Origin of the sequence: Streptomyces sp. NPDC059008, from assembly GCF_042749045.1 — a bacterium.
Taxonomy (GTDB): Bacteria; Actinomycetota; Actinomycetes; order Streptomycetales; family Streptomycetaceae; genus Streptomyces.
Map to the genome: position 1 here is coordinate 65,797 of NZ_JBHYJC010000020.1, position 56,417 is coordinate 122,213.

48 protein-coding genes (1 of these 48 running past the window's edge) are annotated in these 56,417 nt (G+C 72.8%); 19 read left to right on the plus strand and 29 right to left on the minus strand.

All coding sequences use genetic code 11. From position 1 onward, the window contains the following. Positions 1–35 precede the first annotated feature (35 nt). Both ACFWZH_RS23275 and nrdR read right to left on the minus strand, forming a co-directional pair. The gene (locus ACFWZH_RS23275) at positions 36–2,906 is read right to left on the minus strand and encodes a vitamin B12-dependent ribonucleotide reductase (protein WP_384434343.1); all 2,871 of its coding nucleotides are present in this window, start codon (positions 2,904–2,906) and stop codon (positions 36–38) included. A 124-nt stretch (positions 2,907–3,030) separates the two neighbouring features. Beyond that, positions 3,031–3,561, minus strand: a complete 531-nt coding sequence (nrdR, locus tag ACFWZH_RS23280) for a transcriptional regulator NrdR (protein WP_384434346.1) — start codon at positions 3,559–3,561, stop codon at positions 3,031–3,033. A 548-nt stretch (positions 3,562–4,109) separates the two neighbouring features. Between nrdR and lexA the strand changes: the two genes are divergently transcribed. Next, positions 4,110–4,910, plus strand: a complete 801-nt coding sequence (gene lexA / locus ACFWZH_RS23285; RefSeq protein ID WP_384434349.1) for a transcriptional repressor LexA — start codon at positions 4,110–4,112, stop codon at positions 4,908–4,910. 84 nt (positions 4,911–4,994) lie between these two features. Here lexA and ACFWZH_RS23290 read toward each other — a convergent pair whose 3' ends face one another. The 5 genes from ACFWZH_RS23290 to ACFWZH_RS23310 form a co-directional block, all read right to left on the minus strand. After that, positions 4,995–6,971, minus strand: coding sequence for an ATP-dependent DNA helicase (locus ACFWZH_RS23290; RefSeq protein WP_384434352.1), 1,977 nt, complete (start codon positions 6,969–6,971; stop codon positions 4,995–4,997). Between the two features lie 41 nt (positions 6,972–7,012). Then, complete coding sequence (locus ACFWZH_RS23295; protein ID WP_384434355.1) at positions 7,013–8,779, minus strand: IucA/IucC family protein; 1,767 nt, start codon at positions 8,777–8,779, stop codon at positions 7,013–7,015. A gap of 105 nt (positions 8,780–8,884) precedes the next feature. Beyond that, on the minus strand, positions 8,885–9,586 hold the full coding sequence (locus ACFWZH_RS23300) for a GNAT family N-acetyltransferase (RefSeq protein ID WP_384434358.1): 702 nt from the start codon (positions 9,584–9,586) through the stop codon (positions 8,885–8,887). A 108-nt stretch (positions 9,587–9,694) separates the two neighbouring features. Next, positions 9,695–11,722: an IucA/IucC family protein gene (locus ACFWZH_RS23305; RefSeq protein WP_384434361.1), complete on the minus strand. Its 2,028-nt coding sequence runs from the start codon at positions 11,720–11,722 to the stop codon at positions 9,695–9,697. Further along, complete coding sequence (locus tag ACFWZH_RS23310; protein ID WP_384434364.1) at positions 11,719–13,113, minus strand: diaminobutyrate--2-oxoglutarate transaminase family protein; 1,395 nt, start codon at positions 13,111–13,113, stop codon at positions 11,719–11,721. The genes ACFWZH_RS23305 and ACFWZH_RS23310 overlap by 4 nt, the downstream gene beginning before the upstream one ends. Before the next feature lie 283 nt (positions 13,114–13,396). Here ACFWZH_RS23310 and ACFWZH_RS23315 point away from each other — a divergent pair, with 283 nt between their 5' ends. Next, positions 13,397–14,584 (plus strand): trypsin-like serine peptidase, encoded by a 1,188-nt coding sequence (locus ACFWZH_RS23315; protein ID WP_384434367.1) that lies wholly within the window; start codon positions 13,397–13,399, stop codon positions 14,582–14,584. Between the two features lie 126 nt (positions 14,585–14,710). Here the strand turns inward: ACFWZH_RS23315 and hflX are convergent, their stop codons facing one another. From hflX to miaA, 6 genes are all read right to left on the minus strand, one after another. Further along, positions 14,711–16,198, minus strand: coding sequence for a GTPase HflX (gene hflX / locus ACFWZH_RS23320; RefSeq protein WP_384434370.1), 1,488 nt, complete (start codon positions 16,196–16,198; stop codon positions 14,711–14,713). A 146-nt stretch (positions 16,199–16,344) separates the two neighbouring features. After that, positions 16,345–17,904, minus strand: coding sequence for a M1 family metallopeptidase (locus ACFWZH_RS23325; protein ID WP_384434373.1), 1,560 nt, complete (start codon positions 17,902–17,904; stop codon positions 16,345–16,347). Between the two features lie 167 nt (positions 17,905–18,071). Next, positions 18,072–20,270 (minus strand): RelA/SpoT family protein, encoded by a 2,199-nt coding sequence (locus ACFWZH_RS23330; RefSeq protein WP_384434376.1) that lies wholly within the window; start codon positions 20,268–20,270, stop codon positions 18,072–18,074. 192 nt (positions 20,271–20,462) lie between these two features. Continuing rightward, a complete protein-coding gene (gene dapF, locus ACFWZH_RS23335) occupies positions 20,463–21,338 on the minus strand; it encodes a diaminopimelate epimerase (protein ID WP_384434379.1) in 876 nt (291 codons plus the stop codon). A 121-nt stretch (positions 21,339–21,459) separates the two neighbouring features. Next, the gene (locus ACFWZH_RS23340; RefSeq protein WP_384434507.1) at positions 21,460–21,996 is read right to left on the minus strand and encodes a hypothetical protein; all 537 of its coding nucleotides are present in this window, start codon (positions 21,994–21,996) and stop codon (positions 21,460–21,462) included. Between the two features lie 108 nt (positions 21,997–22,104). Further along, complete coding sequence (gene miaA, locus ACFWZH_RS23345; RefSeq protein WP_384434382.1) at positions 22,105–23,043, minus strand: tRNA (adenosine(37)-N6)-dimethylallyltransferase MiaA; 939 nt, start codon at positions 23,041–23,043, stop codon at positions 22,105–22,107. Positions 23,044–23,225: 182 nt separating this feature from the next. Between miaA and ACFWZH_RS23350 the strand changes: the two genes are divergently transcribed. Then, entirely contained in the window at positions 23,226–23,741 is a 516-nt protein-coding gene (locus ACFWZH_RS23350) for a hypothetical protein (protein ID WP_384434385.1), read from the plus strand. A gap of 90 nt (positions 23,742–23,831) precedes the next feature. Here ACFWZH_RS23350 and ACFWZH_RS23355 read toward each other — a convergent pair whose 3' ends face one another. Both ACFWZH_RS23355 and miaB read right to left on the minus strand, forming a co-directional pair. After that, entirely contained in the window at positions 23,832–24,542 is a 711-nt protein-coding gene (locus tag ACFWZH_RS23355; RefSeq protein ID WP_384434388.1) for a class III extradiol dioxygenase subunit B-like domain-containing protein, read from the minus strand. 46 nt (positions 24,543–24,588) lie between these two features. Further along, positions 24,589–26,109: a tRNA (N6-isopentenyl adenosine(37)-C2)-methylthiotransferase MiaB gene (gene miaB, locus ACFWZH_RS23360; protein WP_384434391.1), complete on the minus strand. Its 1,521-nt coding sequence runs from the start codon at positions 26,107–26,109 to the stop codon at positions 24,589–24,591. A gap of 131 nt (positions 26,110–26,240) precedes the next feature. Between miaB and ACFWZH_RS23365 the strand changes: the two genes are divergently transcribed. After that, positions 26,241–27,236, plus strand: a complete 996-nt coding sequence (locus tag ACFWZH_RS23365; protein WP_384434394.1) for a TAXI family TRAP transporter solute-binding subunit — start codon at positions 26,241–26,243, stop codon at positions 27,234–27,236. 42 nt (positions 27,237–27,278) lie between these two features. Here ACFWZH_RS23365 and ACFWZH_RS23370 read toward each other — a convergent pair whose 3' ends face one another. The 4 genes from ACFWZH_RS23370 to ACFWZH_RS23385 form a co-directional block, all read right to left on the minus strand. Further along, on the minus strand, positions 27,279–28,667 hold the full coding sequence (locus tag ACFWZH_RS23370; RefSeq protein WP_384434397.1) for a DEAD/DEAH box helicase: 1,389 nt from the start codon (positions 28,665–28,667) through the stop codon (positions 27,279–27,281). Positions 28,668–28,829: 162 nt separating this feature from the next. Then, positions 28,830–29,033: a cold-shock protein gene (locus ACFWZH_RS23375; RefSeq protein ID WP_384434400.1), complete on the minus strand. Its 204-nt coding sequence runs from the start codon at positions 29,031–29,033 to the stop codon at positions 28,830–28,832. A 203-nt stretch (positions 29,034–29,236) separates the two neighbouring features. Continuing rightward, a complete protein-coding gene (locus ACFWZH_RS23380) occupies positions 29,237–30,652 on the minus strand; it encodes a sensor histidine kinase (protein ID WP_384434402.1) in 1,416 nt (471 codons plus the stop codon). Between the two features lie 16 nt (positions 30,653–30,668). Continuing rightward, positions 30,669–31,406, minus strand: a complete 738-nt coding sequence (locus ACFWZH_RS23385) for a response regulator transcription factor (RefSeq protein WP_384434405.1) — start codon at positions 31,404–31,406, stop codon at positions 30,669–30,671. Between the two features lie 275 nt (positions 31,407–31,681). On the opposite strand from ACFWZH_RS23385, the gene ACFWZH_RS23390 reads away from it, so the two are divergent. The 8 genes from ACFWZH_RS23390 to ACFWZH_RS23425 all read left to right on the plus strand — a co-directional run bounded on the left by ACFWZH_RS23390 (position 31,682) and on the right by ACFWZH_RS23425 (position 38,417). Continuing rightward, positions 31,682–32,467, plus strand: coding sequence for an amino acid ABC transporter ATP-binding protein (locus tag ACFWZH_RS23390; protein WP_384434408.1), 786 nt, complete (start codon positions 31,682–31,684; stop codon positions 32,465–32,467). A 56-nt stretch (positions 32,468–32,523) separates the two neighbouring features. Beyond that, positions 32,524–33,435: a glutamate ABC transporter substrate-binding protein gene (locus tag ACFWZH_RS23395; RefSeq protein WP_384434411.1), complete on the plus strand. Its 912-nt coding sequence runs from the start codon at positions 32,524–32,526 to the stop codon at positions 33,433–33,435. 128 nt (positions 33,436–33,563) lie between these two features. After that, the gene (locus ACFWZH_RS23400) at positions 33,564–34,211 is read left to right on the plus strand and encodes an amino acid ABC transporter permease (RefSeq protein ID WP_384434413.1); all 648 of its coding nucleotides are present in this window, start codon (positions 33,564–33,566) and stop codon (positions 34,209–34,211) included. A gap of 100 nt (positions 34,212–34,311) precedes the next feature. Beyond that, on the plus strand, positions 34,312–35,247 hold the full coding sequence (locus ACFWZH_RS23405; RefSeq protein WP_384434416.1) for an amino acid ABC transporter permease: 936 nt from the start codon (positions 34,312–34,314) through the stop codon (positions 35,245–35,247). Between the two features lie 186 nt (positions 35,248–35,433). Further along, complete coding sequence (locus ACFWZH_RS23410; RefSeq protein WP_384434419.1) at positions 35,434–37,248, plus strand: FAD-dependent oxidoreductase; 1,815 nt, start codon at positions 35,434–35,436, stop codon at positions 37,246–37,248. After that, a complete protein-coding gene (locus ACFWZH_RS23415) occupies positions 37,241–37,327 on the plus strand; it encodes a putative leader peptide (RefSeq protein ID WP_311044721.1) in 87 nt (28 codons plus the stop codon). Before ACFWZH_RS23410 ends, ACFWZH_RS23415 begins: the two co-directional genes overlap by 8 nt. A gap of 81 nt (positions 37,328–37,408) precedes the next feature. Further along, a complete protein-coding gene (locus ACFWZH_RS23420; protein WP_384434421.1) occupies positions 37,409–37,951 on the plus strand; it encodes a cysteine dioxygenase in 543 nt (180 codons plus the stop codon). Positions 37,952–38,036: 85 nt separating this feature from the next. Further along, positions 38,037–38,417 carry a rhodanese-like domain-containing protein gene (locus ACFWZH_RS23425; RefSeq protein ID WP_384434424.1) on the plus strand — a complete coding sequence of 127 codons (381 nt, stop codon included), beginning with the start codon at positions 38,037–38,039 and terminating at the stop codon, positions 38,415–38,417. A gap of 393 nt (positions 38,418–38,810) precedes the next feature. Here the strand turns inward: ACFWZH_RS23425 and recX are convergent, their stop codons facing one another. From recX to ACFWZH_RS23445, 4 genes are all read right to left on the minus strand, one after another. Next, positions 38,811–39,464, minus strand: coding sequence for a recombination regulator RecX (gene recX, locus ACFWZH_RS23430; RefSeq protein WP_384434427.1), 654 nt, complete (start codon positions 39,462–39,464; stop codon positions 38,811–38,813). 6 nt (positions 39,465–39,470) lie between these two features. Continuing rightward, entirely contained in the window at positions 39,471–40,592 is a 1,122-nt protein-coding gene (gene recA / locus ACFWZH_RS23435) for a recombinase RecA (RefSeq protein ID WP_384434429.1), read from the minus strand. Positions 40,593–40,830: 238 nt separating this feature from the next. Continuing rightward, positions 40,831–41,160 carry a DUF6191 domain-containing protein gene (locus ACFWZH_RS23440; RefSeq protein ID WP_384434432.1) on the minus strand — a complete coding sequence of 110 codons (330 nt, stop codon included), beginning with the start codon at positions 41,158–41,160 and terminating at the stop codon, positions 40,831–40,833. A gap of 101 nt (positions 41,161–41,261) precedes the next feature. Then, positions 41,262–41,999 (minus strand): SDR family oxidoreductase, encoded by a 738-nt coding sequence (locus ACFWZH_RS23445; protein ID WP_384434434.1) that lies wholly within the window; start codon positions 41,997–41,999, stop codon positions 41,262–41,264. A gap of 150 nt (positions 42,000–42,149) precedes the next feature. On the opposite strand from ACFWZH_RS23445, the gene ACFWZH_RS23450 reads away from it, so the two are divergent. The 3 genes from ACFWZH_RS23450 (at position 42,150) to ACFWZH_RS23460 (ending at position 44,639) form a co-directional block, all read left to right on the plus strand. Further along, complete coding sequence (locus ACFWZH_RS23450) at positions 42,150–42,950, plus strand: helix-turn-helix transcriptional regulator (RefSeq protein WP_384434437.1); 801 nt, start codon at positions 42,150–42,152, stop codon at positions 42,948–42,950. 130 nt (positions 42,951–43,080) lie between these two features. Next, complete coding sequence (locus ACFWZH_RS23455) at positions 43,081–44,226, plus strand: GDSL-type esterase/lipase family protein (protein WP_384434510.1); 1,146 nt, start codon at positions 43,081–43,083, stop codon at positions 44,224–44,226. Between the two features lie 137 nt (positions 44,227–44,363). Next, positions 44,364–44,639: a hypothetical protein gene (locus ACFWZH_RS23460; RefSeq protein ID WP_384434440.1), complete on the plus strand. Its 276-nt coding sequence runs from the start codon at positions 44,364–44,366 to the stop codon at positions 44,637–44,639. Between the two features lie 42 nt (positions 44,640–44,681). Here the strand turns inward: ACFWZH_RS23460 and ACFWZH_RS23465 are convergent, their stop codons facing one another. Next, positions 44,682–45,986 (minus strand): AI-2E family transporter, encoded by a 1,305-nt coding sequence (locus tag ACFWZH_RS23465; RefSeq protein WP_384434443.1) that lies wholly within the window; start codon positions 45,984–45,986, stop codon positions 44,682–44,684. 204 nt (positions 45,987–46,190) lie between these two features. Further along, positions 46,191–46,385, minus strand: a complete 195-nt coding sequence (locus ACFWZH_RS23470; RefSeq protein ID WP_384434446.1) for a DUF3046 domain-containing protein — start codon at positions 46,383–46,385, stop codon at positions 46,191–46,193. 78 nt (positions 46,386–46,463) lie between these two features. On the opposite strand from ACFWZH_RS23470, the gene ACFWZH_RS23475 reads away from it, so the two are divergent. Continuing rightward, entirely contained in the window at positions 46,464–47,387 is a 924-nt protein-coding gene (locus tag ACFWZH_RS23475; protein WP_384434449.1) for a hypothetical protein, read from the plus strand. Between the two features lie 75 nt (positions 47,388–47,462). Here the strand turns inward: ACFWZH_RS23475 and ACFWZH_RS23480 are convergent, their stop codons facing one another. The 3 genes from ACFWZH_RS23480 to ACFWZH_RS23490 form a co-directional block, all read right to left on the minus strand. Beyond that, positions 47,463–47,771: an AzlD domain-containing protein gene (locus tag ACFWZH_RS23480; RefSeq protein WP_384434451.1), complete on the minus strand. Its 309-nt coding sequence runs from the start codon at positions 47,769–47,771 to the stop codon at positions 47,463–47,465. Next, positions 47,768–48,598, minus strand: a complete 831-nt coding sequence (locus ACFWZH_RS23485; RefSeq protein WP_384434454.1) for an AzlC family ABC transporter permease — start codon at positions 48,596–48,598, stop codon at positions 47,768–47,770. The genes ACFWZH_RS23480 and ACFWZH_RS23485 overlap by 4 nt, the downstream gene beginning before the upstream one ends. Positions 48,599–48,744: 146 nt before the next feature. Then, positions 48,745–49,629 carry an AraC family ligand binding domain-containing protein gene (locus ACFWZH_RS23490; protein ID WP_384434455.1) on the minus strand — a complete coding sequence of 295 codons (885 nt, stop codon included), beginning with the start codon at positions 49,627–49,629 and terminating at the stop codon, positions 48,745–48,747. Between the two features lie 136 nt (positions 49,630–49,765). Between ACFWZH_RS23490 and ACFWZH_RS23495 the strand changes: the two genes are divergently transcribed. From ACFWZH_RS23495 to ACFWZH_RS23505, 3 genes are all read left to right on the plus strand, one after another. Continuing rightward, positions 49,766–54,535 carry a DEAD/DEAH box helicase gene (locus ACFWZH_RS23495; protein WP_384434458.1) on the plus strand — a complete coding sequence of 1,590 codons (4,770 nt, stop codon included), beginning with the start codon at positions 49,766–49,768 and terminating at the stop codon, positions 54,533–54,535. Between the two features lie 85 nt (positions 54,536–54,620). Further along, positions 54,621–55,439 (plus strand): Fpg/Nei family DNA glycosylase, encoded by an 819-nt coding sequence (locus ACFWZH_RS23500; protein WP_384434460.1) that lies wholly within the window; start codon positions 54,621–54,623, stop codon positions 55,437–55,439. A gap of 58 nt (positions 55,440–55,497) precedes the next feature. Next, positions 55,498–56,274 carry an SDR family NAD(P)-dependent oxidoreductase gene (locus ACFWZH_RS23505; RefSeq protein ID WP_384434463.1) on the plus strand — a complete coding sequence of 259 codons (777 nt, stop codon included), beginning with the start codon at positions 55,498–55,500 and terminating at the stop codon, positions 56,272–56,274. Here ACFWZH_RS23505 and ACFWZH_RS23510 read toward each other — a convergent pair. Further along, positions 56,222–56,417: the 3' portion of a hypothetical protein gene (locus tag ACFWZH_RS23510; protein ID WP_384434466.1), read on the minus strand. It continues 164 nt past the right edge of the window; only the last 196 of its 360 coding nucleotides appear in the window; its start codon lies beyond the right edge, outside the window — the gene reads right to left on this strand; it ends in the stop codon at positions 56,222–56,224. The genes ACFWZH_RS23505 and ACFWZH_RS23510 overlap by 53 nt on opposite strands.

A 56,417-nucleotide genomic window follows, 5' to 3' on the forward strand; every position in this document is an offset into this window, starting at 1 on the left:
GTCAGGAAGCCCTCTCCCGCGCGGCCCGCCCACACTCAGCTGCAGCCGCTGGTCGACCCGCAGCCCTCGCACAGGTAGCAGCTACCGGCCCGCTGCATCTTCGTGCCGCAGGAGAAGCACAGCGGCGCGTCGGCGTTGATGCCCAGCTGCATCTCGACCAGTTCGGCGTTGGTGTGCGCCTGCTTGGGAGCCGGGACGGCAGCCTCCTCGACGCTCTTCACCACCGGCGCCGGGTCCAGCTGGCGCGGCGCCGACTGGGCCAGGCCCTCGACATCGACCTCGTCGTCGGACGGCTCGTACGAACCGGTCTCCAGGTGGCGCGTGCGCTCCTCGACGGAGTGGATGCCGAGCGCCGAGCGGGTCTCGAACGGCAGGAAGTCCAGCGCCAGGCGGCGGAAGATGTAGTCGACGATCGACTGGGCCATCCGCACGTCCGGGTCGTCGGTCATACCGGCCGGCTCGAACCGCATGTTGGTGAACTTCGAGACGTAGGTCTCCAGCGGGACGCCGTACTGCAGACCCACCGACACGGCGATGGAGAAGGCGTCCATCATGCCCGCGAGGGTCGAGCCCTGCTTGGACATCTTCAGGAAGACCTCACCGAGACCGTCGTCCGGGTAGGAGTTGGCGGTCATGTAGCCCTCGGCACCGCCGACCGTGAAGGAGGTGGTGATGCCGGGACGGCCCTTGGGGAGGCGCTTGCGCACCGGGCGGTACTCGACGACCTTCTTCTCGGCGACCGGCTCGGCCTCGACCTTCTTCTCCTCCTCCTTCTTCTTGGCGGAGAGCGGCTGGCCGACCTTGCAGTTGTCGCGGTAGATCGCCAGCGCCTTCAGGCCGAGCTTCCAGCCCTGGAAGTAGACGTCCTCGATCTCCTCGACGGTGGCCGACTCCGGGACGTTGACCGTCTTGGAGATCGCACCGGACAGGAAGGGCTGCGCCGCGGCCATCATGCGGACGTGGCCCATCGGGGAGATGGCGCGCTCGCCCATGGCGCAGTCGAAGACCTCGTAGTGCGCGGGCTTGAGGCCGGGGGCGTCGACGACATTGCCGTGGTCGGCGATGTGGGCGACGATCGCCTCGACCTGCTCGGGCTGGTAGCCGAGCCGCTTGAGCGCCTTGGGGACCGTGTTGTTCACGATCTGCATGGAGCCGCCGCCGACCAGCTTCTTGAACTTGACCAGGGCCAGGTCCGGCTCGACGCCCGTGGTGTCGCAGTCCATCATCAGGCCGATGGTGCCGGTCGGCGCGAGCACGGAGGCCTGCGCGTTGCGGAAGCCGTTCTTCTCGCCCAGGCGCAGCACGTCCTGCCAGGCCTCGGTCGCCGCGGCCCACACCGGGGTGTCCAGGTCGTCCATGCGCACCGCGGTGCCGTTGGCGTCGGAGTGCTGCTTCATGACGCGCTTGTGGGCGTCGGCGTTACGGGCGTAACCGTCGTACGGGCCGACGACCGCGGCCAGTTCGGCGGAGCGCTTGTACGACGTGCCGGTCATCAGCGAGGTGATGGCGCCGGCCAGCGCGCGGCCGCCGTCGGAGTCGTAGGCGTGGCCGGTGGCCATCAGCAGGGCGCCGAGGTTGGCGTAGCCGATGCCGAGCTGGCGGTAGGCCCGGGTGGTCTCGCCGATCTTCTCGGTGGGGAAGTCGGCGAAGCAGATGGAGATGTCCATCGCGGTGATGACCAGCTCGACGACCTTGGCGAAGCGCTCGGCGTCGAAGGACTGGTTGCCCAGGTCGTCGTCGCGCAGGAACTTCAGGAGGTTGAGCGAGGCGAGGTTGCACGAGGAGTTGTCCAGGTGCATGTACTCGCTGCAGGGGTTGGACGCGGTGATGCGGCCGGTCTCCGGCGAGGTGTGCCAGTGGTTGATGGTGTCGTCGTACTGGATGCCGGGGTCGGCGCACGCCCAGGCGGCCTCGGCCATCTTGCGGAACAGGCCCTTGGCGTCGACCTCCTCGATGACCTCACCGGTCAGCCGGCCGCGCAGGCCGAACTTCGAGCCGGTCTCGACGGCCTTCATGAACTCGTCGTTGACCCGGACCGAGTTGTTGGCGTTCTGGTACTGGACGGACGTGATGTCGTCGCCGCCCAGGTCCATGTCGAAGCCCGCGTCGCGCAGCGCGCGGATCTTCTCCTCCTCCTTCACCTTGGTCTCGATGAAGGCCTCGACGTCCGGGTGGTCGACGTCCAGGACGACCATCTTGGCCGCGCGGCGGGTGGCGCCGCCCGACTTGATCGTTCCGGCGGACGCGTCGGCGCCGCGCATGAAGGAGACCGGGCCGGAGGCGTTGCCGCCGGAGGAGAGCAGCTCCTTGGAGGAGCGGATGCGGGAGAGGTTCAGGCCGGCGCCGGAGCCGCCCTTGAAGATCATCCCCTCTTCCTTGTACCAGTCCAGGATCGACTCCATGGAGTCGTCGACGGACAGGATGAAGCAGGCGCTGACCTGCTGCGGCTGCTTGGTGCCGACGTTGAACCACACCGGCGAGTTGAAGCTGAAGACCTGGTGCAGCAGGGCGTACGCCAGCTCGTGCTCGAAGATCTCGGCGTCCGCCGGGGAGGCGAAGTAACCGTGCTCCTCGCCGCCCTTGCGGTACGTCTTGACCACACGGTCGATGAGCTGCTTCAGGCTCGCCTCGCGGGTCGGGGAGCCCACCGCGCCACGGAAGTACTTGCTCGTGACGATGTTGACCGCGTTCACCGACCAGAAGTCGGGGAACTCGACGCCACGCTGCTCGAAGTTGACCGAGCCGTCGCGCCAGTTGGTCATGACGACGTCACGGCGCGCCCACTCCACCTCGTCGTACGGGTGCACGCCGGGGGTGGTGTGGATGCGCTCGATACGCAGCCCCTTGCTCGCCTTGCTGCCCTTGGCGCGGGAGCCTCGTGCCGGGCCGCTCGTCGTCTCTGTCATTCCGCCTCCCTGTATACGGGCAAACGCCCATATGTGCGCACGCATTCCGTGGCACGGTGTTTGTCTTGCTGGTACCGGGACGCCCTGCTCTCGCCCCGATACGGATCCTGGATGCGCGCCGAGCTCAGTCGGCGGCGGTGGCGGGCACGGGGACGGCCGGGCCGCCGGCCTTCCCGTCGGTCCCGCATTCCTGCCCGGGCGGTCCCTGCTCGCGCTGCTCGCGCAGCTCGGCGATGGCCGCCTCGAAGTCCTCGAGCGAGTCGAACGCCCGGTAGACGGACGCGAAGCGCAGGTACGCGACGAGGTCGAGTTCCTGCAGCGGGCCCAGTATGGCGAGCCCGACGTCATGAGTGGACAGCTCGGCGCTGCCGGTGGCGCGCACCGCCTCCTCGACCCGCTGGCCGAGCTTGGCGAGGGCGTCCTCGGTGACCGGGCGGCCCTGGCACGCCTTGCGCACTCCCGCGATGACCTTGTTGCGGCTGAAGGGCTCGGTGACCCCGCTCCGCTTGATCACCATCAGCGACGCCGTCTCGATGGTCGTGAAACGGCGGGAGCAGTCGGGGCACTGGCGGCGCCGGCGGATCGCCGTCCCGTCGTCGGTGGTCCGGCTGTCGACGACCCGGCTGTCTGGGTGCCTGCAGAAGGGGCAGTGCATGGCTCCACCCTCCTCACCCTCGCTATACGGACGTACGTACGCCATCGATCCCGGCGCACGACGAATAACCTCCGCCGGTCCGCATGGGCCCTTCGGAGCGGTCACCAGCATAGGCGATACCGGGGCCCACGAAGGACCAGGCACCACAACTTCTGGGCGACCGCACGCATCCAACCACTAGATGTGGTGTCGGGCCGCTTACATCCCCCTACCGCGTGTCGCGACGGAGGCGGGCCGGGCGGTCGCCCACGAGGGTACGGGAAGCCACCCGGCCGGCGGCGCGGCGGGGCGGGGATGGAAGAATCGACCCCGGCCGCGGCGCCCGACTCGGAGTAACCCCCGAACGCCGGCACCCCGGCCCTCCGGTCGACCCCGGAGGGCCGTCGGAAAGCGAACGCCGGAGCCCCGAAATGCCATTCGGCCATACACCCAGCCACTTGATCGGGTCAGCCAATCAGCGAATATTTCACTCGAACGTGTGTTTGGCGCAACCTTTCGAAAGCAACTACCGTTGGCTAACTAGGGAGAACATTTCGAGAGGGGCCGACGTGACCACCACCGCAGACAGCGCGACCATCACCGCACAAAGCCACTCCCAGAGCCGGTTCGAGCATCAGCAGAAGGCACAGCGGCCGCCGATGGACGACGCCACGTTGGACTCCGAAGAGCAGAAGCCCGCCCGCTCGCTGCCCGGACGGCCACCAGGGATCCGGGCCGACAGCTCGGGGCTCACGGACCGCCAGCGCAGGGTGATCGAGGTGATCCGGGATTCGGTGCAGCGGCGCGGGTACCCGCCGTCGATGCGGGAGATCGGCCAGGCCGTCGGGCTCTCCAGCACCTCGTCCGTCGCCCACCAGCTCATGGCGCTCGAACGCAAGGGCTTCCTGCGGCGCGACCCGCACCGCCCCCGGGCGTACGAGGTCCGCGGCTCCGACCAGCCCACCACCACAGCTACGGAGACCGCGGGCAAGCCCGCCGCGTCGTACGTCCCGCTGGTCGGCCGGATCGCCGCCGGTGGCCCGATCCTCGCGGAGGAGTCGGTCGAGGATGTGTTCCCGCTCCCCCGCCAGCTCGTCGGCGACGGCGAACTGTTCGTGCTGAAGGTCGTCGGCGACTCCATGATCGAGGCCGCCATCTGTGACGGCGACTGGGTCACCGTCCGCCGTCAGCCGGTCGCCGAGAACGGTGACATCGTGGCCGCCATGCTGGACGGCGAGGCCACCGTCAAGCGCTTCAAGCGCGAGGACGGCCATGTGTGGCTGCTGCCGCACAACGCCGCGTACCAGCCGATCCCCGGCGACGAGGCGACCATCCTCGGCAAGGTGGTGGCCGTACTGCGGCGGGTCTGACCCAGCCCTCACGACCGGGCCCCGGGACCACTGCGCCGGTCCCGGGGCCCGCCCTTGCCCTCGGCGGTCCAGGGCGAAGACGCCCTATGCCTCGCCCTCCGCCGCCTTCGCCGCCGCGTCGATGGCCGCCAGTGAGCGGCGGACCTGGTTACGGTCGGTGGTGTACCAGAAGTCCGGCATGGACTTGCGCAGGAAGGAGCCGTAGCGGGCCCGCTCGACGCGGGGGTCCAGCACGGCGACGACACCGCGGTCTCCCGTGGCACGCACCAGACGTCCGGCGCCCTGGGCCATGAGCAGGGCCGCATGGGTGGCCGCGACGGCCATGAAGCCATTGCCGCCGGACTCCTCCACGGCCTTCTGGCGGGCGCTCATCAGCGGGTCGTCAGGACGCGGGAACGGTACCCGGTCCATCACCACCAGCTGGCAGTTCGCCCCCGGGACGTCGACGCCCTGCCACAGGGAGAGGGTGCCGAACAGGCACGTACGGGCATCGGCGGCGAAGGTGCGGATCAGCTCGCCCAGGGTCTCCTCGCCCTGGAGCAGGATCGGCATGTCCAGACGGCCGCGCAGCTCCTCGGCGGCGGCCTGGGCGGCGCGCATGGAGGAGAACAGACCGAGCGTGCGGCCGCCGGCCGCCTCGATCAGCTCGGTGAGCTCGTCGAGCATGTCGGTGCGGCTGCCCTCACGGCCCGGCTGGGCCAGATGCTTGGCGACGTAGAGGATCCCCTGCTTGGAGTAGTCGAAGGGGGAGCCGACGTCCAGCCCCTTCCACGGGGGGACGTCCTCCCCTTCCGTGCCCTCGGGCGACAGGCCCAGGGAGGCCGCGACGCCGTTGAAGTCGCCGCCGAGCTTGAGGGTGGCGGAGGTCAGGACCACCGAGCGGTCCTCGAAGAGCTTCTCGCGCAGCAGGCCGGAGACCGAAAGGGGCGCCACCCTCAGGGACGCGCCGAAGCGGTCGTGGCGCTCATACCAGACCACGTCGTACTCGGAGCCGTTGGCGATCCGCTCGGCCACGGCATGGACGTTCTCCACGGAGGCGAGGGCCTGCTTGCGGACGGCGTCCTCGTCCTGGACCGACTTGTCGCGGGTCGAGCCGAGTGCCGGGACGACCGTACGGGCGGCGTCCCGCAGCGCCATCAGGCAGTAGCCGAGGTCCTCGGGGATCTCCTCCAGGCGGCCGGGCAGCGCCAGCTCCATGAGGCGCTCGAAGGTCTCGGCCGCGGTCTGGAGCTGGTCGGCGGCCTTTTCGTTGACGAGCTTGGCGGCCCGGCGCACGGCGCGGTTGACCTGGCCGGGGGTGAGCTCGCCGGTGGCGGCGCCGGTGACCCGGGAGACCAGCTCATGGGCCTCGTCGATGATCAGGACCTCGTGCTGCGGGAGGACCGGCGCGCCCTCGATCGCGTCGATGGCGAGCAGCGCGTGGTTGGTGACGACGACATCGGCGAGCTTGGCACGCTCCCTGGCGGCCTCGGCGAAGCACTCCGCACCGTAGGCGCACTTCGACGCGCCCAGGCACTCCCGGGAGGAGACCGAGACCTGCCCCCAGGCACGGTCCGAGACGCCGGGGGTCAGGGCATCGCGGTCGCCGGTCTCGGTCTCGTCCGCCCAGTCGCGCAGCCGCAGCAGGTCCTTGCCGAGCTTGCTGGTCGGCGTGGCCTGCTCGAACACATCGAAGAGGCCGTCCTCCTCTTCCTGCGGGGCGCCCTCATGGAGGCGGTGCAGGCACAGGTAATTGGAGCGGCCCTTGAGCATGGCGAACTCCGGGCGGCGGCGCAGCAGCGGATGCAGCGCGTCGACCGTACGCGGCAGATCGCGCTCCACCAGCTGGCGCTGCAGCGCGAGGGTGGCCGTGGCGACCACCACCCGCTCACCGTGGGCGAGCGCCGGCACCAGATAGCCGAGGGACTTTCCGGTACCGGTGCCGGCCTGGACGAGGAGGTGGGCCGTGTCGTCCACGGCCTCGGCGACGGCCTCGGCCATCGCCACCTGGCCGGGGCGCTCGGTGCCGCCGACGGCGGTGACGGCGGCGTGCAGCAGATCGGGGAGGGAGGGCTTCGTCATAGCGCTGCAAGCCTACGCGGGACCACTGACAGCCGGTCCGGTCACGGGGCGTGCAGGGGGTTGGGGACGGTCCCGTGGACGGCGGCGTGCGGGCGCTCGTGGCGGTCGCGGTAACCGTCCACATGCAGACGGTTGCGGTTCAGGCAGAGCCGCTCGATCCGCGGGGTGAGCAGGTCGAACGTCTCGTGCCGCTCCTTCAGGCCGGGGAAGCGTTCGTGGTGGCGCAGGATCTCCGCCCGTACGAGTGACCAGAACTCGGCCTCGGGAACGTCCAGTTGGTCCGCGCACAGCGGCGCGAGGTAGCGGAAGACGCCGACGAACAGGCCGGAGTGGATGAACTGGGTGAGGAAGGAGGGCGGTTCGGTCAGCAGCACCGTGCGGACGTCGTCCGGCATGGAGTCGTGCTCCGGGAGCGGCTGGGAGGTGGTGTTGACGTCGTCGACGAAGTCCTTGACCGCGAGGCGGGTGGGGACGTCGTGCTCGTCGAAGACCACGATGGCGTTCTCGCCGTGCGGGGAGAACACCGTGCCGTACTGGTAGAGGAAGTGCAGCAGGGGCGGCAGCAGCGCGGCGAAGAGCCGGCCGAGCCACTCGCGCGCGGGCAGCCCCGAGCGGTGCACCAGCTCCGTGGTCAGTGCGCGGCCCTGGGGGTCGGTCTGCAGCAGCGCGGCCAGGGTGCGGGCGCGCTCGCCCGGGTCGAGGTATCCGCTGATCGGCTCGCGCCAGATGCAGCCCAGCAACTCCTTGAACTGGTACGGGACGCCGGGCAGCCGGTCGTAGAGCGGGTGCTCGACGGTGACCGAGGCGGTCTCGCCGAGCAGGATCACCCGGGTCTCGTCGCTCAGGTAGGGGTCGGCGTCGCGCAGTCCGTGGACCCAGCGGGTGACGGCCGGCGCGGCGAGGGTGCGCTCGGTGGGCAGGCCGCGCCAGACCAGGGTGTTGAGGATGGACAGCGGAAGTTTGACCGTGCGGGCCTCGGGCCGGCTGATGTTGAGGAAGGTGCGGATCGACTGCTGCGGCAGGCGGAGGTCGTTGTCGGTGGGCAGCGCGATGATGGATCTGTCGGCCAGTTGCGGGGCGAAGAGCGGGGCGATGGTCTCGTCCCATTGCCAGGGGTGCACGGGGAGATAGAGGTAGTCGGCGGGGTCCTGGCCCTGGTCGGTGATGGCGCGGGCGAAGGCGTGACGGGTGGCGGGGGCGAGCTCCTCGCCGTAGAGGCGATCGGGGGTGGCGAGCGTGGGGACACCGCGGTAGTGGGCGAGGCGGTGGTGCGCGGCGAGCCAGGGCAGGCGCTGGGCGGTGCGGGCTTCCGGGGCCCAGGCCGCCGCGTCGGCGGCGGAGAAGCCGAGCCGTCCCTTGTTCGCGACGAGCCAGGGGTGGCCGGTCTGGTGGCCTTCGAGGGCGGCGTAGTCGAGGTCGGCGAGCTCGGCCGCGCTGAGGGCGGTGGCGTCGAGGCGGGTGTCGGCGGCGAGGGTGGCGGTCAGCTCGCGGATCAGGTGGCCGGTGGTGTCGCCGGACAGGTGCAGGACGGTGTCGTGGGCGTGGGCGAGGAAGTCGAACGGGTCGCATCCCGGGGTGATCGAGTGGGGGTCGACGCGCCAGTGCCCGTAGGCGCCCCGGCGGGCGCGGAAGCGGTAGACCAGCTCGTCGGTGACCGGCAGGCGGTATTGCGCGGTGCCGTCCGCGGCGGTGCCGTCGGGCTCGGGGGTGAGGACTTCCTCGTACGCGAACTCGGCCAGGATCTTGGCGAACAGTCGGCGCGCGGCGTGCTGCCAGGCGCTGTGCGAAGGCTGGGGCTCAGGCGGCAAGACGGGACTCCCTCGAAGCGGGACCGCTCCGGCACGTGCGGGGGACAACCGGGGCGGCGCGGTGGACGGCGGACCGGACCGGGAACGGCGACAGGCGCCCCGGGATCAGTGCAGGTGGCGGTGGGCGCGGTCACGGATCATCAACGCCGCGCGTTTGCCGGGCAGTTCGAGCTCTTCGGAATAGCGGAAGCCTCCGGCCAGGAAGGCCGCGACGGAGGCGGTGTTGCGCAGATCGGGCTCGGCGACGACCCGCGTGCACTGCGGGCGGCGGTCGAGTACGAGGTCGGCGGTGGCGCGCAGCAGGGTGCTGCCCAGGCCGCGGCCGCGGTCGGCGCCGCCGCCGATGAGCAGATGGATCCCGGTGTCGTGGGGCAGGGCCGGGTAGTGGCGGGCCAGGGGGTCCAGGTCGGCGCGGTAGATCTCCCAGTAGCTCATGGGGACGCCGGCCAGCACACCGAGGCAGGGCACGCTGCGGCCGTCGCCGTCGAGCTGGCCGCGCAGATGGGCGGCGGTGGTCCCGGGCGGTCCGGCCAGCTCCCAGAAGGCCGCGACTGCCGGATCGTTCATCCAGCCGGTGATCCGGTCGAGGTCGCGGGCCGGCTGGACGGGGACGAGCTCGAACGGCCCGGCGGTGGTGTCGGCCGGTCCCCAGCCCGCCAGGTTGTCCAGCAGCGGGCCGGTGCCGGTGAGGACCGGGGGCGCCGGCCGACGGCGTCCCCCGGCGAGCAACGCGCGGAACTCCGGCGGGACCCGGCGATCCTGGGTGTCGTCGGAGCTGGAGCTGAGGCCGGATTCGGTGGGTGGCACGGCGACGCTCTCCTCTCGTGGCCGGCTCCCGCGTGGCCTTGTGGGTCGCGGGGCGCCGGCGCCGGGGGCTCGTGGGGTGACTTCGCTGCGGCGGGCTGTGGTGGCCTGCTAGGAGGCCAGGGGGTTGGGCAGGGTGACGTAGACGGACTGGGTCTCGACCGGGCCGACGAGTTCGTCGAGCCCGTGCAGGCGGGTCGCGAGGTTGGCCTTGCAGCGCAGGGTGCGGGCGGACAGCAGCTGGCCGGGGAGCCGGGAGCGGTGCGCGCGGGGCGCTGCGGCGGCGCTGTCGAGGAACCGCCTGAAGGCGGCCAGCAGGATCTCCTCGCGGACCAGGCGCTGGGCCCCGAAGGCTCCGATGAGGCCGAGGACGTTGTTGATGCCCAGGTAGTAGGCGAAGCGCTCGTCGGTGACCTCGTCGGCGACGAAGGTGTCGCTGGCCGCGCCGATGCCGGGCAGCCGTCGCTCCAGCTCGGCGCGGCGGGAGGCGCGGAAGTAGTAGCCCTGGTTGTCGCGGTAGCGGCCGCCCACCGGCCAGCCGTCGGGGTCGAGCAGCACCAGGGTGTTCTGCTGGTGGGCCTCCAGGGCGACGCCGGCCGTGCCGTCGAGCCACAGCAGGGGCCGGACGACCGCTTCGAGGTAGCGCAGGAACCACTCGGTGGCGACGGCGCCCAGGGCGCGGCCGGTGCGGGCGGCGAGCGTGCCGACGAGGTCCTCGAGGCGGGAGCGGGCGCCCGCGTGGCCGGGCCAGGGTCGGGGAGAGGTGAGGCCGGCGATGCAGACCGCGTCGTCGCCGGTGCTGAAGGGGTTGTGGCGGATGACGGCGTCGAGGCCCTGGACGGGTTCGCCGTCGGGGCCGTCGACGGCGAGATAGGCCGGGTCGCGGACGATGTCGAAGCCGGGATGGGCGGCCTGCCACTGCTCGGCGAGGCCGGTGCGCAGCAGCCGGTGCACCTCGACCCCGCGGACGAGTTCCTTGCGGAGGTTCTCCCGGCGGGAGTTGGTGATGCGCAGCCCGAGGGAGAGTTTGAGCATGGCGTCCGCGCCGGGGCGGTAGACGGTGCGGACGGAGGAGGTGGGGTGCCAGCGGGGGCCGTGGATACCGAGGTCGTGCAGCAGACCGGCGTCGCGGAGTGCGGCGATGTCGGGGCGGTCGGCGAGTTCCCTGGCCTGCCAGGGGTGCAGTGGCAGCGGCACGGTCCCGTCCGGCAGGGACAGGCCGTCTCCCGCGAGGCGCGCGGCGAGCTGCTCGGCGGACACGGGCTTGCCGCGTTCGGTCCAGGCGGAGTCGGTGGCGACGACGGAGCGGTGCACGGCCATCCAGTGGAGCGGGAAGGCACCGCGCAGTTCGGGCGAGAAGGCGCGGGTCTCGGCGTCGGAGAGGCCCTCGCGGCTCTTGGGGGTGGGGTGCAGCGGGTGGCCGAGGAGCAGGGACTGCTCGGCGGCGAGGAAGAGGTCGCCCTGGTCGTCGGCGGGCCGGGCGCGCCGGTCGGCGAGGAAGGTGGCCACGTTGCGTACGGAGTTGGCGACCCGTCCGATGAGTTCGGCGCCGTCGCCGTCCGGTGTCTGCGGCTGCTCGACCTCCGGCTCCGGCCGTTCCCCGTCCGCCACTCGGTGCTCGCCGCCGTCCGAGGCCCGCCGGTCGCCGCCGTGCGCGGCCTCCCGGCGCAGCAGCGCGGCGAGGGTGACGGCGTCCAGCGGGGCGGCGCCGGCCGGGGCGCCTTCGAGGGTGGGCGCGGCCAGGCGGTGCCAGCCGGTGGGTGACCAGTAGCGGACGGGGATGTGCAGGGCGCTGGCGGCGGACCGCAGGGGGATGCGCAGGCGGCCGCCGGCCGGGCGTGCGGTGCCGTTCTCGCGGAGCCAGCAGCGCAGGAGGTGCTCGATGCCGGCGGTGTCGGCGGCGACCGCCGGGTCCGGGTGGTCGAGGGGGTCGTGGTCGCCGTGGCGGGTCCGCTCATGGCGGCCGGGAGCGCCCGGGCCGGTGGCCTGGCAGGGGTCTTCGTGGGTCTGCTGGTGGCAGGTGTCGCCGGGGGTGCGGCGCTGCTGGCGCGGTACGGACTCCAGTGTGCCGGCGCTGTGGTGCCGGTCCGGGATCCGCTCGGCGGGCTGGGCGTTGTCGGGGCCGGGGCGTTCGTTCATGCGGAGGTGCCTCGCTGTGTCGTGGGGGATGAGCCCGTCGGTCCGAGGGTGGTGCGGACCGCCGCCAGGACGGCGTCGGCGAGGCGGTCGAGGATCGCGTCCGCCTGCTCGTCGGTGATGGTCAGGGGTGGCAGCAGCCTGACGACGGCGGAGTGCCGGCCGCCCAGTTCGACGATCAGGCCGCGGTTGAGGCAGGCGCGCTGGACGGCGGCGGCGAGCTCGGGGGCGGCGGGGCGGGCGCCGCTGGCATCGGCGTCCGCCTCCGGGTCGACGAGTTCGACGCCGAGCATCAGTCCGCGGCCGCGGACGTCGCCGATGCAGTCGTGGGCGTCGGCGAGGGTGCGGAGCCGGGCGAGCATCCGGGCGCCGAGTTCGGCGGCGCGGGCGGCGAGGCCGTTGGCGCGGACGTAGGCGAGGGTGGCGGCTCCGGCGGCCATGGCGAGCTGGTTGCCGCGGAAGGTGCCGGCGTGCGCGCCGGGCTGCCAGGCGTCGAGCTCCTCCCGGTAGACGATCACGGCGAGCGGCAGGCTGCCGCCGATCGCCTTCGACAGCACGATCACGTCCGGCACGATGCCGCTGTGTTCGACCGCCCAGAAGGTGCCGGTGCGGCCGACGCCGGTCTGCACCTCGTCCACGATCAGGGGGATCTGCCGGGCCGCGGTGAGCTCCCGCATCCGCCGCAGCCAGTTGTCCGGGGCGGGGATCACGCCGCCCTCCCCCTGGACGGGTTCGAGGATCATCCCGGCCGGCCGGGGCACCCCGCTCTTGTGGTCGTCGAGCAGGTTCTGGGTCCAGCGTGCGGCGAGTTCGGCGCCGCGCTCGCCACCGGTCTGGAACGGGCAGCGGTAGTCGTACGGGTAGGGCAGCCGGACCACGCTGGTGTGCTGTGCTCCCCCGGAGGCGGCGAGCGCCTCGGCGGTCATGCCGTGGTAGGCGCCCGAGAACGCCATCAGGCCGTCCCGGCCGGTCGCGGTGCGGACGAGTTTGAAGGCGGCCTCGACGGCGTCCGTGCCGGCCGGGCCGCAGAACTGGATGCGGGCGTTTTCGGCCAGTTCGGCGGGCAGCGTGGCGAAGAGCTCGGTGGTGAAGGCGTCCTTGACGGGCGTGGCCAGGTCGAGGATGTGCAGCGGCGCGCCGGAGTCGAGGACCGCGCGGATCGCTTCGAGCACCACCGGGTGGTTGTGGCCGAGGGCCAGGGTGCCGGCGCCGGAGAGGCAGTCGAGGTATCTCCGGCCGTCGGCGCCCTCGATGGTCAGCCCGCGGGCGCGCACCGGGACGATGGGCAACGAGCGTGCGTAGGTGCGGGCAGCGGACTCACGCAGGGACTGTCGGCGCAGAATCCCCTCGTGGGCCGACGGCGCGGCCGCCGGCACGGTGTCGGTCAACGCCACGGCAGTTGTGTCCTCCTGCTTGGTGAGCTGCTGAACAGCGCGCGGGGTCCTGCGGGCAGCCCGGCTGTCCCCCGTACGTACCAACGACGCCGGCGACGCCGGATCACGGTCGCGAACAAGATCCTTGGCGGCTGGGAACCGGACCCCGAGTACCGCCGTCTCCATCGTCACCGGCATAGTGGGGTGTCGCGCCGAGATCTTGGGGTTCATGACAAGTTCAATCCGGCGCGACTCCGCTCATGCCACACCGGCTCAGCCCGATTCACCCAGGGGGACAACACCCATGCGATCCATACGCCGGCCAGTCCTGGCCGCCGCCGCTCTCACCGCCGTCGTGGCACTGACCGCCACCGGCTGCGGTCCCGAGGGCGGCAACGCGGACGCCAAGCCCAGCCAGTCCGCGGCGGACACCACGGGTGGGGGTGAAATCAAGATCCCCCAGGACATCCAGGACAAGCTCAAGGAGCACGGCGTCGACCTGGACAAGTGGAAGAACGGCGAGTGGAAGAACTGGGACAAGGACAAGTGGCTCCGGGAGGCCGGGGAGTTCATCAACCCGATCATCAAGGACTTCTGGAACCCGGACAAGATCGAGAAGGTCAAGCCCCCGAAGGACCCCAGCAAGCCCGGGGACATCTCCGAGGACCAGGGCAAGACCGACCCCGAGCCGGCCGCCGTCCAGGCTCAGCCCGTCAAGACCCCCTACACCTCCACCGCCGCCGGTGTGGGTCTGCTGCTGTTCAGCACCCCTGAGGGCGAGTCGCGTTGCTCGGCCACCGTCGTCAAGGACCCGGCGCACCCCGGCAAGTCCAACCTCGTGTGGACCGCCGCGCACTGTGTGCACGCCGGCAAGAACGGCGGCTGGTACCGCAACATGATGTTCGTGCCGAACTTCAACAAGAACGGCGTCTCCGCCGACAAGCTGAAGGCCACGCCCTTCGAGGACCGCGTCCCGTCGGGCAAGTGGTGGGCCGACGACATGGCGACGTCCAATGAGTGGATCAAGGACGGCGGCGCCGTTCCGGGCGTGCCGATGGCTCCGTACGACTACGCGCTGATGCATGTGAAGCCGGAGTCGTCCACCGGCGGCAAGTCGCTGGAAGAGGTCGCCGGCGGCGCGTACGCGGTCGACTTCAACGCCCCGGCCATGGCCAAGATCCCGAGCCTGACCGCGCAGGGCTACCCGGCCGAGGCGCCGTTCGACGGTGCGGCGCAGCAGCAGTGCACCGACAAGCCGACCCGTCTGACGATGGACGCCAAGAAGCCGACCATGTACCGCATCGGCTGCACCATGACCGGTGGCTCCTCCGGTGGCCCCTGGTTCATCAAGGGCGCCGACGGCAAGCCGGTGCTGGTCTCCAACATGTCGATGGGTCCGCGTCCGGCCCGCTGGTCGGCCGGTCCGCACCTGGGTGCCGCGGCCAAGACCCTCTTCGACAACATGAGCAAGAAGTGGGCGACCAAGCAGTAGCCGCCCGCGGCGGGGGCGCTCCGGCGTGCCGACGGCTCCCCCGCACCGCTGCATGAACGCAGAGGACGAAGGCCCGCCCCGGTCTCCCCGGGGCGGGCCTTCGCCGTCGTGTCTCCTACGGGCCGGCTACGCGGCCGGCACGAACGGCTCGAACTCCGCCGCCAGCTCCGCGTGCACCCGCGCCTTGAGGACCGTGCCGTCCGCGGTGTGCTCCTCGGAGAGGACCTCGCCCTCGGCGTGCGCCCGCGAGACCAGGGCGCCCTGGGTGTAGGGCACCAGCGCCTCGATCTCGACCTGCGGCCGCGGCAGCTCGTCGTCGAGCAGGGTCAGCAGCTCCGCCAGGCCCTGGCCCGTACGGGCCGAGACCGCGATGGCGTGCTTCTCCTGGCGCAGCAGGCGCTGGAGCACCAGCGGATCGGCCGCGTCGGCCTTGTTGACGACCACGATCTCGGGCACGTCCGTGGCGCCCACATCGCGGATCACCTCGCGGACTGCGGCCAGCTGCTCCTCCGGCACCGGATGCGAGCCGTCGACCACGTGCAGGATGAGGTCGGACTCGCCGACCTCCTCCATCGTGGAGCGGAACGCCTCGACGAGGTGGTGCGGCAGATGCCGGACGAAGCCGACGGTGTCGGCGAGGGTGTAGAGCCGCCCGCTGGGCGTCTCGGCCCGTCGCACGGTCGGGTCCAGGGTGGCGAACAGGGCGTTCTCCACCAGCACACCGGCACCGGTGAGGCGGTTGAGGAGCGAGGACTTGCCGGCGTTGGTGTAGCCGGCGATGGCGACCGAGGGGACCTTGTTGCGCCGGCGTTCCTGGCGCTTGATGTCCCGGCCGGTCTTCATCTCCGCGATCTCCCGGCGCATCTTCGCCATCTTCTCGCGGATCCGCCGCCGGTCCGTCTCGATCTTGGTCTCACCGGGACCACGGGTGGCCATACCGCCGCCCGCCGAACCGGAGCCACCGCCACCCATCTGCCGCGACAGCGACTGGCCCCAGCCACGGAGCCTGGGAAGCATGTACTGCATCTGCGCCAGCGCGACCTGTGCCTTGCCCTCTCGGGACTTGGCGTGCTGGGCGAAGATGTCGAGGATCAGCGCGGTCCGGTCGACGACCTTGACCTTGACGACGTCCTCGAGGTGGATCAGCTGTCCCGGGGAGAGCTCACCGTCGCACACCACGGTGTCGGCGCCGGACTCCAGCACGATGTCGCGCAGCTCCAGCGCCTTGCCCGAGCCGATGTACGTGGCCGGGTCGGGCTTGTCACGGCGCTGGATGACGCCGTCGAGCACCAGGGCGCCGGCGGTCTCGGCCAGCGCGGCGAGCTCGGCGAGGGAGTTCTCCGCGTCCTGCACCGTGCCCGTGGTCCAGACACCGACGAGCACCACGCGCTCCAGGCGCAGCTGGCGGTACTCGACCTCGGTGACGTCCTCGAGCTCGGTGGACAGGCCCGCGACGCGGCGCAGCGCGGCACGCTCCGAGCGGTCGTACTGGTCGCCGTCACGCTCCCCGTCGATCTCGTGGCTCCAGGCGACGTCCTCTTCCATCAGGGCGTCGGCCCGAAGGCTCTCGGGGAGGCGCTGCCGGTCCTGCGGAAGGGAAGAAGAGGAGGTCATTTGATCCTTTGCGTCGTTGGGAAGCCCTCAAGGGGACCGGCCGGTCCCACCGGGACTGTCGCTGGTGTCAACGTACGACGCGTCCCGGAGATTCCCGGGCCGGTCGTCGTCGACCCGAAGATGGTCGCACGGGCCCGGGAGGGCCGTCACGCGGGTTTTCCGGGCCTTGCGGGCCTTGCGGGCTTTCCGGCGTTCCCGGTCACCTTCCCCGGCCGCCACTCCTGGTGGCCGGGCATCGGAGGCGTCCGCTCGCCGTAGAGCCACCCCTTGAAGAAGCTTGCGAGGTTCTTTCCGGAGACCTTGGACGCCAGCGCGATGAAGTCGGCGGAGTCCGCCACGCCGTCGCGGTGCTGGGTCACCCACTCGCGTTCGAGGCGGTCGAAGGCGGCGGCGCCGATCTTGTGCCGCAGGGCGTACAGGACCAGTGCGCTGCCGTCGTAGACCACCGGGCGGAAGAGGCTGATCTTCTCGCCGGGGCTGGGGGCCTTGGGCGCGGCGGGCGGCCCGCCCTCGGCGCGCCAGCCGTTGGACTGCTCGTAGGCGCTGCGCATACGGCTGTCCAGGGAGATCCGGCCGCCCTTCTCCTGGGCGTAGAGGGCCTCGTACCAGGTGGCGTGGGCCTCGTTGAGCCAGACGTCGGACCAGCGCCGGGGGCTGACGCTGTTGCCGAACCACTGGTGGGCCAGCTCGTGCACCATCACGGACTCGACGTACCACGCGGGCAGCTGCGGGTTCGTGAACAGGCTCTTCTCGAAGAGCGAGAGGGTCTGGGTCTCCAGCTCGAAGCCGGTCCTGGCGTCGGCGATCAGCACCCCGTACGCCTCGAAGGGGTAGGGGCCGAGTCTGCGCTCCATCCAGGAGAGCTGGTCCGGGGTCCTGGCCAGCCACTTCTCCAGCTGGTGCCGGTCCACGGTCGGTACGACGTCGCGGATCGGCAGGCCGTGCGGCCCGTTCCGCAGCAGCACGCTGGACTTGCCGATGGAGACCTGCGCCAGCTCGGTGGCCATCGGGTGGCCGGTGCGATAGGTCCAGGTGCGCCGCGCCGCCCGGCTGCCCGTGCCCACCGGCAGCCCGTTGGCGACGGCGGTCAGCTCCTGGGGCACGGTGATGTGGAAGGTGAACAGCGCCTTGTCGGAGGGGTGGTCGTTGCAGGGGAAGACGCGGTGCGCGGCGTCCGCCTGGTTGGCCATCGCCAGCCCGTCGGAGGTGCGGATCCAGCCGCCGTCGCTCTTGCCGCGTGGGTCGCTGGTGTGCTGGATGACGATCTTCACCTCCTTCCCCCGGGACATGTGGGCAGCCGGGGTGAGCACGAGGTCCTCACCGTGCTGCTCGTGCCGGGCGGGCTGCCCGTCGATCTTCGCGTCGCTCACGGCGCCACGGGCGAAGTCGAGGTTGAGGTGGTCGAGCTCGGTGGTGACCTTGGCGGTGATCTCGGTGGTGGCCTTCAGCGGCCGGTTGTTGTGGCCCGAGTAGTCCAGGGTGACGTCGTAGGACGTGACGTCGTAGCCGGTGTTGCCGAGCGTGGGGAAGAGCCGGTCGCCCAGGCCCTGCGGCCCTGCGGGCTGCGGCGCGGCCACGCCGAGGGTGGCGACGGCGGCCAGCCCCAGGGCGGTGGCCCGGCGGCCGGTCCAGCGGATCCGGCCGCTCGGGGCAGCAGGCAGGGGGCGGTCGGAGTCGGCGGACGGTCGACGCGAGTCAAGGGACATGAACTACGGCTACCAACGCGGCCGCCTCCGCCGTGGGCGAGGCGGCAAACGACACCCGAACGGGCGGCGGATCGTGCGTCCGTCTTAGGGCCTTTGCGACCCTGGCCCGGTCGGACGGCCCCTTGGGCGCGCTCCCTGCGGCCGGTCGGCGGGCGGGTGACGGAGGCTCAGGGGCGCAGGGCGGCGGCCTGGCGGGTGCGGCCGGCCCGCAACACGTCGAAGACGCCGGGCACTTGGCGCATCGCCCGCATCAGGGACGGCAGGCCGGCGGCGTTGGGCAGATGGAGCGTGTACGTATGGCGGACCCGCTGCTCGTGCGGGGGTTCGACGGCGGCCGACACCACCGCGGCGCCCTGGGAGGCGATCGCTTCGGTGAGGTCGGCGAGGAGGTGCGGCCGGCTGAAGGCCTCGGCCGTCAGGGTGACCCGGCAGCCGTGGCCGCCCTGGCCGGCGCCCCGCCAGCGCACCTTGACCGGCTGACGGCCGGTGGCCGCCATACGGGCCACCACGGGGCACAGGGCGCGGTGGACGGTGACCGTGCCGCCGCGTACGGCGAAACCGGTGACGGTGTCCGGCGGTACCGGGGTGCAGCAGCCGGCCAGCCGGACCGCGGCACCGGGCAGGTCCGCGACCGCCAGGACCGAGCCGGGAGTGGCCTGGGCCGCCCCGGAGCGGTCCGGGCCGACGGCGGGGCGGTCGGCGGGGGGCGCCGCTGCGGGCCCCTCACCGGGGGCCGCCGGGCGGGCGCCCGGTTCCCCGGCGAGCCACCGGGCGATGGCCAGCCGGGCGGCGGGCGTTCGGGCGTGGTCGAGCCATTCGGGCGAGGGGCCGGCCGCGGAGTCCGGGGCCATCAGCAGCTGCAGGCTGTCGCCGTCGTGCAGGACGGTGGCGAGCGTGGCGAGCCGGCCGTTGACGCGGGCGCCGATACAGCAGTGCGCCGCCTCGCCGTGCCGCTCGTACGCCGCGTCCACACAACTCGCCCCGGCGGGCAGGCCGATGGCGCCGCCGCCGGCCCCGGCCGCCCCCGCCGCGCGCCCCGTGTCGGCGTCGGCGCAGAAGACCGTGATCTCCCGGTCCTGGGCGAGGTCGTCGCGCAGCGAGGTCCAGAACGTGTCCGGGTCGGGGGTGGTGCGCTGCCACTCCAGCAGCCGGGAGAGCCACCCGGGGCGGGTCGGGTCGGCGCGCTCGCCCTCGGGGGTGTCCGCGCCGTCGGTGGGGGTGTACGGATTGCCCAGCGCGATCACCCCGGCCTCGGCGACCCGGTGCATCTGGTGGGTGCGGATCAGCGCCTCGGCGATCTCCCCGGACGGGCCGGTGACGGCGGTGTGCAGCGACTGGTAGAGGTTGAACTTGGGCGCCGCGATGAAGTCCTTGAACTCGGAGACGACCGGGGTGAAGCAGGTGTGCAGCTCCCCCAGGACGGCGTAGCAGTCCGCGTCCTCCGCCACGAGCACCAGCAGCCGCCCCAGGTCCGCGCCCGTCAGTTCGTGGCGCGCCAGCCGCACGCGGTGCACGGAGACCAAGTGCCTTGCCCGGACGAGGACTTCGGCGTCGATGCCGGCTTCGGCCAGGACCGTGCGCACCTGCTGAGCGATGGCGGCGAGCGGGTCGGGACGGGTGGCGTACTCGCGGACCAGGGCCCGGGTGGTGGAGTACTCCTCGGGGTGCAGGATCGCGAAGACCAGGTCCTCCAGCTCGGCCTTGAGGGCCTGGACGCCGAGGCGTTCGGCGAGCGGGATCAGCACGTCGCGGGTCACCTTGGCGATCCGGGCCTGCTTCTCGGGCCGCATCACCCCGAGGGTGCGCATGTTGTGCAGCCGGTCGGCGAGCTTGATGGACATCACCCGGACGTCGTTGCCGGTCGCCACCAGCATCTTGCGGAAGGTCTCCGGCTCGGCGGCCGCGCCGTAGTCGACCTTCTCCAATTTGGTGACGCCGTCGACGAGGTAGCTGACCTCGGCGCCGAACCGTTCCCGCACCTGATCGAGCGTCACCTCGGTGTCCTCGACGGTGTCGTGGAGCAAGGAGGCGGTCAACGTCGTGGTCTCCGCGCCCAGTTGGGCCAGGATCAGGGTCACCGCCAGCGGGTGGGTGATGTACGGCTCGCCGCTCTTGCGGAGCTGGCCGCGGTGCGAGGACTCGGCGAGCTGATAGGCCTTGGCGAGGGTGTCGAGGTCGGCGTCGGGGTGATGGCCGCGATGCACCTTGGCGACGTGTTCGAGGGCGTGCGGGAGGCCGTCGCGCGGTGCCGGGCCGAGGAGCGCGGCCCGGCCGATGCGGCGCAGCCCTCTGAGTTCCAGTCGGCGACGGCCGCGCCTGCGGCCCGCTGCTCCAGCGTTACCAGGGTTAGTGGCCTCTGCGCTCATGGGCACCTCCGGCAGCGTCGACCGGCGGCCGGACGCGACAGTTCGGGCGCCCGGGCCGGTGCTTGATGCTATCGAGCCCATCACGCAGCGCTGTCCACCTCTCGCTCAGAGTGATACGGATCACCCGTTCGAGCGAATCTTTTGGCTGGAACCGTTGCGGTGAGGGGGCCGGGCCGGATCCGTCCCGGTCCGTCAGGCGAGCGCGGCGGCCAGCCAGGCGGGGTCGAAGGTGCCCTCGGCGACGATCTCGGCCGGTCCGGTCATCTCGACCGTGCCGTCGGGCAGCTCGGTGATCACCAGGCTGCCGCCGAGGACGTCGACCGTGTACGTGACGGGCGTGCCGGTCCGTGCCGGGTCCAGGCCGTCCCTGCGGGCGGTGGCGACGGCGACCGCGCAGGCGCCGGTGCCACAGGAGCGGGTCTCGCCCGAGCCGCGCTCATGGACCCGCATCGCCACATGGCGCGGGCCGCGGTCGACGACGAACTCGATGTTCACGCCGTCGGGATAAACCGCCGCTGGGCTGAACGGCGGTACGGACAGCAGGTCTCCGGCGTGCGCCAGATCCTCGACGAACGCGACGGCGTGCGGATTGCCCATGTTCACGTTGCGGGCCGGCCAGCTGCGGCCACCGAGGGTGACGACGACGCCCTCCTCGGGGAGCTCGGCGCGGCCCATGGAGACCGTGACGTCGCCGGTCTTGGCCAGGTGCACGCGGCGTACGCCGGCGCGGGTGGCGATGGCGAGGTCGCCGGCCTCCACCAGGCCGGCGTGCAGCAGATAGCGCGCGAAGACCCGGGTGCCGTTGCCGCACATCTCGGCGATCGAGCCGTCGCCGTTGCGGTAGTCCATGAACCACTCGGCCTCGTCGGCCTGGGCACGCGCCTCCGGGTGCGCGGCGGACCGCACGACGCGCAGCACCCCGTCACCGCCGAGCCCGGCGCGCCGGTCGCAGATCCGGGCGACGGCGGTCGCGGGCAGATCGAGGCGACCGTCCGGATCGGGGACGATCACGAAGTCGTTCTCGGTGCCGTGGCCCTTGAGGAAGGCGATGCGCTCGGTGCTGGTCACTCCTGCATCGTACGGGGGTGACGGGGGGAACGGCCTGACGGGGGCCGGGAGAGCTGCGTCCGGGGGGCCGGCTCGGCTGCCCGGCGCCCCCCGACGGGTACCGCGCGCGGTGAGCGGCCGGTCAGCGCAGCCGGGCCACGCGCCAGATGGCGAGCGAGGCGGGGACGGCCACCACCAGGGCGTACAGGAGCACCACGCGCCAGTTGGCGCGGCGGCCGGAGCCGCGCGCCGGGAGGCCGGGCCAGGTGTGACCGACGCGGCGGGCGGCCATCATGCCCCAGCCGGCGGCGCAGCAGCACAGCAGCAGGCCGAGCATCGCGATCACCGCGCCACCGTCACCGCCGAACTCGAAGGCGAGCGGGAAGGCGAACATCAGCGAGCCGACGGCGGCGAGAGCGACGATCGGTGCGAGCTGCCACAGGCGCAGCCGGCGCGGCGGGCGCAGTTCCCGGAAGGACTCGCCGCCCTCGCCGGGTCCGTCGGCGCCGGCGTCCGGGCCGTCCGAGTCGTCCAGGGCGTCCGGGTCGCCGAGCGGTCCGGCGTCGACGTCGGCGGCGCCGGACAGGGCGTCCCGGGCGTCCGGGCCGTCGTCGGCGAGCGGTGCCGTGTCAGCGTCGTCGTCCGACTGCTGTGCTCTGTTGCGAGGGCCGGCCTCCATTGCCACGCGCCCTCCCCACTGCAGACTGCACGCCTCGATCGAAGGTCGATGATGACACGCCCTCAGGGGCCCGGATGACGGCCGGAGCGTCCCGATGCCATGACGTGATCAGGCTGTGACCGGTCGTTCGAGCAAGGCCAGGGCCTGCCCGGGAAGTTCCGCGCGACGGTCGGCAGCGCCGCTGAGCCAGTGGACCCGGGGGTCCCGGCGGAACCACGAGTCCTGGCGGCGTGCGAAGCGCTTGGTCGCGCGCACCGTCTCGTCGCGCGCCTCCTGCTCGGTGCACTCCCCCGCCAGCTGGGCGAGCACCTGCTGGTAGCCCAGCGCCCGGGACGCCGTAAGACCCTCGCGCAGCCCCTCGGCCTCCAGGCGGCGCACCTCGTCGACCAGGCCCGCCTCCCACATCCGGTCGACCCGCCGCGCGATCCGCTCGTCCAGCTCGGGGCGCTCGACGTCGACACCGATCTGCAGGGTGTCGTAGACCGAGTCGTGGCCGGGGAGATTGGCCGTGAAGGGACGGCCGGTGATCTCGATGACCTCCAGCGCGCGCACGATGCGGCGGCCGTTGCTGGCCAGGATCGCGCGGCCGGCCTCGGGGTCGGCGGCGGCCAGTCGGGCGTGCAGGGCGCCGCTGCCCCGTTCGGCCAGTTCGGCCTCCAGCCTGGCGCGCACCTCCGGGTCGGTGCCGGGGAACTCCAGGGCGTCGATGGCGCCGCGGACGTACAGGCCGGAGCCGCCGACCAGGACCGGGGTGCGGCCCTCGGCGAGCAGCCGGTCTATCTCGGCGCGGGCCAGCCGCTGGTACTCGGCGACGCTGGCGGCGCGGGTGACGTCCCAGATGTCCAGGAGGCGGTGCGGTACGCCCTGCTGCTCCTCGGGCGTGAGTTTGGCGGTGCCGATGTCCATGCCTCGGTAGAGCTGCATGGAGTCGGCGTTGATGACCTCGCCGCCCACGTGTTGTGCGAGCGCGACGCCCAGATCGGACTTTCCGGCCGCGGTGGGGCCGACGACGGCGATGACCCGCGGAGCGGGAACAGCGGTGTTCACCCCGTCAGTCTCGCAAACATCACGCCCCCATCTCGAACGAGCGACGTGACGGGCCACCGATGAGGGTCGTTGCCTGTTGCGAGGTCCCGAGAGCCGGTGCAGCACCGGCGCCCGTGGGCGGTGCAACGGTCCGCTCCGGGCGGCCTGGGATTTCGCCCAACATGAAGAGCGTAGGAGCAGTTATGGGCGTGTTTTCGCGGTTTCGCCGCCGCAAGTCCGAAGCATCGACGGAGGAGGCTGCCGCTGCGGTGGTGACGGCCGAGACGGCCGAGGCGGAGGAGCCGGCGGAGTCGGCCGCTTCGGCGGACGCCGAGAACGCCGAGAACACCGAGAACGCCAAGGACACCACGGGGGCCGAGGACGCCGGGGACACCGACGACGCCGAGCGGACCGGCGCCGCGCCGGCCGACCGGACCGAGGGCGCCGAGGAGGCCGCAAAGGCCACGGGGGGCGGCGAAGCCCCGCAGGACGCGGCGGCCACGGCGGAGGCAGGGGATGCGGCCGAGGATGCGGCGCCGGAGGCTTCCGGTGACACGACCGGGGACACGACCGGGGAGACGGTCCCCGAGGACGGCCACCAGACCGACGAGGACAGCGAGCCCCGCGCCGAGAAGGCGGCCGAGAGCGCCGGGATCCCCCGGCAGCAGTCGGCCCGTGCCGCGGCGGACCGGGAGTCCGGCGAGGGCGCGCGGCAGTAGCCCCACCGCGCCCGGAGCGGGCACGGCGCAACGGCCGCGGGGTGGCTCCACCCCGCGGCCGTTGTCGTGCCCCGGAGGGGGCGTGGTCGGCTACGACCAGGTGGCGACGAAGTAACCCACGCCGTACGGGGCCTCCTCGCGCAGCAGGCGGCCGGTCAGGCCCGCGCCCTCGGCGGCGCCCGCCAGGACCTGCCAGCAGGAGCGTCCCGACGCCTGCAGGGCGGCGGCCAGCTCCGTGTCGAGCGCGGTCAGCGCGGGGAGGTCGGCGGCCCCCAGGGCGCGGCCCGCCGCGGCGTCGAAGCCCTCGGCCCGCTCGTCGAAGTAGCCGGGCGCCTTCACCGTCCGGCAGGCGCTGCCGTCGCCCATCACCAGCAGCGCCACCCGGGGCGCGGCGCCGGCGATCTCCCGGCCGGCCGACAGACACCGTTCGAGGGGCAGCGACTCCCCCACGCCCAGCCCCTCCACGGGCGCGTCGTCCCAGTCCGTACGGGACAGCAGCCAGGCGGCGACGGCCAGCGACGGCGGGAGCTCCCCCTCGGGCGCGCGCTCGGCGGCTCCCAGGGAGACCTGGAGGTCCACGCCGAAGCCGCGGAAGGAGCCGACGGCGCCCTGCGGGTGCGGGCCCCGGCCGGACTCCTCCGCGGGGCCGAGGACCACCAGCCGGTCCGGGCGGGCCGCCGCCAGCACACCGATCGCGTCCAGGCAGGAGGCGCGCAGCGCGTCCAGCTCGGGTGCGGCGCCGGCCGCCACCTCCGGGACGAGCAGGGGCGGACAGGGGCAGATGGCGGCGGCTACGAGCATGCCACGCAGCGTAACGCCCCGGGGCCGGTCGTTCCCGGCGGGCGGGTCAGTCGCAGCCGCAGCCGGCAGCGGGCGCGGGGCTCGGCGCCGGGGCCCCGATGGTGGGCAGGCCCAGCAGCACGCCCTTGGGCTTCTCGGCCGGCGCGGCGTTGCGCTTCTCCCAGGCGTCGCCGGCCCGGGTGCGGCGGACCGCCTTGGTCGGCCCCTCCGCCAGGAGGTGGTGCGGCGCCGCGTAGGTGATCTCCACGGTCACCACGTCGCCGGGCCGGACCGGCTCCTCGGGGCGGGTGAAGTGCACCAGGCGGTTGTCGGGCGCCCGGCCCGACAGCCGGTGCGTGGCGTCGTCCTTGCGGCCCTCGCCCTCGGCGACCAGGACCTCCAGCGTGCGCCCGACCTGCTTCTTGTTCTCCTCCCAGGAGATCTCCTCCTGGAGGGCGACCAGGCGCTCGTAGCGCTCCTGGACGACGGCCTTGGGGATCTGGCCTTCCATGTCGGCCGCGGGGGTCCCGGGGCGCTTGGAGTACTGGAAGGTGAAGGCCTGCGCGAAGCGGGACTCGCGGACCGTGTGCAGGGTCTGCTCGAAGTCCTCGTCGGTCTCGCCCGGGAAGCCGACGATGATGTCCGTCGAGATCGCGGCGTCCGGCATCGCGGCGCGCACCTTGTCGATGATGCCGAGGAAGCGGTCCTGGCGGTACGAGCGGCGCATGGCCTTCAGGACGCGGTCGGAGCCGGACTGCAACGGCATGTGCAGCTGCGGCATGACGTTCGGCGTCTCCGCCATGGCGGCGATCACGTCGTCGGTGAAGTCGCGCGGGTGCGGCGAGGTGAAGCGGACCCGCTCCAGGCCCTCGATGGAGCCGCAGGCGCGCAGCAGCTTGCTGAAGGCCTCGCGGTCGCCGATGTCGGAGCCGTAGGCGTTGACGTTCTGGCCGAGCAGGGTGATCTCGCTGACGCCCTCGGCGACCAGGGCCTCGACCTCGGCGAGGATGTCGCCGGGCCGGCGGTCCTTCTCCTTGCCGCGCAGCGCCGGGACGATACAGAAGGTACAGGTGTTGTTGCAGCCGACCGAGATGGAGACCCAGGCCGCGTAGGCGCTCTCGCGGCGGGTGGGCAGGGTCGAGGGGAACGCCTCCAGCGACTCGGCGATCTCGACCTGCGCCTCCTCCTGGACGCGGGCGCGCTCCAGCAGGACCGGCAGCTTGCCGATGTTGTGGGTGCCGAAGACCACATCGACCCAGGGGGCCTTCTTGACGATGGTGTCGCGGTCCTTCTGGGCGAGGCAGCCGCCCACGGCGATCTGCATACCGGGGCGCGCGGCCTTCTTCGGGGCGAGCTGCCCGAGGTTGCCGTAGAGGCGGTTGTCGGCGTTCTCCCGCACCGCGCAGGTGTTGAAGACGACCACGTCGGCGCCCTCGCCGCCCTTGGGCGCCGGTACGTACCCGGCCTCCTCCAGCAGCCCGGACAGCCGCTCGGAGTCATGGACGTTCATCTGGCACCCGTAGGTGCGGATTTCGTAGCTCTTGGGTTCCTGAACGTCCACTGCCTGGCTCCGGTCACTGCTGGTCATACGACAAGGGTAGGCGGTGCCGGGAGTACCCCGGTCCTCGGCGGCCCGCAGGCCCGGCCCGACCGGCGGTGACCTTTTGGAAACCGGCCCGCCCCTCCCCATAAGGCCGCACGGCTGGCAGTATCCCGCCCATGTTCACCGCACTCTCCCGTACCGGCCGCCGGACTCTCCTGGCGGCGATCGCGGCGCTGGTCGCCCTCGGGCCGGCGCTGTGGTGGCTGGTGTCGACGGGCGGCGAGCCCACCCCGGGCGGGCGGGTGACACTGGCGACGGGCGTGCCGACCGGGGTGTACGCGCGCTACGGGGAGCTGCTGAAGCAGGACCTGGCCCACGACATGCCGGAGGTGGACCTCCGGCTGGCCCGCAGCGAGGGGTCGATCGACAACCTGCGGCAGCTGGTCGCCGGGCGCGCGCAGTTCACCATCGCGACGGCGGACGCGGTCGCCACCTACCGCGGCCGGGGCGAGCCCGGCGCGGACCGGCTGCGGGCCTGTGCGCGGCTGTACGACGACTACATACAGCTGGTGGTGCCGAAGAAGTCCGCGGTGCGCTCGACGAAGGACCTGCGGCGGCTGCGGGTGGGCGTGGGCGCCGACGGTTCCGGCGTACAGCTGATCACCCGGCGGCTGCTGACGGCCGCGGGGCTGGACTTCGACAAGGACATCACGCCCGTGCGGGTCGGCATCGACCGGATGCCGAAGCTGCTGGAGCAGGGCAGGCTGGACGCCTTCTTCTGGTCGGGCGGGCTGCCGACGACGGCGGTGCAGCTGCTCGCCCAGCGGTTCCCCGTCCGGCTGGTCCAGCTCGGTGATCTGGCCGAGGGGCTGCACCGGCAGGGCGAGCGCACCCGCTACTACCGCGCGGCGGTGATGCCCGCCGACGCCTATCCGCTCGTCCAGGACGGGCAGGCGGTGAAGACGATCGCGGTGGCGAACCTGCTGGTGACCCTGGACCGCGCGGACGCCGCCCTGACCCAGGGCATCACCCGGACCGTCATCGACAGCCGGGACCGGATCGGGCGCGAGGTGCACGCCGCGCAGAAGGTGGATCTGCGCACGGCGGTGTTCACCGATCCGCTGCGGCTGCACGAGGGCGCCCGGCGCTATTACGTGTCCGTCAAGCCCTGAACACCCGCCCCGGGCGCTGCCTCGTGCGGCCCGCGCGGCCGGTCAGGCGCGCGGGGTCCCGGCGGTGCGGCGCGCGGGCCTGCTGCGGCGGGGGCGGCGTCGGCGGCCACCGCCACCGCTTGCGCCGGCCGCACCGCTCGCCCCGGCGCGGGCGCCCGAGCCGGGCGCCGGGGCCGGCGCGGCGAGCTGGACCGGGACGCCGCTCGGGGTCCGCGCGCCGGTGATCCGTGCCAGCTCGGCGTCTCCGGGCCGGACCTTCGCGGTGGCCGGGGTGATCTTCGCCTGGCGCATCAGCCGGGTCATCTCGCGACGCTCCCCCGGCGTGACGAGGGTGACGACGGTGCCGGACTCGCCGGCCCGCGCGGTCCGGCCGCCGCGGTGCAGGTAGTCCTTGGCCTCGGTCGGCGGATCGACGTTGACGACGAGGTCGAGGCCGTCGATGTGGATCCCGCGTGCGGCGACGTTGGTGGCGATCAGCGCGGCGGCCTGGCCGGTGCGGAACTGCTCCAGGGTGCGGGTGCGCTGCGGCTGGGTCTTGCCGCCGTGCAGCGCCGCGGCGCGCACGCCCTGGGCGAGCAGGTGCTTGGTGAGCCGGTCGGCCCCGCGCTTGGTGTGCACGAACATGATCACGCGTCCGTCGCGGGCGGCGATCTCGGCGACGGTGGCGCGCTTGTCGGCGTCCTCCACGTACAGGACGTGGTGGTCCATGGTGGTGACGGTCGCGGCCGACGGGTCCACGGAGTGGGTGACCGGGTCGGTCAGGAAGCGGCGTACGAGCTTGTCGACATTGCGGTCCAAGGTGGCGGAGAACAGCATCCGCTGGCCGTCCGGGTCGACCTTCTCCATCAGCCGGGTGACCTGCGGCAGAAAGCCCATGTCGGTCATCTGGTCGGCCTCGTCGAGGACCGTGACGGCGACCTGGTCCAGCTTGCAGGCGCGCCGGTCCAGCAGGTCGGCGAGCCGGCCGGGCGTGGCGACCAGCACCTCGGCGCCCTTGCGCAGCGCTTCGACCTGCCGGTTGATCGAGGTGCCGCCGACGACCGTGGCCGTGCGCAGCCCCAGCGCCGCGGCGTACGGGGCGAGCGCCTCGGTGACCTGGCCGGCGAGTTCGCGGGTGGGCACCAGGACCAGCGCCAGGGGGCGCTTGCTCTCGGCGCGCTTGCCCGCCGTGCGGCTGAGCAGCGCCAGCCCGAAGGCGAGGGTCTTGCCCGAGCCGGTCCGCCCGCGCCCGAGCACGTCGCGGCCGGCGAGGGTCTCGGGGAGGGTGGCGGCCTGGATGGGGAACGGCTGGGTGACGCCCTGGGCGCGCAGCGCGGTGAGGAGGGCCGGTGCCAGCGGGAACTCGTCGAAGGAGCCGGCCGGCGTGGGGACGGACGCCGGGGCGGGCGTCTGGGGGGCGGCGCTCGGTCGCGATGCGGTCGCTCGTGTCACGGAAAACCCTTCAGGGGAGGCGATGGTGGGGTCGTGCCGGCCTCACACTCTCCCGTGGGGCGGCACTCGGTGACCGAGGGGACGGGGATGCGCTGCCGTCATACGGGACGGGGCCCGCACCGGGCTGGCCGGTGCGGGCCCCGTCCGCGGGACGCGGGGGCGTCAGGCGGGGATGATGTTCTCCGCCTGCGGGCCCTTGGGGCCCTGGGTCACGTCGAAGGTGACCTTCTGGCCCTCGAGGAGCTCACGGAAGCCCTGGGACTGGATGTTCGAGTAGTGGGCGAAGACATCGGGGCCGCCGCCGTCCTGCTCGATGAAGCCGAAGCCCTTTTCCGAGTTGAACCACTTGACGGTGCCGGAAGCCATGTTTTTCTCCATTCATGGGGCAATGCAGGAGACCGCACCTCGCAGCCTCCTCGTCGCCGAGATGATCGCCCCACACCGGAAACCTCCGGAAAACAAGGAACGCCCGGGGCTACAAGCCTCCGGGCGCACACAAAGTTCATGGGTACCACAACTGCAACGATGTTCACGGTAGCACAGGTACCCGGAGCCCTCCGGCGGCCCGGTCAGGGGGCGCTGCGCGGCACGGTGACGGTGACCCTCAGCCCGTGCGGCGGGTGCGGGGCGTAGGCGATGGACGCGCCGCCCGCGGCGAGCAGGGCGCGGGTGATCGACAGCCCGAGCCCGGAGCCGGAGACGTTCTGGTGGCGGCCGCTGCGCCAGAAGCGGTCGCCGACCCGTGCGAGCTCGTCGTCGGTCAGGCCCGGACCGCGGTCGGCCACGGTGATGTGCACATGCTCCCCGTCCGGCGCCACGCCGACGGTGACGGGCTGATCGGCCGGCGTGAACTTCAGGGCGTTGTCGACGACGGCGTCCAGGGCGCTGGAGAGGGCGACCGGATCGGCCCAGCCGGTGACCGCGCTGTGCCCCTCGTAGGTGAGGCGGACACCCTTGTCGTCGGCCAACGGGCGCCAGGAGTCGACCCGTTCGGCGGCCAGCGCCGCGACATCGGTGAGCTGGAGGTCGGCGGCGCAGTGCTCGGCGAGCGCGAGGTCGAGCAGATCGTCCAGGACGCGGGCCAGCCGCTTGCCCTCGGTGCGGACCGAGGCGATCTCCTCGTTGCCGTCGGGGAGTTCCAGGGCCAGCAGCTCGATCCGCAGCAGCAGCGCGGACAGCGGGTTGCGCAGCTGGTGGGAGGCGTCGGCGACGAACGCGCGCTGCTGCTCCAGCACGTCCTCGACGTTGTCGGCCATCTCGTTGAACGAGCGGGCCAGCCGGCGCAGCTCGGGCGGCCCCGCGGTGCCGGCGACCCGGGACTTCAGCCGGCCGGTGGCGATGTCGTGGCTGGCCGCGTCCAGGACCCGTACGGGTCGCAGCACCCAGCCGGTGAGCCGGATGGCCGCGGCGACCGCGACCAGCATCGCGGCGCACTCGCCGGCCGCGATCAGCAGCCAGCCGTGCAGGATGCGCGAACGCATCTGCCCGGTGGGCGAGTCGGTGACGACGACGGCGACGACATCGCCGTCGCGGATGACCGGTGAGGCGACCGGGATGCGGCCGCCCTCGTCCCAGGGCCAGATCTGGTGCGGGTCGTGGCTGCGGCGGCCGGCCAGCGCCTCGCTGAAGGCCTGGGCGCCCTCGCCGTCGCGGGGCACCGGCAGGCCGCGGGGTGCGGCGGCCATCGGGGTGCGGTCGCGGTAGAAGACGCCGGCGCGTATGCCGTAGAGGGCGTGGTAGCGCGCGAGTTCGGCACCGAGGGTGGTGCGCCGCTCGTCCTCCTCGGGGGTCTTGTTGCGGGCGTCCGCGTCGGGGCGGGCGGTGACGAACTGGGCGAGGGAGGCGAAGCGGGCGGCGTCGTCGATCCGGTCGACGACCACCCGCTGCTGCTCCACACCGGCGGTGATGACGGCGAGCGGGAAGCCGAGCGCGAGCAGCACACCGGCCATCAGGACGATGAGGAGGGGGAGGAGTCGGGTGCGCACGGGCCGGCGGCGGGCTTCAGGAGGCCGGGGAGGCGGGTCGGCCGGAAGCGGGCACGACGAGGCGGTAGCCGACGCCGCGCACCGTCTCGATCAGGGCGGGCATGCGCAGTTTGGCCCGGAGTGAGGCGATGTGCACCTCCAGCGTCCGGCCGGTGCCCTCCCAGCTCGTCCGCCACACCTCGCTGATGATCTGCTCCCGGCGGAAGACCACCCCGGGGCGCTGGGCGAGCAGCGCCAGCAGGTCGAACTCCTTGCGGGTGAGCGGCACCGCGGTGCCGTCCACGGAGACCTGGCGGGTGGGGAGTTCGACGGTGACCGCGCCCAGGTGCAGGGCGTGGCCGGCGGCGCTCTCGTCGGCCGGCGGCTCACCGCCGCGTTCCGACGGGGAGACCGTGCGCCGGCTCACCGCGTGGATGCGCGCCAGCAGCTCACCGGTGTCGTACGGCTTGACGACGTAGTCGTCGGCGCCCAGGTTCAGACCGTGGATGCGCGAGCGCACGTCCGCCCGCGCGGTCACCATGATCACGGGGGTGGCGCAGATCTTGCGGATCCGGCCGCACACCTCGAAGCCGTCCTGGTCGGGCAGCCCGAGATCGAGCAGCACCACCGCGAAGGGCTCGGCGTCGTCGGGCAGCAGGGCCTTGAGCGCCTCCTCGCCGTTGCGCGCATGGACGACGGCCAGGCCGTGCCGGGCCAGCACCGCGGACAGGGCCGCGGCCACATGATCGTCGTCCTCGACGAGCAGCAGTCTCATCAGGCCTCCTCCCGGGTGCGTGCGTACAGGCCAAAGGGCATCTACGGCGATAGGGGGCATCCCCGTCAAGAGGTGGCCACCTCCGGGCCGCCATCCGTTATCCAGCCGGTACGACCACGGCCGCCTTCCCCCCGCTGCCGACCGTCACACTTCTTCACGCAGAGTACTTCCGCTGCGACCGGATCGTTATCCTCAAGTTCCCCTCAGATGTAATGACGCTGGTCGCAGGGCGTCCTAGGGTCCTCCCCAACCGAGGAGGACGGAGCTGTACGCCGATGAGCGAAGTATCGGTGACCAAGAACGCCGAGGGTCCCGCGCAAGCAGGAGACCAGCTGGTCGTGCTGGACAACGTCAACAAGCACTTCGGCGCGCTGCACGTGCTCCAGGACATCGACCTGACGATCAACCGCGGTGAGGTGGTCGTCGTGATCGGGCCCTCGGGGTCCGGCAAGTCGACGCTCTGCCGCACGATCAACCGCCTGGAGACCATCGACTCCGGCAGCATCACCATCGACGGGAAGCCCCTGCCGCAGGAGGGCCGCGAGCTGGCCCGCCTCCGCGCCGACGTGGGCATGGTCTTCCAGTCCTTCAACCTCTTCGCGCACAAGACGGTGCTCGAGAACGTGATGCTGGGCCAGACCAAGGTCCGCAAGACGGACAAGGCGGCCGCCGAGCAGAAGGCCCGCGCCCTGCTGGACCGGGTCGGCGTCGGCACCCAGGCGGACAAGTACCCCGCACAGCTCTCCGGAGGTCAGCAGCAGCGCGTGGCGATCGCCCGCGCGCTGGCGATGGACCCCAAGGTGATGCTGTTCGACGAGCCGACCTCCGCGCTGGACCCGGAGATGATCAACGAGGTGCTGGACACCATGCAGCAGCTCGCCCGGGACGGCATGACCATGGTCGTGGTCACCCATGAGATGGGGTTCGCGCGCTCCGCGGCGAACCGGGTCGTCTTCATGGCGGACGGCCGCATCATCGAAGAGGCCGAGCCGAACCAGTTCTTCAACAACCCGCGCAGCGACCGCGCCAAGGACTTCCTGTCGAAGATCCTTCATCACTGAGGCCTCAGTTGGGCCACGATCATTGCCAACACTTGTTGAACCAAAGGATGTTCACCATGAGGATTCGTAAGACGGCTGCGGCAGGTGCGGTGGTGCTCGCGCTGGCGGCTACGGCGACCGCGTGCGGCGGCGAGAAGGGTTCGGCGGGCGACAAGCCGGCCGGCGGCGAGGTCTACAGCGGCACGTACAAGGTCGCTTCGGACGTCAAGGTCGACTCGGCGGTGCTGAAGAAGGCCCAGAAGGCCAAGAAGATCGTCGTCGGTGTCAAGGCCGACCAGCCGTTCCTGGGCTTCAAGGACCCCGCCACCAACAAGTACTCCGGCTTCGACATCGAGATCGCCAAGATGGTCGCGGCCGACCTGGGCTTCTCCGAGAAGCAGATCGAGTTCAAGACGATCGACTCCAACGTCCGTGAGACCACCATCTCCAAGGGCGACGTCGACTTCTACGTCGGTACGTACACGATCAACGACGAGCGCAAGAAGCAGGTCGGCTTCGCGGGCCCGTACTACACCGCCGGCGCGGACCTCCTGGTGCGCAAGGACGACAAGGCCATCACCGGACCGGAGACCCTCAAGGGCAAGAAGGTCTGCTCGATCGCCGGCTCCACTCCGCTCCAGGAGATCAAGAAGGAGAAGTACGGCGCCAAGACCACCGAGCTCTCCAAGTACTCGGACTGCGTGAAGTACCTGCTGGACGGCCAGGTCGACGCGGTCACCACCGACGACGCGATCCTCAAGGGCTACGCCGCCCAGCGTCCGCAGAAGCTGCGGGTGGTGGAGAAGCCCTTCACCAAGGAGCCCTACGGCGTCGGCATGAACAAGGACGACAAGGCCCTGCGCAACGCGATCACCGACGCGCTGGAGAACCACATCAAGAACAAGGACTACCAGAAGGCGTACGAGGGCACGCTCGGCAAGTCCGGCTCGAAGTACACCGCCCCGGAGACGCCGCTGCCGCGGTACTGAGGCGCTCGCGCACTCACCGGACCGCGCCGCCCCGTACGCCCGCCGCGGCGGGTGTGCGGGGCGCGGTGTCTTCCCCCCCGTGACTCCCCTCCCGCCGTCGACCCGATGACCGCTACCGCGGAGACCCCATGAACGTACTCCTCGATTATCTGCCCGAGTTCCGGGACGGATTCCTCGGAACCCTGGCGATCACCGCGTCCAGTGGCCTGCTCGCGCTGGTACTCGGCGTGCTCATAGCCGGCTTCCGGGTCTCCCCGATCCCGCCGCTGCGCGCCTTCGGGACGGCCTGGGTCACGGTGCTGCGCAACACGCCGCTGACGCTGCTCTTCCTGGTCGCCTTCTTCGTCGTACCGCAGATCCTCTTCCAGGGCGCGAGCCCGTACGTGCTCGCCACGCTGGCGCTCGGCTTCTACACCTCCTCCTTCGTGTGCGAGGCGGTGCGGTCCGGTATCAGCACCGTGCCGATGGGGCAGGCGGAGGCCGCGCGCAGCCTCGGCATGACCTTCACCCAGACGCTGCGCATGATCGTGCTCCCGCAGGCCACGCGCACCGTGCTCCCGCCGCTGAGCAGCATCTTCATCGCGCTGACGAAGAACTCCGCGATCGCCGGCGCCTTCAGCTACGGCGAGCTGTTCAACGTCTCCAAGCTGCTCAACGACAAGGGCTACGCGATCGCCTGGATCTTCCTGTGGACCGCGCTCGCCTACCTCATCATCACCTTCGCCATCAGCGGGCTCTTCCGTCTGCTGGAGCGCCGGATGGGGGTGGCCCGATGAGCGGACGCGACATGGGGGTCCCCCCGGCCGAAGGCCGGCGGAGGAACAGCAAGACGGGGATGCCGCGCGCGGGCGGGGCGGAACGAAGCGAGGTAGTGGCATGAGTGGGGCCAGCGTTCTCTACGACGTACCGGGGCCGAAGGCGAAGGCACGCAACCGTGTCTACACCGTCGTCGGATCGCTCGCGGTACTGGCGCTGATCGCGTTCGTCGTCATGCGGCTCAGCGCCAAGGGCCAGCTGGAGCCCGAGGTCTGGAACATCTTCAACTACGCCGGTGTGCGGACCAGCATCCGCGACGGCGTGCTGACGACGCTTCAGGTCTTCGCGGTCGCGGCGGTGCTGTCGCTGGCGCTGGGTGTGCTGCTCGCGGTGGCCAGGCTGTCGGACCACAAGCCCGTCCGCTGGTTGGCGACCGGGTTCATCGAGCTCTTCCGCGCCGTACCGCTGCTGATCACGATCTACGCGCTGTGGGTCATCCTGCTCAGCAACCGCGAGGACCTCGGCCTGACCGGCAGCCAGCCGCAGTTCTGGGCGCTGGTCATCGGGCTGACGGTCTACAACGGCTCGGTGCAGGCCGAGGTGCTGCGGGCCGGCATCAACTCCGTACCGAAGGGTCAGCGCGAGGCCGCCTACGCCCTGGGCATGCGCAAGACCCAGGTCATGACGACGGTGCTGATCCCGCAGGCCGTCCGGGCGATGCTGCCGACCATCATCAGCCAGCTCGTGGTGACCCTGAAGGACACCTCCCTCGGCTACATCATCACGTTCGAGGAACTGCTCTTCACCGCCCGCCAGATGAGCACCAACATCATCGTCAACGGCAACGACACCTACGTCCCGGTCATCATCGTCACCGGCACCCTCTATGTGGCGATGTGCCTGGTGCTGTCCGCCCTCGCCAACTGGATCGAGCGGCGCGGCCGGCGGGCCAAGACCGGCATCGGCGTGGCCGCGGCCGCCGAGCCGGTGGCGGCCACCGACGCGATGGAGGTCGCCGACGCGGTGCCCGACGGCCCCGCGCCCCAGAAGGACTGACGGGCCGACGGGCCACCCGCGTGGCTCATAGGGGACCGTCCGGAGGCGGTGGCAACGGCGCCACCGCCTCCGTCACTTGACGCGAGCGGCTGCAGTGGGTTGCATACGCTGTGTGATCACGCACCGGGCTCCAACTGCCAGTTCCCGCATGTCCCGTACGTACCAGCGGTCCCGGGGAGCTGCGCTGTGGACCCGGTGATCGTCGTCGGGGCCGGCCCGGTGGGACTCTCGCTCGCCCTCGCGCTCGCCCGGATCGGCGTCCCCTCCGTCGTCCTGGACGAGACCGCGGGCCAGGAGGACACCCGCCCCGCCCGCACGGCCGTGCTCCGTCCGGAGACCGCGGCCTTCGTCGGCCGGCTCGGCTGCGCCGACACCCTGGAGAGCACCGGCACCCGCTGGGCGGCCTGGCGCATCATGCGCCGCCGGCGCCTGGTCGAACGGGTCGCGTTCGCCGCGCGCACCCCGGACGACGCGGCCGGCCCCGCTCCCACCTCCCCCGTGCACCTCCCCCAGCACGCGCTCACCCGTGCCCTGCGCGCCGCGCTGGCCCACGAGAAGCTCGCCGAGATCGTCACCGACAGCCGGCTCGTCGACGTCGAGCAGGACGAGCACGGCGTGAGCGCACACACCCGTGGCACCAACGGGACGTGGTGGCGCGGGAGTTACCTCGTCGGCTGCGACGGCCCGCGGTCGACGGTCCGCAAGCTGCTGGACATCCGCTTCCCGGGCCGTACGGCCGTCGAACGGCATGCGGTGGCCGCGCTGCGCTGCGAGCTCCCCTGGCCCGGCGAGGCGCTGCTGCACCGCTCGCCGCCCCGGCACGGCGGCGGGCCGGGCCCGGAGGTCTCGGCCCGCCCGCTGGCCGACGGCGTCTGGCGGCTGGACTGGCTGCTGCCGCCGGGGCGCGAACTGGTCACGCCGGACGCCCTGGTCGCCCGGATCCGCGACTCCCTGGCCGGCTGGACCACCGAGTCCCCGGCACAGCCCGGCGCCGCGGTCGGCCCGGAGGAGGACGGGACGCGGGGGCACGGCCGCACCGGGCTCGTCCCGCCGTACGAGCTCCTGGACACCGGCGTGCACACCGTCCACCACCGGCTGGCCCGCTGCTGGCGGCAGGGCCGGGCCTTCCTCGCCGGGGACGCCGCACATCTGCTGGGCGCGCTCGGCACCCAAGGCCTGGACGAGGGGCTGCGGGACGCCGAGAACCTCGCCTGGAAGCTCGGCCTCGCCTGGCACCACGGCGCCTCCGAGCTGCTGCTCGACAGCTACCAGGCCGAGCGCCGGGGCGCGGTCGCGGCCCGGTTGCGCGCCGCCGACCAGGCGCTGCCGCTGTTGCGGGACGGCCGGTCGGCCCGCTGGCGCACGGTCCTGCCGGGCGCGGCGCGCGGCCGCAGCACCCTGCTGACCGACGGCCATCTGGGCCGCGGCCCGCTGGGCGCACCGCCGGTCTACACCCGCACCCCGCTGGCACCGCCCGTCGAGCACACCGACGGCCCTCTGGTCGAGACCCTCCCCGGGGCGCCGGTCGCGGATGTCGCGGTGACCGCGTCCGACGGCTCGGTGGTCAGGCTGCGCGACCGCCTCGGCGGCGGCCTGCTGGTGGTGCTGGTGGCACCCGGCACCACCGTCTGGGACCGCCGGCACTGGCAGTCGGCGGGCCTGATGCCCCGCCTGACCAGCGCGGCCGCCGGCCTGCCGATGCCCGCCGAGGTCCTGGTCACCGAGTCCTACCCGGGCGCCGCCGCCCACACCGTCCTGCTCGTACGCCCGGACGGCCATCTGGTCACCGCGCTGGCCGGCGTGCGCCCGGCGGAGCTGACCGCGTGCGCGGAGGCGGTACGGGGCGGGGCTCATGGGCACGGGCCGGGTGCGGGTCGCCGGGCCCGGCCGGCCGGGGCGCCGGAGGGGGCGGGGCCGTCACAGGGGTCACAGGTGTCTCAGGGGGAGCCTTCTGCTGTTGACCCTGTGGGATCCTCCATGCTTCACTCCGAGAGTGACTGATCACAGCTCGCGATTCTGGCGGAGGGTCCATCTGGACCTGGTCCGCTATGCGGGCTGCATGTGTCGTCCGTCCTGCTGATCCGCAGCTCCTCTTCCACGCGGCAGCCCGCCTCCGCCCGGCAGCCGCGCCTCTTCGCGATCATCACCCAGGACGGTTTCCGTGCCCGACGTACGCACCTCCGCGCACCCGCCTGCCGCCGCCGACGGCGGCGGGCCCAGCGCCTCCGAACTCCTCGACTTCGTCCGCCGCACCGCCGCGGACGCGGCGCTCGTCGCCGCCCTCCCGCTCGACCCCGAAGGCCGCACCTGGATCCGGCTGAACGGGCCGGGCGGAGCCGAGGCCTGGCTCATCGGCTGGCCGCCGGGCACCGGCACCGGCTGGCACGACCACGGCGGCTCACGCGGCGCCTTCGCGACGGCCACCGGCGAGCTGACCGAGCAGTCGCTCGCCGCCCAACTGCCCACCGAGGGCTGGAAGACCCTGGAACTCACCGAGGGCGTGGACCGGGAGCGCAGGCTCGGCGACGGCCGGGGCCGGGCGTTCGGCCCGCACCACGTCCATCAGGTGCTCAACCTCTCCCACGACACCCACGCGGTGTCGGTGCACGCCTACTACCCGCCGCTGCCGCTGATGCGCCGCTACAGCCGCACCGGCCAGGTGCTGCGCCTCGAAGAGGTCGAGCGCCCGGAGGAGTGGGCATGAGCGAGCGCAGCGAGCGATACGGGGGCGCGCCGCGCGCGGGCGCGCCCGAGCACGGGGACGCGACCCCGTACGGGGAGGTGGCTGCATGAGTGCCGTCGACGAGCTGCTGGCCCGCGCCCGGCGCGAGCTGGGCCGACGGGCGGAGCCCCGGGAAGCCGCCGCCGTCCAGGAAGCCGGCGGTCTTCTGGTGGACATCCGGTACGCCGAGCTGCGGGAGCGTGACGGCACCATCCCCGGCGCCCTGATCGTGGAACGCAACGAACTCGAATGGCGCCTGGACCCCACCGGCGAACACCGGGCCCCGCAGGCCACCCACCACGACCTGCCGGTCATCGTCATCTGCAACGAGGGCTACGCGTCCACGCTCGCCGCCCTCTCCCTCCGCCAACTGGGCCTGCATCGGGCAACCGACCTGACGGGCGGCTTCCAGGCCTGGCGAGGAGCGGGATTGCCGGTCCGGGGCTGACCTGGCGGTTGGCGATGCGGGGCTGGCGGTGCGGGGCTGGCCTGGCGGGATTGGCGGTGCGGGGCTGACTTGGCGGGGTTGCTGGTCCGGGACTGACCTGGCGGGGTTGCCGGTCCGGGGCTGACCTGGTGGGGCTGGCCTCGCGGGGCTGACCTGGCGGGGTTGCCGGTCCGGGGCTGTCCTGGTGGGGCTGGCCTCGCGGGGCCGGCTTGCGCCCCGTTCCCCTCCCCGTCGTCCCCGGTGGCATGGCTGTCGGACCGCCTGGTGCCGGGCTGCGGCGCCCGGCTGCCCGGCTGCCCGGCTGCCCGGCTGCCCGGCTGCCCGGTCGAGCGTCGGCCGTCCGGCGTCCGACGTCCGGCCGCTCAGTCAGTCGTCCGGCGTCCGGCCGCCCGGTCAGTCGTCCGGCAGGTGGTACTCCAGCAGTTCCGGATCCTCGCCTTCCTCCTCCAGGGCCCGTTTGACGACGCGGAGGGCGAGGCCCTCCGGGTAGCCCTTGCGGGCCAGCATTCCGGCCAGGCGGCGGAGGCGCTTCTCGCGGTCCAGCCCCCTGGTGGCGCGCAGCTTGCGGTCGACCAACTCGCGGGCGGTGGACTCCTCCTGTTCGGAGTCGAGGCGGCCGACGGCCACATCGATCAGGGCGGAGTCCACCCCCTTGGTGCGCAGTTCGCGGGCCAGGGCGCGCCGGGCCAGGCCGCGCCCGTGGTGGCGGGACTCCACCCAGGCGTCGGCGAAGGCCGCATCGTCGATCAGCCCGACGTCCTCGAAACGGGACAGCACCTCTTCTGCCGCCTCGTCGGGGATGCCCCGCCGGCGCAGGGCGTCCGCCAGCTGCTTGCGCGTACGCGGATTCCCGGTGAGCAGGCGCAGGCAGATGGCCCGCGCCTGCTCCTCGGGCGTACGCGGTGGTCCCGGCTCGGCCCTCGACGAGGCGGAACCACCGCTGTTCTCATGGCCATCACGGCCCCTGCGGCCGCTACGGGTCTCGGCGTCACCGGCAGCGCGGGCGGTCCCCTCCTCGCTGTCCGGCCATTCCGTTCGCCGTGTCATGGCGGACTAGCTCTTGGCCGCGGCGGCCTTGGAAGCCTTGGCGCCCTTGGCCGCCGGCGCCGGGGCCGCGTCGGCCGGCTCGGCGGCCGCGCCCGCGGCGTCCGCGCCGGGCTCCGCCGCCGGGTCCTGCGGCTTGACGCCGATACCGAGCTTCTCCTTGATCTTCTTCTCGATCTCGTTGGCGAGATCCGGATTGTCCTTGAGGAAGTTGCGGGCGTTCTCCTTGCCCTGGCCGAGCTGGTCGCCTTCGTAGGTGTACCAAGCGCCGGACTTGCGGATGAAGCCGTGCTCCACGCCCATGTCGATCAGGCCGCCCTCACGGCTGATGCCCTGACCGTAGAGGATGTCGAACTCGGCCTGCTTGAACGGCGGGGAGACCTTGTTCTTGACGACCTTGACGCGGGTGCGGTTGCCGACCGCTTCCGTGCCGTCCTTGAGGGTCTCGATGCGGCGGATGTCGAGACGCACCGAGGCGTAGAACTTCAGCGCGCGGCCACCGGTCGTGGTCTCCGGCGAGCCGAACATCACGCCGATCTTCTCGCGGAGCTGGTTGATGAAGATCGCGGTGGTCTTGGACTGGTTGAGCGCGCTGGTGATCTTGCGGAGGGCCTGGCTCATCAGCCGGGCCTGGAGGCCGACGTGGGAGTCGCCCATCTCGCCCTCGATCTCGGCCCGCGGCACCAGGGCGGCGACGGAGTCGATCACGATGAGGTCGAGTGCGCCGGAGCGGACCAGCATGTCCGTGATCTCCAGGGCCTGCTCGCCGTTGTCCGGCTGGGACAGGATCAGGGCGTCGGTGTCCACACCGAGCTTCTTGGCGTACTCCGGGTCGAGGGCGTGCTCGGCGTCGATGAACGCGACGGAGCCGCCGGCCCTCTGCGCGTTCGCGACGGCGTGCAGGGTCAGGGTCGTCTTACCGGAGGATTCCGGACCGTAGACCTCGATGACGCGGCCGCGGGGGAGGCCGCCGACGCCGAGCGCGACGTCGAGGGCGGTGGAGCCGGTGGGGATGACCTCGATGGGCTCCTTCGACCGCTCCCCCATGCGCATCACGGCGCCCTTGCCGAATTGCCGTTCAATCTGTGCGAGCGCGGCGTCCAGCGCCTTCTCGCGGTCAGTGCCTGCCATGGGTTCCACCCGATTTGCTTGAGTCGATCGCTTCACGTCCATGACGCTAACGCCTGCCACTGACAATGCGCCCGGACCCGGCTCCAGCCTGTGGATAACTCCGCGAAATCCCCGGAATCACGGGCCGGCCACCCCATAAGAATGGATGTTCGATTTTACTGTCAAGCGGCCCGCGCGGGGCCCCCGCTCCCCGGGCTGCCCTGCCTGGACCCGTTGGCACGGCGGTCGCTCGTTCCCCCTACCGTCGCCTGATCACCGCCCGCCCCGTGGTCAGGTCCACCCCGGTGGCGTGTGGCGGTGCACCGGCCTCACCGTCGTGACGTACCAACCGCTCCGTGCGGCGCTGCTCGATCTCCACCCGCTTGTTCGGGTTCAGGGCGGCGGCCAGCTCGTCGGCGACGGCCGCCCCCGCTCCGCTGCCGCCCCCGCCCGTCGTCAGTGTGCACACGAGTCGCCGCAGCCACCTGGGACGGCCGGTGCGCAGCACCAGGCGCCGGGCCACGGAAAGCACCAGCGGCACGACGATCACGGACGCCATCACCAGGCAGACGACCAACATGAGGATCATGCCGGCACAACGCCCGGCCCGCCCGGCCCAGTTCCCCGACTGAGCGCAACAGCGCCGCAGCCGGCGGCCGGAAGTGCGCCGCGAACTCAAGCGGGGTGGGGTCAGCTCTGGGCGGTGGGCCGGACGACGATCTCGTTCACGTCGACGGTCGCAGGCTGCTCGACGGCGAACGCGACGGCTCGGGCGATCGCCTCGGGCGGGATCGCGATCCGGTCCCGCATCTTTGTGATCTCTGCTCGGACCTGCGGATTCGTCGATGCCTCGGCGAAGGCGGTCCCTACCGCGCCGGGCGAGACGGTGGTCACCCGCAGGGCGTCACCGGCTTCCTGGCGCAGGCCTTCGCAGATGGCGCGGACCGCGAACTTCGTACCGGCGTAGACCGCCATGGTCGGCACGATGCGCAGGGCGGCCGTGGAGGCGATGGTGACGAAGTGGCCCGTGCCCTGGGCCCGGAAGACCGGCAACGCGGCGCCGATTCCGTGCAGCACACCCTTGATGTTGACGTCGACCATCCGGTCCCACTCGTCGACCCGCAGATCGTCCAGAGGCGAGATCGTGCCGACCCCCGCGTTGCCGACCAGCACGTCGAGCCGACCGAATCGCTCGCCGGCGAGTGCGACCAGGGCGTGCAGGTCGTCCCGCCGCGTCACGTCCGTGCGGATCTGCACGGCCGCGCCCCCCGACTTCTCGATCCGCGCCACCAGCTCCGCGAGGCGCTCGGAGCGGCGTGCGCCCAGGACGAGCCGCGCGCCCCGCTCGGCAAGCAGCAGCGCGGTCGCCTCGCCGATGCCGCTGCCGGCTCCCGTGATCGCCACGACCTTGCCCTCGATTCCCGACACGATGTCCGCCTCTTCCCTCTGAAATACCGGTTGCCGGTGACCTCCAGAGGTCACCGGTGAGCGCTGAACCCCCACTCGGGATCCAGTGTGCGAGGGCTTTAACCTGGTATCCAGAATGTGTTTATTCTGGAACCAGAGGTGCCATCCACCGTGCAGACGCAGCCGAATCAGCGCCGTGAGCTGGGCGCTTTCCTTCGCAGCCGCAGAGAGCGGATCACCCCTGACCAGGTCGGACTGCCACAGACCGGCCGACGGCGGACCCCGGGCCTGCGCCGGGAAGAACTCGCGCTGCTCGCCGGGATCAGCGCCACCTGGTACACGTACCTCGAGCAGGGCCGCGACATCCGCGCCTCGGACCAGGTGCTCGACGCCCTCGCCTCGGCGCTGCAGCTCGACCGGTACGAGCGCGGTCATCTCTTTCAGCTCGCCGGTCACGCGGCCGCGGCCGAGACCGAGGAACCCGAGCCGCTCGCCGCCGAGGTGGCGGCCGTCCCGCTCCTGCTCCAGCCGCATCCGGCGTACATCATCGGCGGCAACTACGACGTGCTCAGCCGCAACCAGGCGGCCGACGAGCTGTTCCCGCACCTCACCGCGGCGGCGGACCGGCCGGCGAACTTCGCCCGCTGGGTGTTCCTCGAACCCGCCGCCCGGGACGTTCTGGTCGACTGGGAGAGCGAGGCACGCGGCCTGCTCGCCCGGCTGAGGACACTGGCCGGACGCCACCCGGACGACCCCCGGTACTCCCGGCTGATCGACGAGCTGAAGGCGGGCAGCCCGGAAGTGCGTGCCTGGTGGCCGCAGTACGACGTGCAGGCCCGACACGGCGGACGGAAGCGGCTGCGGCGCCCGGGACGCGGGGTGGTCGACTTCGCCTACACCGCCTTCCACCTGGCCGAACAGCCTGAACAGACACTGGTGGTCTACTCCGACGACCGGGACTCGGCCGCTTGAGCCGCACACGGCCCACCGGCGAAATCCCCGTGGCACGCAGTGCTGGTGTGCCAGGGTGAGGCGTGGGGGAAGTCGCGGGTGCGCACCCGCATCCGGCCCCGAGGACGTCTGAGGAGCGGTGACGGTGGCGATGCGGGCGGTTCCCCTGGTGGGCGGGCCGGTGGAGGTGCGCGGTGCGCTGGATCTGGAGAGTACGCAGGCGGGGGTGATGCCGCGCCGGCTGCCGGCGTGGACCAAGGAGCAGTATCAGGACCCGTCGGTCTACGGGGTGACCCTGATGCCCTCGGGGGTGCGGCTGGTGTTCCGCACCGATGCGCGGGAGCTCGAGTTCGAGGTGCTGACCTCCACAGGTCAGCTCGACACCGAACCCGGGCCCCGCCCGACGGGGATGCTGGAACTGGTGGTGGACGGCGCCCCGGCGGGGCGACAGCAGGCGCCGGTGGGCAATGTGCTGCGGATGGCGGGCCCGGGAGCCGCGCAGCGCCTGGTCCCGGGCAAGCCGGGGACCGTACGGTTCGCCGGGTTGCCGGCCGGCATGAAGAACGTCGAGCTGTGGCTGCCGCAGCAGACCCCCACGGAACTGGTGGCGCTGCGCGCCGACGGCGAGGTGCTGGCACCGCTGCCGGACGGGCGGCGCCGCTGGGTGCACCACGGCAGCTCCATCAGCCACTGCCTCGAGGCCGACGGACCGACCGGCACCTGGCCGGTGGTGGCGGCCGCGCTCGGAGGAGTGGAGGTGATCAACCTCAGCCAGGCGGGCAACGGGATGCTGGACCCGTATGTCGCCCGGACGATCCGCGACATGCCCGCCGACCTGATCAGCCTCAAGGTGGGCATCAACATCGTGGGCCAGGCCGCCTTCCGGCTGCGGACGTTCGGCCCGGCGGTGCACGGATTCCTGGACACGATCCGGGAGGGGCACCCGGACACCCCGCTGCTGGTGATGTCCCCGGTGAGCTGTCCGGCTCTGGAGGAGTCCCCCGGCCCGACCGCGACGGGCCCGGACGGGAGGATCACAGCCCTGGGCGACCCGGCCGATGTGGCCCGTGGGGCCTTGTCGCTGACGGTGGTCCGCACCGAGCTGGCCCGGATCGTGGCGGCTCGACAGGCCCGCGATCCCCACCTCCACCACCTCGACGGACGCGAGCTGCTCGGCCCCGACGAGGCGGACGACCTGACCGACGGCCTCCACCCCCATGCCGCCGCGTACCGCCGGATGGGCAAGCGCTTCGCCGCCCGCGCCTTCGCGGACGGCGGCCCCTTCCGGCAGTCCTGAACAACCCGTGGGAGCCGCTCCCGGTTCGGGGACTCGCGGCCCACGGTGGTGTGCCGGGCGGCGCCATAGGGGGATCCGGTCGGTCGGACGCGGTGCGGTGGAGCACGCCCGGATTCCCGGACCCCTAGCGTGGGACCGTGAGGCTGGACGACGATCTGGACCGGCTGAGCCGGGAGGAACTGGCCGCCGAGGTGCGGCGGTTGCGTACGGGCATCCGTGCGCACCGGGACAGCTCGGGGCATGACCTGTGCTGGCACCACCCCCGGCTGTGGGGCCTGCTGCCGGAGGGCGTGGAGCCGGAGGTGGCGGTGCCGCCGTGGCCGCGCTTCCTGCGCGGCTGCGTCCGCTACCGGGAGTCCTTGGACAGCCAGCTGCCGAACGCCCCCCGCCACGACCGGGAGTACGACGGGTAGGGCGCCGGCCCGCGCACGCCCTCCGCCATCAGGAGGGCGGCCTCAGCGACCGCTCCGGCCGTCCTGACCCCCCTCGGCCGGGGTGGTCTCCGCGTCACCCGGGGCGGCGGCCGTCGCCGGGGCCTCCTGCGAGGACGAGGGCGTTGCGTCCTGCGGGGTGCGGCGGATGCGGGCGAGGAGGCGGGCGCCGCGCCTGCGGCGGACTCTGCCGTGGACCCGCAGGTCGTCGGGGACGTCGTAGCGCTTGACGTAGGCGCCGAGGAAGGCCTGCAGGGTCGCCGTCGCCGGGATGGCGATGAGCGCGCCCACCGCGCCCATCAGGGCCGTACCGGCGACGACCGATCCGAAGGCGACGGCGGGATGGATGTCCACCGTCTTGGCGGTGATCCTCGGCTGCAGGAGGTAGTTCTCGAACTGCTGGTAGATCACGACGAAGCCGAAGACCCACAGGGCGTGCCAGGGATCGACGGTGAACGCGATCAGGATGGGCAGCGCGCCCGCCAGATACGTGCCTATGGTCGGTATGAACTGGGAGACCAGGCCCACCCACATGCCCAGGGCGGGGGCGTACGGGACGCCCATCAGCTCCAGCAGGACGTAGTGCGCGACGCCGGATATCAGCGCCATCAGACCGCGGGAGTAGAGGTAGCCGCCGGTCTTGGCCACGGCGATCTCCCAGGCGCGCAGCACCTCCGTCTGGCGGCGGGGCGGCAGCACCGAGCACAGGGCACGCCGCAGCCGGGGGCCGTCGGCGGCGAAGTAGAACGAGAACAGGGCCACCGTCAGGAGGTTGAACAGGCTTCCCAGCACCGTCGCGGAGACGGCCAGCACGTTGTTGGCGCTGTCCTGGACGTACTTCTGCAGCCAGTCGGACCGCAGCAGGTTGTTCTGCACCTCGACCCGCGACAGGTGGGTGTGCATGGTGCTGTTGATCCAGCTGATGACGGAGTCCAGATACTGCGGGAACTCCTCCACCATCGTGGCTATCTGGCCGGCGAGCATGGAGCCCAGGAGCGCGAAGAAGCCGGCCGCGGCGACGAGGATGCCCAGGAACACCAGCCCGGTCGCCAGCCCGCGCCGCATGCCGCGGGCCGCCATCCAGTCGACGGCCGGCTCGACGGCCAGCGCGAGGAAGAACGCGATCAGCACGTTCAGCAGCAGCGTGATCAGCTGGTGGAATCCCCAGATGGCGAGCTGGTAGCACCCCACGAGGGCGAGTGCGAGCACCATGGCGCGCGGCAGCCAGCGCGGCATCCGCGCATCGGGCCGCGACGCCTCGGGCGGGTCCGCACGCCGGTCCTCGGGCCGTGGAACGTCGTTGCTGGTGATCTCATCAGACACGGGCACGCAGCCAAGTGTCGCGTACGGCGCCGACAATCCCGGTTCTGGGCCGTGGCCGCGTCCGCGATGCCCGGCCTTCGGGGCTTTCCGGGCTTTCCCACCAGCTCGGCGGGGCGAGGCACCGGTGACGGCGGTGGTGGTGCGTGTTTCGGCGCCCGGCGACGAGGCCCCGGCGGGGCGGGCGGCGAGGCCGGAGCCCGGCCCGTCCGCTCAGCGCTTGTCGTGCGGTACGTCCATCACCGAGCAGACCACCCGCCACACCTCTTTGGCGCTCCAGCCCGCGTCCAGCGCCTCGTGGACGGTTCGGCCGCCGAGGCCGGACATCACATGATCGCGCGCGAAGGAGTCGGCGTAGCCCGCGCCGAAGTGATCCGCCATCCGCTGCCAGAAGACCGTCAACCGCATGCCTCCAGTATCCCGCCCTGGGAGGGCAGCGGTGCCCGAGCCGGTGCCACCGGGGGGTTTCGGCCCTACCGTCGGGCCATGGCCGAAAACGAAAGCCCCACCTCGACCCCTCTGGCGCGCGCCGAGCGCTTCGTCTGGCTGACCGCCCGGGTGCTGGAGCAGCGGCTCTTCGAGTACCACTTCCTCGGCGGCGGGGCGGACCCGGTCGAGACCGCGCTCGCCGCGTACCGCAACGACGACGACGGCTTCGGCCACGCCCTGGAGCCCGATCTGCGCGGCCCCGTCAGCCAACCGCTGCACACCGCGCACGCCCTGAAGGTCCTCGATCAGATCGGGCGCTGCGACGGCCGCCAGGTGGAGCGGATCTGCCGCTATCTGACGAAGATCTCGACGCCGCAGGGCGCGCTGCCGGCGCTGGACCCCTCGCTGCGGGGCTATCCGGCCGCGCCGTGGATCCCGGTGGTCGACGATCCGCCGAGCGCGCTGCTGGCCACCGGGCCCGTGGTGGGGACGCTGCACCGCAACGAGGTGTGGCACGCCTGGCTGTTCCGGGCCACGGACTACTGCTGGGCGGCGGTGGAGTCCCTGAAGGAGACCCATCCGTACGAGGCGGAGGCGGCGGTGGCCTTCCTGGACGGTGCCCCGGACCGGCCGCGGGCCGCCGCGGCGGCCGAGCGGCTGGGCCGGCTCGTACGGGAGCAGGGCCTGGTGCTGCTGGACCCCGAGCGCGCCGCGGACGTCCCGGTGGCGCAGGGGTACGCCCCCGGGGAGCACCACCTGGCGTACGACTTCGCGGCGGCGCCCGGCTCGCTGGCCCGCGGCTGGTTCACCGACGCGGAGATGGACCGGGCCCTGGACCACCTCGCCGGCCTCCAGCAGGAGGACGGCGGCTGGCCGGTCAACTGGCGGGTGTGGGCTCCGGGGACGGCGCTGGAGGGCCGCCCGATGGTGACGCTCAGGGCGCTGCTGACCCTGCGGGCCTACGGGCGGCCCCTCGGCTGAGCGCCCACCCGTAGGTGCCGGGCCGTCGGTGGTGGCCGCCGGGCACCGGCCCGCCCCCGGCAAGCCCCGCCGCGCTCACCCGGTCAGTGCCCTTACCCCGGCGGTGACGACCACGGCGACGGCGACGACCAGCAGGAACGGCGCTCGAAGGACGAGCGCGACGGCCGCGGCGGCCACGCCCGCGGCCTTGGCGTCGAGCATCAGGTACCGGCCGTCGCTGAAGGTCTGCTGGGCCGTGAGCGCGGCCAGCAGGGCCACCGGCAGCAGTGCGGCCAGCCGCTTGACGAGGGGGCGCTCCAGTACGCCGGCCGGCGCCGACAGGCCGAGGTACTTGACCAGGTAGCAGCCGACGGCGGTGAGGGCGATCGCGATCCAGACGCTCATGCCCGGTCCTCCTCGGTGGTGGTGTCGCCGGCCGCGCCGCCGTTGTGGCGCGCGGCGGTGCCGGCCCGGCCGGCGCCCGGCCCCCGCGCCGCGCTCGCCCGCTCGCGGCGCCCCTGCACGGCGAGGACGGCGGGTGCGGCCAGCGCCGCGAGCAGGACCGGGACGCCGGTGGGCAGCAGCGGCAGCGTCACCATGAGCACCACCACGGCCAGCCCGGCCGCGGCCCGCTCGACGGCGGTCTTGAGCATCGGTGCGAGGAGCGCCAGGAAGACCGCGGGGCCGGCCGCGTCCAGGCCCCAGGCGTCGGTGTCGCCGAGCGCCTCGGCGCCCAGCGCGCCGGCGAAGGTGGTGAGGTTCCACAGGGCGTAGAGGCTCAGCCCGGTGACGGTGAAGCCCAGCCGGGCGCTGCGGCGGTCGGGCTGGGCCAGGCTGACGGCGGAGGTCTCGTCGATGACCCAGTGGGCGGCGAAGGGTCTGACGCCTGCCCGGTAGCCGAGGACGGTGGACAGCCGCAGACCGTAGAACGCGTTGCGGGTCCCCAGGAAGAAGGCGCCGGCCGCCGCGGTGAACGGGTTCCCGCCCGCGGCGAGCGCGCCCACGAGGGCGAACTGCGAGGCGCCGGTGAACACCAGCAGGCTGAGCGCACACGTCTGCAGCAGGCTGAGGCCGGCTCCGGCCGAGGTCACTCCGAAGGCGAATCCGGAGAGTCCGACGGCGATACCGACGCCGAGGGCGTCCCTGATGACGGCGGAGTCGGGCTTCGCGGTGGCCGCCGGTCCCGGCGGCTCGGTGGGGCCCGCGGGGCGTATCTCTGTCTTTTCTGGCACGCCTCGGACCTTAGGAGTACGCGCCCTCGGTGGTCTTGTACGTTCTTGCGGCCCGGGAGCGCACCTCGGGTCTGTCCTAGGGGGCAGACCTGGGGCCTGTCCGATGGGGCAGGGTCGGACCCGGCCATGACCCAACGGGACAGACCCTAGGCCGACCGCTCCCTGCGGTACGCGCCGGGCGGCACCCCGACGATGCGGGTGAAGTGCCGGTTCAGATGCGGCTGATCGCTGAAGCCGACCTCGACGGCGGTCTGCGCGGGGGTGCGGCCCGCCTCCAGGAGCCTGCGGGCCCGGCGCACCCGGGCATCGGTGAGCCAGGTGTGCGGGGGCATCCCGTACGCGCCTTTGAAGGCCCGCAGCAGCGCGAACGGGCTGGTGCCGAGCTCCTGCGCCAGCTGCTCCAGGGAGGGCGGGTCGGCCATCCGCTCCTCCAGGAGGGCTCGGGCCAGGTCGGCGGTCCGTGCGCCCGCGCTGCGTGGCGTACGGGCCGGGAGCGGGCCTCCGTAGCGGCGCAGCAGCCGGGCGACGGCGATCCGCAGCAGGCTGTCGGCGGCTAGCGCGTTGCCCGCCTCCGCGGCCCCGTGGACCTCGGTGATCATGCGGCCGAGGTGCGGGTCCTCGGCGGTGGTCCGGGTGAATCCGGCGGTGCCGCGCAGCGCCGTGGTCTCCTCGGCTATGTCGGCGACGACCTCGGGCGACGGGTAGAGGGTGGCGTAGGCCCAGCCCTCGGGCGCGCCGGCCCGCGCGGTGTGCGCGACCTCCGGGTTGATCATCACGATGCCGCCGTGGCCGGCCCGGACGGTGCCCTGCTGGAGCCCGACCTCCTCGATGCCGGAGGTGACCGCGCAGACGACGTAGCCGTCGTGGGCGTGGCGGGGGAAGGAGTGCCGGACGTAGCGGGCGCGCAGCAGGTCCAGGCCGGGCAGCCCGGCGTACCGCCAGTGGCGCGCCCACTCCCCGCGCGCCCGCGGCGTGGCGTTCGTGCCGGGGCCGCCGCCGGTTGCCGCGCCGTCCCCGCTGCCCGTGACCATGTCCCCATTCTGGAGGGCCGGGCGGGCTCCCGACCTGGGCGTCCACAGCGTGGACGGGTGTCGCGGGCCCCGTCGGGGGCGGCCGGCGGCCCGCGCGGGGACCGCGTTGTCAGTGGCGCGGTGCACGATGGGGGACATGGCCAAGGCAGCGCTCGACTCGTTCTCTCCCGCGACCCGTGGATGGTTCGCCGGGGCGTTCAGCGCGCCCACCGCCGCGCAGGAGGGTGCCTGGCGGGCGATCGGCGCGGGCTCGGACGTCCTGGTGGTGGCGCCGACGGGATCCGGCAAGACCCTCGCCGCCTTCCTCGCGTCGCTGGACGCGCTGGCGAGCGCTCCCCCGCCCGCCGAGCCGAAGAAGCGCTGCCGGGTGCTGTACGTCTCGCCGCTGAAGGCGCTGGCCGTGGACGTCGAGCGCAATCTGCGCAGTCCCCTGACGGGAATCCGGCAGGAGTCGGTCCGGCTCGGGCTGCCGGAGCCCGACATCAAGGTCGGCATCCGCTCGGGGGACACCCCGCCCGCGGAGCGCCGGTCGATCGCCAACCGCCCGCCGGACATCCTCATCACGACCCCCGAGTCGCTGTTCCTGATGCTGACGTCCTCGGCCCGGGAGGCGCTGGCGGGCGTCGAGACGGTGATCGTGGACGAGGTGCACGCGGTCGCCGGCACGAAGCGCGGCGCGCATCTCGCGCTGTCCCTGGAGCGGCTGGACGAGCTGCTCGACCGTCCCGCCCGCCGCATCGGGCTGTCGGCGACGGTGCGTCCGGTGGAGGAGGTGGCCCGCTATCTGTCCCCCCGGCGCCGGGTGGAGATCGTCCAGCCGCCGTCCGGGAAGCGCTTCGACCTGTCGGTGGTCGTCCCGGTGGAGGACATGGGCGAGCTGGGCGGCTCCCCGGTCCAGGAGGGCGACACGGGCGAGAAGCCCTCCATCTGGCCGCAGGTCGAGGAGCGGATCGCCGATCTCGTCCAGGCCCATCGCTCCACGATCGTCTTCGCCAACTCCCGCCGTCTGGCGGAGCGGTTGTGCAACCGCCTGAACGAGATCGCCTACGAGCGCGCCACTGGTGAGGCGCTGCCCGAACACCACTCCCCGGCGGAGCTGATGGCCGAGTCCGGTGCCGCCAAGGGGGCGCCGCCGCTGCTGGCCCGCGCGCACCACGGCTCGGTGTCCAAGGAGCAACGCGCCCAGGTGGAGGAGGACTTGAAGGCGGGCCGGCTGCCGGCCGTGGTCGCCACCTCCAGTCTGGAGCTGGGCATCGACATGGGCGCGGTCGATCTGGTCGTCCAGGTCGAGTCGCCGCCGTCGGTCGCCTCCGGGCTGCAGCGGGTCGGCCGGGCCGGGCATCAGGTCGGCGCGGTCTCGACGGGCATCGTCTTCCCCAAGTACCGCGGCGATCTGGTGCAGGCGGCCGTGGTGACCGAACGGATGCGCTCGGGCGCCATCGAGGCGCTGCGGGTGCCCGCCAATCCGCTGGACGTGCTCGCCCAGCAGCTCGTCGCCATGGCCGCGATGGACACCTGGGACGTCGAGGAGCTGCTGGCCGTCGTCCGGCGGGCCGCCCCCTTCGCGGCGCTCCCCGAGTCGGCGTTCACGGCCGTGCTGGACATGCTCGCCGGCCGCTATCCCTCCGACGCCTTCGCCGAGCTGCGGCCGCGCCTGGTGTGGGACCGCGTCGCGCAGACCGTCACGGGCCGTCCCGGGGCCCAGCGCCTGGCCGTCACCTCCGGCGGCACGATCCCCGACCGCGGCCTGTTCGGCGTGTTCCTCGCCGGCGACTCCGGCAAGGGCGGGCGGCGGGTGGGCGAGCTGGACGAGGAGATGGTCTACGAGTCCCGCGTCGGCGATGTCTTCACCCTCGGCACGACGTCCTGGCGCATCGAGGACATCACCCGCGACCGGGTGCTGGTCACCCCCGCCCCGGGAGTCCCCGGCCGGCTGCCGTTCTGGAAGGGCGACCAGCTGGGCCGCCCCCTGGAACTGGGCCGTGCGCTGGGCGCGTTCCTCAGGGAGATCGGCTCGCTCGGCCCGGAGGACGCCGGGGCCCGGCTGTCCGCCGCCGGGCTGGACGCCTGGGCGGTGTCCAATGTGCTGGGTTATCTCGCCGAGCAGAAGCAGGCCTGCGGCCATGTCCCCGACGACCGCACGATCGTCGTCGAGCGGTTCCGCGACGAGCTCGGCGATTGGCGGGTGGTCATCCACTCCCCCTTCGGCGCGCAGGTCCACGCCCCCTGGGCGCTGGCCCTCGGCGCCCGCCTCGCCGAGCGCTACGGCATGGACGCCCAGGTGATGCACGCCGACGACGGCATCGTGCTGCGGCTGCCGGACGCCGATCTGATGGGCCTGGACCTCCTCGACGGGGACGGCGGCTTCGACCCGTCGGCCGACCCGGGCCTGGTGGCCCGCGGCGCGGAGTACGACCCGGAGCAGTCCCCGGTGGGGGCCGCCGACGTCGCCTTCGACCACGGCGAGGTCGATCAGCTCGTCACCGACCAGGTGGGCGGGTCCGCGCTGTTCGCCGCCCGGTTCCGCGAATGCGCCGCCCGTGCCCTGCTGCTGCCGCGGCGCAGCCCCGGCAAGCGCACACCGCTGTGGCAGCAGCGTCAGCGCGCCGCCCAGCTGCTCCAGGTGGCCAGCGAGTTCGGGTCCTTCCCCATCGTGCTGGAAGCCGTCCGCGAATGCCTCCAGGACGTCTTCGACGTGCCGGGCCTGACGGAGCTGATGGGCGACATCGAGGCCCGCCGGGTCCGCCTGGTGGAGGTCACCACCCCCGAGCCGTCCCCCTTCGCCCGCTCGCTGCTGTTCGGCTATGTCGCGCAGTTCCTGTACGAGGGCGACTCCCCGCTCGCCGAGCGCCGCGCCGCCGCGCTGTCGCTGGATTCCCGGCTGCTCGCCGAGCTGCTGGGCCAGGCCGAGCTGCGCGAGCTGCTGGACGCGGAGGTGCTGGCCGAACTGGAGCGCGAGCTGCAGTGGCGGACGGAGGACCGGCGCGTCAAGGACGTCGAGGGCGTCGCCGACGTGCTGCGGCTGCTGGGTCCGCTGACGGACGCCGAACTGGCCGAGCGCGGCGCGGACCCGGCGTGGACCAGGGAACTGGCCGCCGCCCGCCGCGCCATCGCGGTGCGGATCGCCGGCGCCGACCACTGGGCCGCCGTCGAGGACGCCGGGCGGCTGCGCGACGCGTTGGGTACGGCGCTGCCGGTCGGCGTCCCGGAGTCGTTCACCGAACCGGTCAAGGACCCGCTCGGCGACCTGCTGTCCCGCTACGCCCGTACGCACGGCCCGTTCACCTCCGAGCAGGCGGCCGCCCGCTTCGGTCTCGGCACGGCCGTCACCGACGGCGCGCTGCACCGCCTCGCGGCCGCCGGCCGGGTCGTCCAGGGGGAGTTCCACCCCGCGGGCATCGGCCAGGAGTGGTGCGACGCGCAGGTGCTGCGCAGGCTGCGCCGCCGCTCGCTGGCCGCGCTGCGCGAGGAGCTGGAACCGGTGCCGCCCGCCGCGCTCGCCGCCTTCCTCCCCCAGTGGCAGCACGTCGGCGCCCCCCGACCGGCGCCGCCCGCCGGGCATCCGGCGCCGCCCGCCGGCGCGTCGTACGGCCTGCGCGGTATCGACGGCCTGGTGCGCGCCATCGAGCAACTGCAGGGCGCGCCGGTTCCGGCCTCCGCCCTGGAGAAGCTGGTGCTGCCGTCCCGCGTCGGCGGCTACACCCCCGCCCTGCTGGACGAACTCACCGCCACCGGCGAGGTGTTGTGGGCCGGCGCCGGTGCGCTCCCCGGCAAGGACGGCTGGCTCTCCCTCCATCTCGCCGACTCCGCCCCGCTGCTGCTCCCGCCGCCCCTCCCGCTGGAACTGACCGCCCTGCACGAGTCGTTGCTCGCCGCCCTCGCCCCGGGGTACGGCCTGTTCTTCCGCCAGCTCGCCGACCAGGTCCGGGCCACCACTCACCCCGATGCCACCGACCCCCAACTGGCCGACGCCCTGTGGGAGCTGGCCTGGTCGGGCCGGCTGACCAACGACACCCTCGCCCCGATGCGCGCCCTGCTGGGCTCGGGCCGCACGGCCGGCTCGACCGCCCACCGCGCCCGGCGGGCCGTCCCCCGCGGCAGATACGGGTCGCTGACCGCGGCGGCGGGCCGCGGCCGCCCCACCGCCTCCCGCTCCGGCCCGCCGACCGTGGGCGGCCGCTGGTCGCTGCTGCCCGCCCCCGAGGCGGACGCCACCCACCGCGCCCACGCCCTGGCGCGTACGCTCCTGGACCGGCACGGCATCGTCACCCGCGGGGCGGTGGCCGCCGAGGGGGTGGAGGGCGGCTTCTCCGCGGCGTATCGCGTGCTGGCCGCGTTCGAGGAGTCCGGTCAGGCCCGTCGCGGCTATGTCGTCGAAGGGCTGGGCGCCGCCCAGTTCGCGATGGACGGCGCGGTGGACCGGCTGCGGGCGGTGAGCAACCAGCGGGAGCGCGCGGGCGATGTCGAGGATGCGCTGCCGGTCAGCGGCCGCGGGCGGCCGGGAGGCGGCCCGCGGCGCGCCGTCGTCCTGGCCGCCGCCGATCCGGCCAACGCCTACGGTGCCGCCCTGCCCTGGCCCGACCCGCCGGAGGGCTCCACCCACAAGCCCGGCCGCAAGGCGGGCTCCCTGGTCGTCCTGGTCGACGGTGAGCTGACGCTCTACATGGAGCGCGGCGGCAAGACCCTGCTCCTCTGGCCGCTCGGCCATGACCCGGCCCGGGCGTCCACCGACCCCCGTCTCACGCTGGCGGTCGAGGCGCTCACGGACGCCGCCCGGGCCGGTGCGGTGGGCACCCTCACGACCGAACGCATCAACGGCACCGCGGCGCTCACCTCCCCCTTCGCCACCACCCTGGAGTCGGCCGGCTTCCATCCGACCCCCCGGGGGCTGCGACTGCGGGGCTGACGACGTCGGCCGGCCGCCCGGTCGCCGCCGGGCCGCCCGCGCCGCCGGGCCGCCCGGCGCCGCCGACTCCCGGCATGATGGTGGCATGCCCGAAGGCGACACCGTCTGGCGCTTGGCTCAGCGGCTCCACGAAGCGCTGGCCGGCCGTCCGCTGACCCGGTGCGACCTGCGCGTTCCACGGCTCGCGACGGTGGACCTCACCGGCCGCGAGGTGCTGGCGGTGGTCTCCCGCGGCAAGCACCTCCTCACCCGTTTCGGGGGCGGCCTGACCCTGCACTCCCATCTGCGGATGGACGGCGCCTGGAAGATCTACGGCCCCGACGAGCGCTGGCGCGGCGGCCCGGCCCACCAGATCAGGGCGATCCTGGGCACCGCGGAGCACACCGCCGTCGGCTACCGCCTCCCCGTCCTCGATCTGCTGCCCACCGCCGAGGAGCCCCGGGTCGTCGGCCATCTGGGGCCCGACCTCCTCGGCCCCGACTGGGACCCCGCCGAGGCCCTGCGCCGACTGCTCGCCGCCCCGGAGCGGCCACTCGGCGAGGCCCTGCTCGACCAGCGCAATCTCGCCGGGATCGGCAATGTCTACAAGTCCGAGCTGTGCTTCGTCCTGCGGGCCTCCCCCTGGCTCCCCATCGGCGAGCTGCCCGCCCCGGAGCGGGCGCCCGCGCTCGCCAGGAAGCTCCTGGAGGCCAACAGACGGCGCCCGGCCCGCACCACCACCCCCAGCGCGCGCCCCGACCGCCGGTTGTGGGTCTACGGCCGGGCCGGCCGCCCCTGCCTGCGCTGCGGTACGGCCGTGCGCACCACCGGCCAGGAACCCGCCGCGGAAGAACGCGTCACCTACTGGTGCCCCGCCTGCCAGCCGGCCCCGCCGGGCGGCGGCCAGCCCGCCTCCGCCCCCTGACCCACATTCCCGCCCCCACTAATTGACGCCCCGTCAGATTCCTCCCTACCCTCGCATCATGCCCCTCACCGCGTACGACCTCACGGGCCGCACCGCGATCGTCACCGGCGCGGCAAGAGGCATCGGCCGGGCCACCGCCGCCCTCCTCGCCGAGGCCGGTGCCACCGTCCACTGCGCGGACCTCGACGAGCCGGGCGTCCGGGCGACCGCCGCGGCCCTCACCGCCGCCGGCGGCACCGCGCACCCGCACCCCCTCGACGTCACCCGCCGCGACCAGGTCGCCGCCGTGGTCGCCGCCGCCCGCGAGACCACCGGCCGCCTCGACGTGATGGCGAACATCGCCGGGATCATGCACTCCTCCCCCGTGCTGGAGACCGCCGAAGAGGATCTGGACCGGGTCTGGGACACCAACTTCAAGGGCGTGCTGTACGGCTGCCAGGAGGCGGCCCGCGCCATGATCGCCACCGCCACCCGGGGGTCCATCGTCACCATGGCCTCCGGCGCGATCGACACCGGCGCACCCGGCCTGCTCTGCTACGGCGCCGCCAAGGCCGCCGTCGTACAGCTCACCAGGACCCTGGCCGCCGAGGTCGGCCGGCACGGCATCCGCGTCAACGCCGTCGCCCCTGGCTGGATACGCACGGCGATGACCGACCGCCACGACGCCGAGGCCCAGCGGCAGGCGGAGCGGCCGATGATCCGGATGTCACCACTGGGGCGCGTGGGCGAACCCGAGGACGTCGCGCACGCCGTGCTCCATCTGGTCAGCGACGCCTCGTCCTTCACGACCGGCCAGATCCTCCGCCCGAACGGCGGCGTCGCGATGCCCTGGTGAACACCGCCCGGACCCCGCGGAACCCACGACCCACGGCGCTCCGGCATATGCCCTCACGCCGCCCCGTCCACGGGACGCAGTGCACCGGCAGCAGGCTCAGCCCCCAGCCGCCCAGCGTCACGGCCCCCTCGACCACCCCCGCC

Excerpts from the sequence above, each read along its gene's own strand:
- ACFWZH_RS23405 (WP_384434416.1), top strand. The coding sequence starts at position 34,312 with ATGAGTGGGGCCAGCGTTCTCTACGACGTACCGGGGCCGAAGGCGAAG.
- ACFWZH_RS23455 (WP_384434510.1), top strand. The coding sequence starts at position 43,081 with ATGCGGGCGGTTCCCCTGGTGGGCGGGCCGGTGGAGGTGCGCGGTGCG.
- ACFWZH_RS23475 (WP_384434449.1), top strand. The coding sequence starts at position 46,464 with ATGGCCGAAAACGAAAGCCCCACCTCGACCCCTCTGGCGCGCGCCGAG.
- ACFWZH_RS23330 (WP_384434376.1), bottom strand. The coding sequence starts at position 20,270 with ATGAGCGCAGAGGCCACTAACCCTGGTAACGCTGGAGCAGCGGGCCGC.
- ACFWZH_RS23365 (WP_384434394.1), top strand. The coding sequence starts at position 26,241 with ATGTTCACCGCACTCTCCCGTACCGGCCGCCGGACTCTCCTGGCGGCG.
- ACFWZH_RS23290 (WP_384434352.1), bottom strand. The coding sequence starts at position 6,971 with ATGACGAAGCCCTCCCTCCCCGATCTGCTGCACGCCGCCGTCACCGCC.
- ACFWZH_RS23275 (WP_384434343.1), bottom strand. The coding sequence starts at position 2,906 with ATGACAGAGACGACGAGCGGCCCGGCACGAGGCTCCCGCGCCAAGGGC.
- ACFWZH_RS23305 (WP_384434361.1), bottom strand. The coding sequence starts at position 11,722 with ATGAACGAACGCCCCGGCCCCGACAACGCCCAGCCCGCCGAGCGGATC.
- ACFWZH_RS23500 (WP_384434460.1), top strand. The coding sequence starts at position 54,621 with ATGCCCGAAGGCGACACCGTCTGGCGCTTGGCTCAGCGGCTCCACGAA.
- ACFWZH_RS23315 (WP_384434367.1), top strand. The coding sequence starts at position 13,397 with ATGCGATCCATACGCCGGCCAGTCCTGGCCGCCGCCGCTCTCACCGCC.
- ACFWZH_RS23505 (WP_384434463.1), top strand. The coding sequence starts at position 55,498 with ATGCCCCTCACCGCGTACGACCTCACGGGCCGCACCGCGATCGTCACC.
- ACFWZH_RS23395 (WP_384434411.1), top strand. The coding sequence starts at position 32,524 with ATGAGGATTCGTAAGACGGCTGCGGCAGGTGCGGTGGTGCTCGCGCTG.
- ACFWZH_RS23375 (WP_384434400.1), bottom strand. The coding sequence starts at position 29,033 with ATGGCTTCCGGCACCGTCAAGTGGTTCAACTCGGAAAAGGGCTTCGGC.
- hflX (WP_384434370.1), bottom strand. The coding sequence starts at position 16,198 with ATGACCTCCTCTTCTTCCCTTCCGCAGGACCGGCAGCGCCTCCCCGAG.
- ACFWZH_RS23440 (WP_384434432.1), bottom strand. The coding sequence starts at position 41,160 with ATGATCCTCATGTTGGTCGTCTGCCTGGTGATGGCGTCCGTGATCGTC.
- ACFWZH_RS23325 (WP_384434373.1), bottom strand. The coding sequence starts at position 17,904 with ATGTCCCTTGACTCGCGTCGACCGTCCGCCGACTCCGACCGCCCCCTG.
- ACFWZH_RS23470 (WP_384434446.1), bottom strand. The coding sequence starts at position 46,385 with ATGCGGTTGACGGTCTTCTGGCAGCGGATGGCGGATCACTTCGGCGCG.
- nrdR (WP_384434346.1), bottom strand. The coding sequence starts at position 3,561 with ATGCACTGCCCCTTCTGCAGGCACCCAGACAGCCGGGTCGTCGACAGC.
- ACFWZH_RS23480 (WP_384434451.1), bottom strand. The coding sequence starts at position 47,771 with ATGAGCGTCTGGATCGCGATCGCCCTCACCGCCGTCGGCTGCTACCTG.
- ACFWZH_RS23495 (WP_384434458.1), top strand. The coding sequence starts at position 49,766 with ATGGCCAAGGCAGCGCTCGACTCGTTCTCTCCCGCGACCCGTGGATGG.
- ACFWZH_RS23425 (WP_384434424.1), top strand. The coding sequence starts at position 38,037 with ATGAGTGCCGTCGACGAGCTGCTGGCCCGCGCCCGGCGCGAGCTGGGC.
- miaB (WP_384434391.1), bottom strand. The coding sequence starts at position 26,109 with ATGACCAGCAGTGACCGGAGCCAGGCAGTGGACGTTCAGGAACCCAAG.
- ACFWZH_RS23390 (WP_384434408.1), top strand. The coding sequence starts at position 31,682 with ATGAGCGAAGTATCGGTGACCAAGAACGCCGAGGGTCCCGCGCAAGCA.
- ACFWZH_RS23400 (WP_384434413.1), top strand. The coding sequence starts at position 33,564 with ATGAACGTACTCCTCGATTATCTGCCCGAGTTCCGGGACGGATTCCTC.
- recA (WP_384434429.1), bottom strand. The coding sequence starts at position 40,592 with ATGGCAGGCACTGACCGCGAGAAGGCGCTGGACGCCGCGCTCGCACAG.
- ACFWZH_RS23340 (WP_384434507.1), bottom strand. The coding sequence starts at position 21,996 with ATGGAGGCCGGCCCTCGCAACAGAGCACAGCAGTCGGACGACGACGCT.
- ACFWZH_RS23350 (WP_384434385.1), top strand. The coding sequence starts at position 23,226 with ATGGGCGTGTTTTCGCGGTTTCGCCGCCGCAAGTCCGAAGCATCGACG.
- recX (WP_384434427.1), bottom strand. The coding sequence starts at position 39,464 with ATGACACGGCGAACGGAATGGCCGGACAGCGAGGAGGGGACCGCCCGC.
- ACFWZH_RS23355 (WP_384434388.1), bottom strand. The coding sequence starts at position 24,542 with ATGCTCGTAGCCGCCGCCATCTGCCCCTGTCCGCCCCTGCTCGTCCCG.
- ACFWZH_RS23490 (WP_384434455.1), bottom strand. The coding sequence starts at position 49,629 with ATGGTCACGGGCAGCGGGGACGGCGCGGCAACCGGCGGCGGCCCCGGC.
- ACFWZH_RS23385 (WP_384434405.1), bottom strand. The coding sequence starts at position 31,406 with ATGAGACTGCTGCTCGTCGAGGACGACGATCATGTGGCCGCGGCCCTG.